Genomic DNA, 47,653 nt, shown 5'->3' with positions numbered 1-47,653 from the left:
TGAACTGACCCCCAAAAGTTGGACACAACTTATGGGGTATTTTTATGCGTTACAATCTAGATTTTAAGATCAAAGTCATAGGATACTATAAGCAAGGACATACCGGTCATGCCACAGCAAAGAAGTTTAAAGTGAATCCAAGATTTGTAAGTAAATGGGTCAAGCAATATCAAAGCGGTGGTATAAAGGCTATTAAGCCAAAGACAAGCAAAGCCAAATACAGTAGTGAGTTTAAACTTAACGTACTAACAACGATGCTTACCCAAGGCCTAAGTCAATTGGAAGTTGCTCTAAGGTATAACATCAGCTCACCAGCTTTAATCAGCCAGTGGCACAAAGCTTATCGACTACAGGGTATGTCTGGACTCATATCTAAACGTAAAGGTAGAGCGGCCATGAGCAAACCATTTATCACAGACAAACCAGATGATGAAAAGATATTAGCAGAGCTGAAACGTGAGAATGAATATCTTCGTGCGGAGAATGCCTACCTAAAAAAGCTCGATGCCTTGCTCAGGGAGAGGGAACAAGCCGAGACAAAGCAAGGCTCATCGAAGGACTAAGGGATAAATATTGCATATCAGCTTTACTTAAGATAGCTGATATGCCTAAAAGTGTCTTTTATTACCATAGGTGTCAGTTTGATGCTGAAGACAAATACGCTGATTTAAAGCAGCGTATCATCGAGCTATATTACCAACATAAAGGTCGGTATGGCTATCGTAGAATCACAGCCGCATTAAAGCAGTTAGGCATGCATCATAACCATAAGCTTATTGCCAAGCTTATGAAGCAGTTAAATCTTAATGCGAAGATCAGAAGAAAGAAGTATCGATCCTATAAAGGTCAACAGGGAAAAATAGCAAAGAACTATTTAAAGCGTCGCTTCCATGCTGGTAAACCCAATAAACGCTGGTTAACAGACATTACTGAGTTTAAGGTGGGTGACAATAAATTATATCTATCTCCGATTCTTGATTGCTATAATAATGAAATAGTCAGTTATACCTTATCTAAAAGACCAACCTATGATGTGGTAAGTAAAATGCTAGATTTTGCGCTAGATAAGACGAAAACAAGTCGTCATAAAAAGTTAATGCTTCACTCTGATCAAGGCTGGCATTATCAAATGAAGCCTTTTAGAAAGACGCTTAAAAAGCATAAGATAAGACAAAGCATGAGTAGAAAAGGCAACTGCATAGATAATGCGTTAATGGAGAGCTTCTTTGGCACACTGAAGTGTGAGACCATCTATATTGAAAAGCCTAAAACTATTGATGAACTAGAAAAGCAAATTCATGAGTACATTCATTATTACAATCATGAGCGTATTCAGCTTAAACTTAAAGGACTGAGTCCTGTGAAGTACAGAATTCAGTCCTTGAGATAGACTTAAACCGTCCAACTTTTGGGGGTCAGTTCATATTTAGGGCTTTTTTATTAATTATTCTAGTGTTGCATCAGCGCGTTTAATCAAAACCTGTCTATTTAATTACTTCATTCTAGCTATCATGTTATCTTTTTGAATAAACTGATGAAATAGTGCACCTACTATGTGAATCGCTGTAAATATCAATAGAGCTGGCCAAAAGACATCCGTATGCAAATTATTGAAAAAGCGCGCTTGAGACCGGTCCGTTTCTACCATAGGAGGTATTTCGAATAAACCAAACATATCGATGCCGTGCCCACCATACCATGACATCAAGATACCAGCGATGGGCATCGCAAACAACAAGATATAAAGTACAAAGTGCGTTAAATGTGCTATCGCTTTCTGCCAAATAGGCATTGGCACTGGAGAAGGTGTTTTGGAGAACATTCGATTAATGACTCTGGCAATCATCCAAAATAATAAGCTGACACCAAACGCTTTGTGTAATAACAAATAAGTTGAACCTTCCGTATTACTATCTAGCACGTGCATTACCCAAGTTAACACAAGTAAGATCACACTTCCCCAATGAAAGAGCCTAGCCAAACTAGACCACTTATCTACTGAGTGGGGTTTGGAAAAACCACTATGACCATTATGCTTAGAGGAAAAATTTGACATAATATACCTATAGATATGATAACTAGCTTACGTTGTCGATTATATTAGGGTCTAGCCCAATTACAGCTACTAAGTGCTAAGATAGTCCCTTAGAATATCTAAATCAGGTACACTATAAACCCTACCATCAATCTCAATCATTTGGAAAGTAAATGAGTTGTTATTTGAGATGCCAGAGTTATAAGTATCTTCTGGCTTCGCCACAGCTAAAGACGATGAAATAGGATTCATATTGAAACCCTCATAGTAATCAATATCTTTAGCATCTGAAATCTTGACCTGCTGTTGGTTAAGTTCACCATGAATGAGTAGGGCAATTCTATGGTTAACAGTCTCTCCTTCAAGTATTACCACCTTATTGGGTCGCTGATCGGCTGAGAGAAGTGAATAAGCGGCAATGTTCTGATCTTGCCATACAACGATATCCTGAACTTCAGTGAATTTATCAACATGAATAATGAGTACTGAAGGCAAAACCCAGTCTGGTCGATTCTTAACAGGAATAAAAGTGACATCAAGCTGACCTTTATCAACAGTTAACATGCTGAGGGTTTCAAATCTATGCTTATCGATTTGCTTCATTATTGGCTCAATACCTCTAATTCCAAAAAATGCGCTGTCAAAACAAGCTCTTTAGACTGGCATTCTTAATTACTTGGTTAAAATAAATCTACCGCCAACCCACTATTTTACATAAAAAGCGAGTATACACCCTATAAATTTAGTAGTTATAACAAGGTTAAAATATTTTTTGGAAAGCTAAACTATTATGTTAATGTGAATTGACTACGTACTCAGTGACGCGCCTGGCTAATTGTTCTGGTGTTCCAATAAATTTTGCATAGCCAGAGTCTATAATGGCTTGCTGTTGACTATCACAGACACTACTGGCAGGATCTTGAACCCATACCTGGCTATTATTAGCCTGAATATGCGGTAAATATTGTGTACAATCATCATTCATTCCAGAAAATATAATACCTATCATATCTTCCCCAAAGACATCACTAATATTTTTGAATATCTGGCCAATATCTGGCTTCAATTTTCCCTCCCATTTGTCTTGAGTGAAAATTACCCGCCCCGTTGAGTCGCAAACTACTTTCTGGAGAATAGGAGCAATCAAACACTGCCCTGCTTGCATAGTTTGAGAAGTACTCACCACTTGACAACGCCAATCGTTATGCCTATTTAAGATACGCGGCAACGTATGAATCATATTATGGTTAAAATGATGAGCCAAAATAATCGTTATCGGGAGATCAGGGGATAAATGATCCAAGAAGTCTCTAACAGCAGCTGTCCCTCCCAATGACGCACCTAGGTAAACGACATAACGCCAAGGATTAGGCTTTTCATAATATACCCTATGACTACGCAGTTCAGGAATACCTAACATAGTTGCTAGCTTACGTCTAAGCTTTCGTTGCCATTTACCATAAAGTTGTGCTTCATTTAAATACGGTGCTTTATCAAAGCCAACCAATATGGTTTTATCCAATGCGCCATTATCGGCAAGCTGTTGGTGTAAATGTTCATCATATTGGCTATCTACTAGCCATACATCGGCTTTAGCATTAAGATGTTTTTCACTAACCTCACTCGGTAAAATGCAGTCTATAAGCGTGAAGCCAAGACTTGAAACCGTATCACAAAAAGCAAGCCTTTGCTGTTGTACCTCTGAGATTACCATGACCTGTATATCAGATAATTCTTTCATATTACTGATCACTACACTCTCCTACAACATCGATAATGCCATTAATAACATTAATTAGCTTTGTATCTTCAAAAGGTTTGCCCATATAGCCATTTACGCCAATCTCTATTGCTTTTTGTTTATGTTTATCACCTGTGCGTGAGGTAATCATAATAATAGGAAGATTCTTAAACTGACTGTCTTGACGTATATGAGTCGCTACTTCAAAGCCATCCATTCTTGGCATCTCAATATCAAGTAACATAAGGTCTGGCTTTATGCTTTTACTTTGTAGCATCTCTATTGCATCTAAACCATCACGAGCAACATGAGTATCAAAACCCTGACGCTCAAGCAGGCGTGAGGTAACTTTACGTACGGTAACTGAATCATCAACAATGAGTATTTGTGGCCTACCTTTAGTGTTTTCTTTTACATTGTGCGCTGTACTTGCTTGACGTATCGGTGCGTTACGCATCAGTGCTAAGGCATCTAAGATGAGCATGACTGAACCATCACCCATGATAGTTGCAGCTGATAAAGCACTAATATGCGTCAGCTGGCGACCCAATGGCTTAACAACTACTTCTATACGAGAACCAATAACCTCATCTACTTGAATCGCAAGATTTTGACCAGTTTGGTTGTTAATAATGATAATAGGTAAGCTAATATTGGTATTTACTGTGGCCGCATTCAACGAAACACCTGAAAGCATTTCATCCAAGTATCTTAAGCGATAATATCTCCCAGATATTTTAAAAGTATGATGCTCTGATTGATAAAACTCTATTAAAGCTTCGGCATTAACACGCTCAACACGCTCAATCTGCATTAATGGAATGGCATAATACTGATCGGCAACTCGTACCCTTAAAGCATCGGAAATAGCGACGGTTAGGGGAACACGCATAGAGAAAACGGACCCCCTATTGCGTTTTGAGTTAACAGATACTGTTCCGCCAAGCTGACGTATTTCACTCCTAACCACATCCATTCCAACGCCACGTCCTGATATTTGGGTAAGTTTATTCGTAGTTGTTAAGCCAGCATTAAAGACATATTGCATCACATCAAGTTCGGTTAATGTGTCATCTTTCTCATCAATAAGTCCTTGACTAATAGCTTTGGATCGTACGGCTTCGATATCTATACCGCTGCCATCATCACTAAGTTTTATGACCACCTCACTACCATCACGTGTGACTTCCAAAATAATACGACCTTTTCTTAATTTACCAAGAGTTTCTCTTATCTGTGGTGGCTCTATTCCGTGATCTACTGCATTTCTTAACATATGTTCAAGAGGCGATGTAATGCGCTCTAGAATGATTCTATCCATCTCATCATCTGCATTAATAACTTCCAACTCTACTTCTTTTCCAAGCTCCTTAGCAGTTTGACGGACAATACGTTGCAATCGAGGTATTAAGCGAGAAAACGGCACCATTCTTGAGCTCATCAGCGCATCTTGCAAATCTGTGTGTGTACGTGACAACTGTAATAATAGATCTTCAGCGTTACGCGTTTTATCACGCATCGTGTTTTTTAAATCTAACAAGTCAGAAGCTGATTCAGATAGCGACTTGGATAATTGGTTAAATGATGAATACTGATCCATTTCTAGAGGATCAAACGCTTCATTATCAAGCAGGTCTTTATCATTAATTTGTGACAATATCTGTGCTTCAAGCTCAATATCCATTCTTCTAAGTTGATCTGCGAGACGGCGTACCGTTATTGCCATCTCATCAACCGTGTTATTTAAACTTGCTATATTCATATCAATTCGAGCACGGTTAATGGCAGACTCACCAGATAAATTTATCATGTGTTCCATTAAACCTGAAGATACTCGAGTCATCTCGTTGTTATATTTGGGCTTATTATTTGGCTTACCAAAATTACCTGATGAGGATGGGATTGTACTTATATCGTGCTGAGTCGAACGAGACGAACGCCATGTCTCATAGTTGTTTGTTGCCTCAATATAATGATGTAATGATGATTTTGGCACGTTTAATAGGATGTCAGGATCCTTATAGAAGCACTTTAAACCATCTATCAACTCAGATGGTGTAGGTGGATTGACACCTTTTCTGAGTAATAATATGGCTTGAGTTAACCAATCTTGACAAGCTAGCAGTAGCCGAGTTATGTATGTAGTAGCCAGATTATTTTGTGTTAATAAACTCTCTAATACGGTTTCCATGTGGTGCGTAAGATCTGCAACACCGTTTGCTGATACCATACGGGCGCCACCTTTCATGGTGTGGAATTCGCGTTGCAACTCTTTTAATGCCGCTTTGTTATTTGGGTCTTTGTAAAATGACTGCATATGCAGGGTACTGCTATCAATAATCTCCTGTGCTTCTTCTAAAAAAATCGACAAAATATCAGAGTCTGGCTCATTGCCATGCCAAGACTCTAATTTAAGACGATTAAAATCAAGTTGAACGGTGGTTTGATCGTTTAAGCACCCTTCATTATCTAAACGGGCTAGCTTACTTAAGCTTTCAGAATGCTCTTCTGATGTTAAGTCCTTACTACTTATGTTCGCAGACTGCTCATTTAAAAGAGCACTGTTTTGAATCGGAAGCGCTACTGTTTTAGCATCTTTAGTCTGTGTAATCTTTGGAGGGCATAGAGCAAAATTCTCGTCAATCTCTTTAGATTTTGCCAAGCTTCGCAACTGGTCAACAGTGTGGTTTGCATAATAAGAGTTCCCAGTTAATAGCACCTGTTGCACTTGCGAAGTGAGTATATCTTGAACACCTTGCATTACCTCTACCCACTGACGAGAAGGCTGAATATACCCTTTTAAGAAATTTTCATAAAGGGTTTCAGCTTCGTGCGCTAAATCAGCAATACTACGAATACCCGCCATACGCGCACCGCCTTTAATCGTATGCAGATGACGTTGCAAGACTTCAAGCAACTCTACGTCTGTTGGTGTTTGTGACCACGCGCTGAATATAGCACTGATTGCGTCATCAATTTCTTGTGCCTCTTCTAAAAAAAATGCCAATAGTTCGGGTTCAGTTCCGATTTGCTCAAACTCAATATCTTCAAATTGCCTAGGGGTTGCGCTTAACTCAGTAGATGAGACCTGTTTTTCCAGATCCTGTTGACAGTCTAAATCAACACTATTCTTTAAATTGGAGCAGTCATAATCCTCCGCCCTATCTATCAAATATATATGTTCGCCTTTCTCGTCACTTTTTTTTTCAGTTAACTCATTATTGACCAATGCCTTTACTGGCTCATCGACTGTGAAATCGACCTCATATTCTGTAGAATGATAATTAGCCATAACGGTTTGATAGTCGAATTGGCTTTGCAAATTTTTACTGAATGCATTAGCGCAAGCTATCCACAATGGCATTTTTTCAGGATAGTTATCTGTACCGTGTTCAAAAGCCGATATCATAGCAGGATAACTTTCTAATACGTCTTCGACCAATAACTGCATATCAGACGTCGGTTCGATGGTGTTATCTAAAATACGATTAAGCATATTTTCTATCGCCCAAGCGACTTCTGCAGAGTAGTTAGCACCCACCATCCGCCCTGAGCCTTTTAAAGTGTGAAACCCACGCCTTACCTCTATAAGGTATCTCCTATCGTGAGCCCCCTTCCATTGATTGAATTGGGGTATAATCTCGTCCAATACTTCACCGGCCTCTTCAACAAAAATATCTTTAATATCTTGGTCGGCGTCGCTTGTATCTTTTGCAATAATGGCATTGGCCAAATGGGACCGCAACACGTCTGGCAGATTCGGCTCATTTCGCTCATTATTTGACTCATAAGCTTGATTTAATTGGACATCATGAGCAGTAGCCTTAGATTGTTGTACGCGGTCTCTACCCTCATTTTCAATAGATTTGTCCCTCATAACAATCAAAGAGTCATTACTTTGAGTTGTCATAAACTCAGCATTATTAGGGTTGAGTTCGCCTACACCCTCATTGATAGGGCGACCTTTTAATAGATTTTTCGCTTTGAATATAACCAAAGCCGTATCTATTGAGGCAGGTTGCTGATTTGCAAAGTCGTTGACTAGAATTTGGACATGTGTACGACTTTCCCCAATAAAACCTATCATCTCTTCGGTAACCGATATTGTCTTATCTAATATACGGTTGAGCATACTTTCAACAACACATGCAATGTCGCCGGCGCTATGAGCGCCTACCATACGTCCTGAACCTTCAAGAGTATGAAATCCACTTCGGATTTGGCTCAGGGCTTCTGTATCTTCTGGATCAGCTTGCCATTCTGGTAAATACTTATCTAGCGCTTCAAAAACCTCGTTAGCTTCCTCTACAAAAACATCACGGATAACCTCATCCATATCAAACGTGTCTTCTTTAAGGGAGTCTTTTAGGGCATTTAGCGATTCAGGTTCTTGAGGTGTAGTAGACACAACATGAGTAGTTGCATCATTTAAGGTAGTCTCTCCATTATCATCATAATGAATAACATTTTTGTTTTCTTGTAATCGCTGAACCTTTAAAGTCGCCCAATCGCTTTTTTCAATATCTGGGTCATCAATAAGCTGAATAACAAGAGATTTTGCTACAATCATGCGATCACTAATTAGCTTTAATAGTTGGCTATCAAAGGTGTGCAGAGCCAGAAAGTCCATAAACAATTCAAGCAGAGCCAATGAGTCAGTTATGTTTTCGGCAAGAACCCATGTAATACGATTAAGGTCATAAGTGAGTATGTTCTCAAATAAACGCTTTAAACGAACAACTATTGCTATCAGGTCATCACTGAGCATCACGCTAAATAACAGACGTAACTTAGCGAGTGATTCTGTGTTGTTTAATAATTGAGCGTCATGATGGTATAAATAGTCGCGATAGGCATTTTTTATATTTTCAAGTGCAATACGTGCTTCATAAAGTGACGGCGTACTGACTACATCAGTAATAGACGCTTTATTTTGATTGGCTGGTAAAGAGGCGGGCTCTGTTAAATCAGTGTTAAGACGGGTACCTTTAATGACACTACTGTTAGTTATAGCCCTGTTAGTTATAGATATGTTATCTAGATAGTTTATGTTTTTATCTTTATTTGTATCTTTCTTTTTATATAAACGGGGCGAGTAACTGGCAATTTGCTGACCAACCTTCAAATCAATCATCTTATACATGTTTTCGATTGTGCTATACAGACTGCGTAGCGCCTCTGTTGCAATTGAACTAGAGGCATCGTTAGCAGGATGACAACATTGATCTATAATCTCCTCTACCTGCTGCGATAGCTGTCTCCATCCTCGACTCATTAGTTGTGATTGCACATCTTTCAACACTATCTCAACTTCTTGCCGCGACTCCAGCTGCTCTATAGCGAGATTGATCAGTAGCATCACTCGTGGTAATAATGCATGGTCATGCTCAGTCCCATTATTAATGCTGGCTAACACATGCTCAGCCTGTTTGGTCACTGAACTTAAGCTTGAAAGATGGATATAAATATCAATTAGGCATGTTTCAGCATCTTTATGACTTACTGAATGACTTACCAAATTAGGACTTGCCGAATAGTCATCTATTACAATACTGGTCTTCCCATTTACACCACATTGAGCACAAATCAAACTATCCAAGTTTGCCAATACTTGTGTGTAAGCAGATACTGGAACATTATTTACCGGTAAGCTCGCTAACCATTGCTTAGCAACATACCACAACTTGACACGCTCTGTAGCATGACGGGCATACGCATCATTCATTAAGTAATGAACTACTTTTTGCAAATAAGTAAGGCATACCTCAAATCTGTCGTCATTTTGACTGCTCCTATTTAACAACCTATTCAGCGAATAACGCCATGCGGTTAGCAGCATGCTACACTTTTTAGAAGATAGCTTGACGTTTTCAATATCTTCTGGCAATTCAATATATTTATATAGATAGCATGAATTAACTGTTTGGTATGGCACGTTATCCATAAACGTTGAGGATAATGGCTGCTGGTTTGGTACAGCCGCCTCATTCTCTATTACCAATCGATGATCTTGGCTCACAAGCCATACATGATTAGCAACTAATAAGTCTTGCAATTTTTTTTGATGCTCTACAATTAATGTTTTATGATAAGACCCCGTTTGCACAAAAAAGGTTAGCTCATTCAGTATCAGATTGCTGGCGTACAATGATTTATAAATATATTGCGACGATAGTTGCTCATTTCCGATAGCCTTCAATGTCGATTCAATCATCAGCGCTAAATTAGCAAACGTAGCCAGCCGAGCTACTTTAAAGGTGTCATAAAGTCTGTGATATTCATCAGCTACTAAAGCTAGCTCATGGACGTCCAAGGAAAGCTTCAGCTTATTATGGAGTGTCATTAGCTGCTCTTTTAATACTGGGAACAACCACTCTGTTGTAACCAATAAATTAAGCTGATTAGTCATTATATTTTCCTAGTCATATACTACTTAATAGGTAATCAAGCTGCACCGCTTGTTATCTAAGGCATTTCCAAACATGAACATGCAAATTATGCTATTGCTATGTAAATCCGAATACCAAGTTATAAAAAAAGATATTATTCTCTCAATAGTACCTCATCAGTATGATCCAATTTAAAGCCTGATACAGACTCTTGCAAAGAAGATGCCATTTCGTTAAGCTGACCCACCGAACGAGCAGTCGCTAGTGTTCCTGAAGACGTTTGTGAGGTAATATCTTGAATGACATTCATCGTCTTAGAGATATGACCGGCAGATGAGGCCTGTAGCTGTGCAGCATTGGAGATGTTTTGAATTAACTCTGCTAAAACATTTGAAACAGTTTGCACCTCTTGTAACGCTTCGCCTGCATCTTTAGCTAAGCGAGCCCCTCTAACCACTTCTGTTGTCGTTGACTCCATAGAGATAACAGCGGCATTCGTATCAGCCTGAATGGTTTTAACCAGTGACTCAATCTGTTTGGTAGCATTAGCTGAGCGTTCCGCTAACCGCTGTACCTCATCAGCAACTACAGCAAAACCACGTCCAGCCTCTCCAGCCATTGATGCCTGAATGGCCGCATTTAGCGCTAAGATATTGGTTTGATCTGCAATGTCAGTAATCAAGCCAACGATGTCCCCAACTTCCTGTGATGACTCTCCTAACCGCTTAATTCGCTTAGATGTTTCTTGAATCTGCTCACGAATATTGTCCATACCTTCAATGGAACGCTGAACTACCTCTGCACCATTATGAGCAATGGCAACAGAACGCTGAGCAACAATGGCTGATTCCGTCGCATTAGAGGAAACTTGTTCAATCGATACCGCCATCTCATTAATAGCAGCAGACACGCCGGCTATTTCTTGGGCCTGATGCTCAGATGCTTCAGCAAGCTCAACGGCAGTAAGTTGAGTTTGTTCAGATGACTGGGCAACTCGTATGGCCGTTTTATTGATAGCCAAAACGAGTTGACGCAGTTGATCAATGGCAAAGTTTACGGATTCTGCAATCGCTCCAGTGAAGTCCTCAGATACCGTTGCACTAATCGTTAAATCACCTTCTGCTAAGTCTTCTAGTTCACTTAGAAGCCTGACAATGGCTGCTTCATTTTGCTCATTCTCTTCTTGGATTTTACGCGCCCGCTCAGATTCAATTTCCATATTTTGGCGTTGTCGTAGTGTCTCTTTCTCAATCAATAACCGCTGAGTTTCGCCTCTTACTCTATATAGCTGGTATAAGGCAAAAAGAGCACCAATAAAACTTAATAAAAACAATACCGCGGGGATAACAACTTCTGAATGGGAAAATAGATTAACGTTGGCAACTACGCTATTTAACGAAAAAATGAGAGCTATTAAGATAGTAAATGCCACTATGGACAGTGCACCTAAGGTATAAAACCATTTTTTATGCTCGCCATCAACTTCAAAAAGTGTTCTTCTTTCCTGAGCATGGTCAGTATTTATTGCAGGTGTTTTAGCTGCATTATTCATGGGAGGGTATCCTCAAAAGAAATAACTTAATGCCTTTATATAGGCTATCAAGCTGAATATAGGCTATCAAGCTGATGTATTTGTTCTCAGCCTTATTTTTCAATCTAATAATGGCTAACTAAATCGCTGCCTCAAGGTATCGAGCATCTTTGGTTAATAAACTGGGCAAAAAAACGGCCCACTCTTCACCCTCTTTTAAAAACTTACCATGGTTATACGGTAAAAAAGGCGAGTCCGATGGTAAAGATTCAGCCACATAATCACTACGATCAAACTGTTTAATGCCTAACACTTTATCGATCAGAATGCCTGAAAAAATCTCAGGCTGATCTATAACTAAAACTTTGCGATGTCTTAGTCTAATAGCTGAAGGCTCAAGGTTCAAAAATTGAGTTAAATCGGATAAAGGCAATAAACGACCGCGAACATTTGCAATCCCAACTAACCAAGATTGAGATAGTGGGATTTGGGTTATTGCTATTGGCATCGCAAGCACTTCAGCTACCTCACCAATTGGGGCAACGAAACACTGCCCAGCAACCTCAAAGCCCACACCTAGCCACTGTGCATGGTTTAAATTGTGATGACCACTCTTACGCGACTCAGCGAGATCTGCAAGACGTAATAATTCAATAAACCCTCTTGAAGCCAAGGCGTTACTCCACAATAAAAATACAACTGTTATGACAACTTCGTATTTAATGACTTATATAATTTGACCAAAACATACCGTTCGACCAAAACCAAAACATAGTTAACTGGCTTTAGGGATGCTGTTGCTTAAACAGTACTGCATTTCTCATTCACTAAACTGTGTGTTTCATTTATTGATACTGCTGTATGGCTTCAAATAACTCATCCTTACTGAAGGGCTTGGTTAGATATTCGTCAGAACCGACAATTCGTCCACGCGCTTTGTCGAATAACCCATCTTTAGAAGACAGCATAATTACTGGCTTATCAGAATACTTTGGATTATTTTTAATAAGTGCGCAGGTTTGATAGCCATCTAAACGTGGCATCATAATATCTACAAAAATAATATCTGGATTGTGATCAGCTATTTTTGCTAAAGCATCAAAGCCATCAACCGCAGTAACTACCTTGCACCCTACTTTTTGTAGTAATGTCTCTGCCGTACGTCGAATTGTTTTAGAGTCATCAATGATCATGACTTTGAGACCGTCAAAATTAATGTCCATTCGGGTTTTCCTATCCTTTAAATTCTTTGATGCTTAAATGTTAATATTTATGGAATGTTTTTAACATATCTTATACTATTTATCTAGAAAAAATAAGGCGCAATGCCTTGAACAAAGGACTTATAAGGTACCAACGGTATTTAGACTGCTACACAGCGTTTAAAGGCCTAGTCATAAAGTTATGTTAATTTCAAGAATCAACTTTTCAAACTGACCAGACCTATTGTCATTTAGGTTTCAACTTGCCTCTTCAAGACCCTTATGATTTGCTTAGTTAATTAGAAGTTAAATTAGTTACTTGTATTTGTTATTTGAATACTTAATTGACTTTAGCCCAACTATTTAATGTTCTCATTACATGTCTTTATTAGATTTAGTCTCACTCAATATATATCACATTTAATACTGTAAAATTTCACTGACACGTTTATACTAAAGGTTATAATTAATGTCACAATGAACACTGTCAAAAGCAACTTCATAAAATAGAGATGTCTTATACCAATCCAACATCCTAAACCTAGTAATATCAATAGGAAGGGATATTTTTACTACCCTACCTACCTTCTATCTGTGCTATAAAATATAGGTTAAAAAATCTAATTAATAGGGTTTAGCGTAACATTAGCCAAAAATAGTAACAAACTGTGTCTTGTTAGTATAGCTACTAATTAGGCATTATAAACCATACAGTCAGTCAAATTCGGCTGTCATATAGTTATTCTAAATAAATCGATAAAGGATTAATGCTGTTTTTACTACTTTGCTCACAATTTATCATTTGATAATAGTCGGCATTCGTTAGAACTAACGATAAATACAGTGATAGAACTAATCAGCATTTTATACCTCGAAAATGAAAACTTAAGGTTTCTTATGAGCAAGCAAATATTATTAATTGAAGATGATCCTGACTTAGCTGAACTTATCAGCGACTATTTATCGATGAACTACTATGAGGTTCATCATGCCCTAACAGGTACTGAAGGGCTTGAAATTTTAGATACTAGAGAGCGTGGCATCGACCTCATTATTCTAGATTTGATGTTGCCTGATATGGATGGTATGCAGGTATGTCAGCACATTCGTGGCAACAAAAACAACAACACCAATAAAGTTCCCATTATTATGTTGACAGCTAAAGGGGATACAACTGACCGTGTATTAGGGCTTGAGATGGGGGCTGACGATTACCTAGCTAAACCTTTTGAGCCACGTGAGTTGCTGGCACGTATCCGTGCAGTGCTACGCCGTCATGAACAGCCAAACCAAGCCGATGGTGAATCCGACAGTCTGACTTTTGGACGTTTAAGCGTGTTTCCAGATAGTCATGAAGTCACTATTGATGATAAGCCTGTTCGGTTAACGACTCACCAATTCCAGCTTCTGCACTACTTTGCGACTCATTCAGGCAAAGTGCTAAACCGTGAGCAACTATGGCAAGCAATGCCAAACGACGACAGCTCAGACAACATCGACCGCGCCATTGACGTGCACATTTCGAGATTACGTGCGCTAATAGAAGACAACCCTCGCCAACCCAAACGTATTATTACAGTACGCGGTGTAGGCTATCAGTTTGCTACTGATCAAGTGTAATACCTATCAATATGAAGGTTAATATCGCTTATAATAATGCTTCAGTGAGCATTAATGTGGCAGCATACTAATATGAATATGCAGCGGTTTCGTCTTAAAACAGTATTTAGTAAACTATTTGCCAGTGTCATGTTGACACTGGTTTTGTTTGCTGTGTCTATGATTGCCTTAACTCACTTAGTCCATGATAACTCAGCGAATACACGTTGGCAGGTACTAGCCACACAAATCGTTAGACAAATAGACCCTTTTGTTGATGAATTAGATAATGCCATCAGTATGAACGAGCGCTTACAAGCTCGTTTTATGCTCGCCGTCATCAAAAAAAGCCTAGATATTTTTGATGAATCTCTACAAGCTAAAATGGGTTTATACGATCGTCACGGCAAACTACTTGTTCAAACTGATGATAGTGACTTACCCACAATGTTGCCCAAAGATCCCGCTTGGGTACTTCGCATGTTGCCTACTTTTTCTCCAACTGAGCAAGTAAGTGTGCAGTCTATGGGCGACCGCGGTTATATTCTGCTCTATGAACCCCGAGATCCGCCAAAGCGTTCAGAGATATCAGCTATGCTGAACCTATTTACTGGAACTTTGGCATTATTAGTTATTATGACTGGCGTGCTTTGGTGGATAGCTCGCTCCATGACATGGCGAATCAATAAGATGAGCGGTCAAATGGCCCAGTTAGGTGAAGGTAATTTTAGCGTTCGAGTACCTGCTAATGGTACTGATGAAATTGCAAGCTTAGCTAAAGGGTTTAACCAAGCGGCGCAGAAAATAGAGCAGTTAATTAATGCCAATAATCTCTTATTAGCACATGCATCTCATGAATTACGCACCCCCATTACGCGTATTCGCTTGCAGATTGAAATGATGGAGATGTTAGTAAAGCAATTACCAACAGATTCTCAAGAAAAATTTCACAAACGTGCACAAGCGGTCAATCGTGATTTAACTGGCTTGAACGACTTAGTAGAGAGTATCTTGCTTGTCAGTCGTCTTGATGCCGGTCATGTTGTACAGCAAAGCGAGCGTTTTGACTTATATGAGCTAGTCAATCAGGAATGTCAGCATTACCCAGAAGCTAAGCTTTATGGTCAGTCTATTGTTTTAGAAGGTCAACCAAAGCTACTCATTCACCTCATTCGAAACTTATTGAATAATGCCATGATCCACGGCACCCCGCCCATAGAAGTGCATTTATACGGGGCAGCCAGCGAATCAGAGGCACTAACACCGCCTAAGCATTTGATTGAGGCAATGGATGCCCTTGCTCTAACAGCAAATAGCTTACCAATTGAACCTACCTCCGTAAACCCTGACGTAAGCGATAGCGATATTCAAAGGGCTAATGATGCTCATACTTCAAAAAGAAATAGTCAAAGCGATAGCCAGAGCGTAATCAACACACATGCTAAAGAGAGTGGCTCGCCTCTAACATCCGAAGACACCTCTTATGTTGAGAATAATGGAAAAGTTATTGCAGATTCTGACCCTAAGATCGATAAGGATAAAAAGTCGGCAGTGACCCCTCAAATAGGAGAAGGAGATTACACAAAAGAAAGCAAGAAAAATGACAGCTCATTTACCAAGCGCTTGCGTCGCCCTAAACCTGCAAAGCTTGAGCAAGCGGTCGCACCAAACTTTGCTGTGATTGCCGTCATTGATCACGGTAAAGGTATCCCTCTAAACAAACGTGCCGAGATCTTCAGCCCATTTGTTCGGCTGCAACAGCATAACAAAGGCTCTGGATTAGGATTGTCGCTTGTATCACAAATTGTAGAGGCGCACCATGGAAATATTCTTACTGACACCTACAATGGTCAAACCCGTTTTCTTGTGATACTACCTACTAAAAACAAGTTAAAAGCTTAGCGCGATCTCTAATACATTGATCAACAGGCCATACCTAATGGTATCTTGCTATGGCCTATCATTACCTCCTATCAAAACCTGATAGGTTATTTAACAAAGCTATTCAAAACTTATTTTACATAGGCTCAACACACTATTTAGCCGATAAAATAATAAATATCGCTTACTGTTCTAAAGTTTGCATTGAGTGATTTCCCATTTCTGACTTTTTCTTTACCGGTATAGCTGGGATAAATTGTTCAGAATCTGGAGAAACTCCCTTGTCGACATGCTTATTCTTTAAAGAAGCAGCCACTTCAGGCGGCATATAGTTTTCATCGTGCTTCGCTAATACCTCACTGGCAACAAAAACATCCCCCTGCATTTTTCCAGTGGCAACCACCCCTGAATTTTCAGCGAATAAATCTGGCAAGATGCCTTGATAAGTAACAGGGACAGTGGCACTAAAGTCAGTAATCTCAAACTGTATTTTTAAATCATTGTTTGGATCACGTTTAACACTATCTTGAACAACCATACCACCTGCACGAATTCGTTTGTTTTGTGGTGCTTCGCCAGACGCAATTGCAGTTGGATCAAAATAGTAGTCGGTTTGTTGACCAATCGCATAAACAACTAACATGACGGCAATGATAGCGCCTGCCAATGTGCCAGCGACCCAAATAAGTTTTTTACGGCGAACAGCATTCATAGGATTGCCTATAATATATAAAAATTGGTTTAATTAGTGAGTCAACTGCGGGTCGACTTTTGACGTTGTTGCTGCCGTGCTTGCTGAATATTCAACGTTTGTATTAAACGACGACGCTGCATTACGCTATGTATAATAAAACCAATAACAACAACAAAAGTAAGCCCCCACGTGCTCCACACGTAAATACCATGCTCTCCCATGGCGATAAATTCTTGAACACTATAAAAATAGGGCTGCACTGCTCTCTCCTATAATTAGACGTTAAGCGGGTTAAATACGTCAGATTTACAACCTCTCGTATGCCATAGCTTTTACGTCTTTCAAAGACACTATAACTTTAAAAATAATCTAACGATGACCTTAATCAAACTCGCTCATTTTGTTTTTTGATGTCCTCTGTTATCTCTGTTCATATTGGCTGTATTCGTTGTTTAATAGGCATTTAGAAAGCCTTCAGCAGATTTTAGGTGTGTTTTATCATTGCATACGATTCAAACTACTCACCGATGGTAATGACATATCTCATGGATCAAAGGGATGGCGTTTTCTAACGAAATTGACGCACATATTCTTTTACCCATGCTTTATTCTGATCACGATTTAAAATCAAAGTATTGGTTCGATAGATAGCTAAGGCCGCAACCAATATATAGGTACCGAGTATCATCAGTAATAGGGGCGCTAGCATATCGAGAGACATCTTTGGCGCTTCAGTAATTGTAATGGTGGTACCTTGATGTAAGGTATTCCACCAATTAACAGAATATTTAATAATAGGCAAATTAACCGCACCTACCACTGATAAAATTGCTGCCGCTTTACCTCGGTTAGGCGTATGCTCAAAAGCAGCAAATAAAGCCATGACACCCGCATATAAAAAAGCCAGAATTAACATCGATGTTAATCTCGCGTCCCACACCCAAAAGGTTCCCCATGTGGGTTTAGCCCAGATAGAACCCGTAATTAAGCTTAAGACGCACAACAAAAAACCGATAGGTGCAAGCGCTTGAGCAACTAAATTAGCTGTTTTGATTTTCCATACCAAAAATATCACACCTAATACTGCCATCGCAAAATAGATAGATAATGCAGCACCCGCTGCTGGTACATGAATGAAGATAATACGGTAACTGTTACCTTGCAAATAGTCTGGCGGAGCAAAACCTAGCCCCCAAATACTACCCATAGTAATAAGTATTGCCGATAATCCAGCTAACCATTTAACCCAAGGCGAAAAAATGCGAAAAAACTCGCGTGTGCCTACGGTTATCAAAAAACCTTGCCATAAGCGAGATAAAAAGCTGGGTTTTGACGTCGGTTTGGCATTTGGCATAATAAACGACCTTGTAAGCCAGAATACAATAGTTAGGTTATAGAGACGCTTTAAGTGCCCCTTCTAAGATGCCAGCAATAAGATAAACATTAAGGTAATTAAACCCATTATCATCGTAAACCATTGTTGTAATAATCTACCTAATACTCGCTTAGAAGTTTCTCTTAAGCTTTGTAGGTAAACTATTATAGCAAAAAAAGCACCTAATTAAGCCATGACATCTTAAGCGTCATGGCAATTACCCAAGGCATAATAATAATTGAGGCAATACTACCCGCAGCAAGTAATGCGAAAATAGGCAAGCCATTTAATCCTGACGCATATAAATCCACTGCCCCCGTCGCAAATATCAAAACGGGCAATTGCATTGGTAAGGCAATAAGTGGCACCATGACAGCACCGTTTTTTAGAGATAACGTTAGACTACTCGCAATTGCGGAGAGCATGAGTAACATTGGGCTACCCACTATGATTGACATCAATAATACTGCGGCATTGCTCCAAGAAAGACCAAATAATGGTACGGCAAGCAAACTTAATACTGCCACTAAGCCACTGCTAAAAATCCAATGAATGGTCAACCTTACTAATACCCAAATAGGCAGCGATGCCTTGGATACCACAAGCTGAGCCAAGGTACCATTATCAAAAGTCGGTTTAAATAGATCCTCAACACCCATTACTAAGGATAATAAAGCAGCTATCCATACCGCGGGCACGGCTAAACGCTGTAACAGTTGTGGCTCACTACCAACCGCTAATGGAAATAAAGTAATAATGACTAAAAATAGCACCAATGGATATAGCCACTGTACAGCACCTTGTTGTTTAACTTGCCATTCACGACGCCATAATTGCCGAGTTCCAATACCCATGTGATGATGCTGAGAGGTGCGCAAAGACGTTTGCTCTATCATTTTGAGACCTCTCGCCTGTTATTTAAGGTCTCATTTACCTTCTTATTTACTTTATCACCGTTATTTAATGGCTTATTGATATTTACCTGTTGACGGGTATGATGAGTTATGACAGTTGGACTATTGCAAAGATCGCTATTTGTGCTCTGCTCTAAATCTTCATTACCCTTATATGGCATATAGTCTTCATCTAACATATATTCAGGCACAAAATCGGACAAATTTAATTGTTTAGTTACGATATTAACCTGTTGATGGCTGGTCATAAACACAGCCCCACCTAAGTTTGCAAACTGCTGCAAGCGTTGCCCCAGTCTACCTACCATACTCACATCTAAGGCAGTAAAGGGTTCATCAAGTAACCAGATAGGAGTGTGTTGCGGGGTCATTAAATAAAGGCGGGCTAGCGTTACTCGGCGAGTTTGGCCTGCTGACAGCTGATTGCTACTCATATGCTCGAATCCAGTTAAACCTACCCAATCTAAAGCATCATTGATCTCATCTCTGCTAGGACTAATGCCGTAAAGATTCAACAAAAAAGTAAGGTTTTGAGAGACTGTCAGACTTGGATGTATGCCCAATTGATGAGAAACATATAACGGCGCATTGGGCATCTGTTCGATACCTTGATAAAACACTTTACCCTCAATCAGCGGTAATAAGCCTACTAACTGCATCATCAATGTTGTTTTGCCTGTGCCATTTGCACCAATTAGATGGCATATATCTCCAGAGTTTAGACACAAATTTACCTTCTGACAAAGCGGAAAGTCGCCACGTTGTACGGTCAACTCTCTTAGCTCTAATATACAACCCTTATCAGGATTAGCAGCCTCAGACTTATCGAGTTTACTGGATCTTTGGTCAATTTGTTTAAGTGTCAGTGGCATTTTTTGGTTTACCATACATGTTTATCAAGCGGTATAAGAAAGGAGATTTAAAGAGCAGATCCCCATAATCTACAGCTGCGAGACGACAGCTTGCATTTACTGGCTTTTTTTGTGACTTATCCACTATTGCAATATGTTTTAACGACGTCATATAAGTGAATAGCACATTGAAAGTAATAGTATAACAAACCCCGACCCATAACTAACCTATTGTCCTATTATGAGTTCAAATAAACCGAAAACACTATGGCAACGTTTGAAAAAAATATTTACCATTAACCAAAAAAAGACGGTTAAGAAGCCCTCCTCTTGCTCTGATGTTTCTTCTCGCTCTAAGACCTCTAACTCGTCTGATCCACTCTCAGCATTAGTAGAGATACAGAAGGCAGACAGTGATTCACAAGTGAACCATCGTCGCTTTTTTTTGAATAAACAGGATGATGTCAGCCAGCCTACACCCCTATCCCGTCAATCGGCTACTCAGAAGATAGCCTCAGAATCAGTAAATTTTAACCCTGACACCTCAAGCAATTTAATTCATAATCAAAAACAACGTAAACCCTCTCAGCAGCCCATTACCGACGCTGTTTTAGAGTTTTTAGAGACCAATAACCTATCGTATCATTATCATAAACCGACTAGCCAACATACTCGGCAGCGTGACGATGACTTCATAGCTGATTCCCTAACGAATGATACAAACCAAAATACAGCACAAGACAGCCACTCACGCCGTCATAATGTGCACCATATTTCGATGGCGATGAAACATTATAGCGAGCCAACCAACAACCAGTCTGGTCATCATTTTCAGCTCGAAAATGAGGATGATTTTCATAGCAGCGCCAGTATTATGGAGTGGGGATGCGTCATTCGTATTCATGAACATACCCAACTACTCGCTATGTACGGTATTTTGCCATTTCATTTGCCCAAGTCACATTTAAGTGCTGGATTAACACTGGCAGCACAGATTAACTATGACATGATGTTAGGGAATGTTGAGATCGACATTCGCGATGGCGAAATTCGCTTTAAAAATGCTTTAGATTTGGAGCCAATTATAGATACCAACGAGGGGAGCATTCCACCTAAGGTTATTAATTTCTTATTAAAAGGCGTCATAGCGATGACCTCGTCGTTCTCGCCTCTATTTAGTGAGCTGGTTATGAGTGATGCCGCAACGTTTGAATTGGAAAACACCCTTGAGCAGCTGTATAAAGCACAAAAAGAACATACTTTTTATATGGTAACCGATACTATACAGTAACCCATACAACCTGATTGTTTCTCCTGATTGTTTCTTAGGCCACACCATAATAGAGTTGCCTTGCAACTGTATTTGTAAAAACGAACTGTATTGATAACGCTATACTCTTTAAAACTATTCTCTTTAAAACCATTCTATTTAAAACTATACTCCTTAAAACCCTATTACCGAAAGCCCTATTCCCAAACCCTATGCTAAAAATCGCCTACTCGCCTATTTATAAATATAACGTACCTGAAAACCATCGTTTTCCAATGCAAAAATATACCCTTATTCCAGAACGTTTAATCAGAGAAGGTACGCTCACAGAAGATAACTTTTTCGCTCCCAAAAGGCTCAGTGATGCAGAGATACTAACCACCCATACTTCAGAATATTGGGATAAGCTTAAGCACCAAACACTCACTCGTAAAGAAGCCAGAGCCATTGGTTTTGAGATGACGCCTGAGTTGGTCAACCGAGGCCGTTATATTGCGCATGCTACCTATGAGTGTGCGCTGTTTGCAAAAGAGTATGGCGTGTCATTAAATATAGCAGGCGGTACACATCATGCCTTTGCTGATCATGGTGAGGGGTTTTGCGTGTTCAATGATGTTTGTATTGCAAGCAATCTTCTACTGGCGCGCGGAGAAGCCCATAAAATACTGATAGTGGATTTAGATGTTCATCAAGGTAATGGTAACGCCTCTATCATGGCGCAAGAGCCAAGAGTGTTTGTCTTTAGTATGCATGGGGATAAAAATTATCCGTTTCGTAAACCGCCTTCTGACTTAGATATTGCTTTACCGAATGATACCGATGACGAAACCTATTTGAATACGTTAAAACAGACGTTACCCCGACTTCTCAAGCAACATCAGCCCGATATGATATTTTATCAAGCCGCAGTCGATGTGTTAAAAACGGATAAGCTCGGTAAGTTGGCACTGACATTGACAGGGTGTAAGAGGCGTGATGAATTTGTGTTGAATCAAGCAAAAACCCATAACATTCCCATTGCAGTGGTCATGGGTGGCGGTTATTCAGCAGATATTGAGGATGTCATCGAAGCTCATTGCAACACCTTTAGATTGGCTAAAGCAATTTTTTCAAAATAAAGTAAGAAAGAACTGAGTACGTAAAAATTGAGTCATCAAATAGTGTCTATTTAACATATTCCCCGCTCAACATACGCTCCACTAAGTATAAAAAGGGCTGTATCATTGATATACAACTTTGCCATACACTCTTTTTGGATACAAAGTCTTTATAAACAACCGCTTTATACATAATCCTGCCATTAAATAATCGCAGGCCATAAGTCACAATTAAGGCAGACAAATGGCTAAACAATATTAGAGAGTATTTGCTAATAAAACAGGCTGTAAAAAAACCGCATAGCGCTTATTTAACGATCCAATACAGAGGGGTCATGCAAGGCCATGATACTGGAAAAATCTTTATCACCGTGCTCTTCCATATGCGCTTTATATACTTCAGTTGCACGAGCTCCCATTGGTAATTTTGCACCTGACGCTTGCGCAACCTGTAACGCTAAATTTAAATCTTTGTACATATTAGCACTTGAGAAACCATTCACATAATTACGATTCGATGGAACACCCACTGACATCACTTCTGGATATGGGTTATAGACTTCTATTGCCCAATTGCGACCAGAGTTGTGAATCATAATATCGGTCAAAACGGCAGGATTAACACCGTTTTTTCGACCTAAATTTAACGTTTCAGCAGCGCCGCTCATCATAATACCGAGCATCATGTTATTACAAATCTTAGCCGCTTGACCTGCACCGCTAGGCCCAGCATGATGAACTTTGGTGCCCATACACATCAAAATAGGCTTAACTTTAGCATATAAAGCATCATTGCCGCCCACTAAGAAGGTTAGCTTAGCAACTCTTGCACCGCCAATACTGCCTGATACCGGAGCATCCACATAATCAATCCCTAGCTTATTGGCTTGTGCGGCTAAACTTTTGGCCTGCTCAACTGCAATCGTGCTACAGTCAATCACTAAGGTACCTTTTGAAAGCTGTTCAAACACCCCTTTATTTGGGTTGTTATTATCCGCGGTATCTGTACCTAAATAAAGTGCTTGAACATGTTCGCTGGCACTCAGCATACTGACAACCATATTGGCACCTGATAAAGCCTCTTCAAGTGAAGATACCACTGTCACACCTGTTTTTGCCACAGAATCCCTAGCAACATTTGATATATCATATGCTCGAACATCATGGCCACGCTTGACGAGGTTCTGCACCATAGGTGCGCCCATATTACCCAAGCCAATAAATGCAATTTTAGCTTTAGCCATTTGTCATCTCCCTACGACAGCAACTTACCTATTTTTAATGTTATGATCATTCAATCATCATATTAACTCAGCTCATTTTAAGATAAGCATTAGAAGCCAAGCTCTCATTTTGCTTTAGAACCTATATTTATAAGCTAAAGTTAGGAGGTTTTTAGAATAAAATAAATCAATACGAGGCATTATCGAGTTAAAAGCTCGGGTTGAATAGTCACTCTATTTAATCCAATTTTAACGAAGTAGTGGCTTATTTTAGGCGAAAATAGCCAATTAGCGGTTATAAATACAAATTCTTACTTCTACTGCCCTACCGTAACATATATCGCAATGCTAGTAATTAAATAGTCATTAAAATTTTGGCATATGCGCTCAAGTCATTAAAAATAGTCGTAATTAACATAGTCTCAAGCTTAATGAGGCAATACTGGAGCCTTAGTAGAGTCTGTCGTTAACCAGTGATTACCTAAGAAAATCTAAACAGTTAAGCAGGCAACATCAAGCATTTAGCATTTAGCTCTACTTATCGTATCAGCAGGACATTCAGTCAGAATAAGGTAGAGCATGGTAAAGGGGTAATGAGGCATAAATAGCTCACAGATGGAATGCTATTATTTAACGAAGGCGCCATCTCAGCCAAATCTCATGTGCGATGAAAAATATAATAGCAAGTAGAAAAGGTAGGATGTAGTACAGTATCCGAAATACCAGTAATACAGCAAGTAGATAAGCTTTATCCACTTGCGGTAAAGAGGCAATCATCGTCAACTCAAACACCCCTAAACCGCCGGGGACATGACTTAAAATTGCCAATATCATAGACTGTACAAAGGCAGAAAACACCGTTAGATAACCAATGTCGACACCGTGTGGTAACAACATATACAAAACAAAAGCCACACTCGCCAAATCAATAATTGAGATAACAATTTGCTTTACTAGCATCGCCGCAGGGGGTAAGTCAAACCGCCAACCCTTAATTTTAACGTGCCGACCTGCCGTTCCTGACCACGCGACAATGCTAACTACTAATAACAATAGCCCAATCCCTAATCCGCGAATCGCTCCTGCATTACGAAAAACTTTAGGCACACTAACAGACATTTCGGCCATTTGAACATCAATTTGACTCATCATAATCACAGTCGCCTGTGGATTTATGGCTAAAGATAGAGCCACTAAGGTTGTAATACCAAAGGTAAATGCCATAGATACCAGCCACACCACATTGGCAATGTTCTCGGCTTTAATATTATTTGCCCGATACATTCTAAAGCGCACACCGGATGCCGACAATACTGCCAATCCAATGGTATGCCCAATGGCATATGCGACAAATGAGGTTAAGGCAACTTTACGAAATGGTAAAGTTATTTTCATATGTTTGAAGGCAATCGCATCGTATAAGGTTAATATCAAATAACCAAAAGCGACAATGAGTGTAGCAAGAAATATATCTGTGTTAGGAATTTGTTCTAGCGCTGATACTACGTCAAAAAACTTAATACTTTGCGTTAAACCATATAAGGTCTTGATAGCCAGTATAAATATCGCCAATGTGACTAAAAATAGTGCACTTCGCAATAAAATAACTTTAGGGGTCAAGACTGTTTTTAGGTTTAATGACATATTTTTAGTTTAAACAACACTCAAGCTTTATCATACCCGATTTTGGAGTAAACTGCGCTATTCGTTTTTACGGAATAAGCATTAATTTAAGATAAGCAGCTGATTTAAACATGAAATAATACACGAATCAAAAGCCTTTAAGCTAGGGCATGCCCTGTTGTTAGAAAAAAACTTTAAAACATAGCATGATTGCTATTCGAAAGCTTTAAACGCGAAATTTTAAACCAAAAAAAACGAGCCAGTGGCTCGTTTCTTTTTGACTGATTTAGAGACGTTTCAATAAATTGATATGACTCTAAGTTGTCTGGCTATTAGATAGCTGTAATACCGTGGGCTTGTGGGCCTTTAGCACCTTGAGTTACTGTGAACTCAACTTCTTGGCCTTCCGCTAAGGTTTTGAAACCTGAGCTAGCGATTTCGCTGTAATGAGCAAAAACGTCTGCGCCAGTTTCTGGAGCGATAAAGCCAAAACCTTTAGCTTCGTTAAACCACTTTACTGTACCTTTGATAGTATCTGACATATATATAATCCTAATTTTAAAACATAATGACCAATTTGGTCGGGTAACGCTTGAGCTACTGAACGGTAAATCTTAAAACGAAGGATTATAACTAATACTACGAGGTAATGATTTGCTGCAGGACTTCTCTTAAGCAGGAGCACAGTATATGCTTTGACCTTACATATAGCAAGCTTTATTTTAAATTAATTCTTAAACAATGACTTTTATGTTTAAATAAATTTAAAATAAAACCTACAGGTCTTACTGCATCTACGCTAGCGCTAATCTTAGTTTAAATAACTAAACTTAAAATAGATATTAAATAAAACCCAAAACACAATATTAGGAATGAATTATGAACAATGAATACGCACGAATATTAAAGAAGGATACTTAGTCACAACCATTTATAGATGTTACATTCAAATCTAAGACATCAAATCTCATATTCCAAACTTAAAACCAAAAAAAACGAGCCAATGGCTCGTTTTTTGTTTTTTATTGTATGAATCTACTGTCAGTTAATACTCATTGAATGAGCAGTGGCTGACCAATAAATTATACTGCGGTAATACCGTGGGCTTGTGGGCCTTTAGCACCTTGAGTTACTGTGAACTCAACTTCTTGGCCTTCCGCTAAGGTTTTGAAACCTGAGCTAGCGATTTCGCTGTAATGAGCAAAAACGTCTGCGCCAGTTTCTGGAGCGATAAAGCCAAAACCTTTAGCTTCGTTAAACCACTTTACTGTACCTTTGATAGTATCTGACATATATATAATCCTAATTTTAAAACATAATGACCAATTTGGTCGGGTAACGCTTGAGCTACTGAACGGTAAATCTTAAAACGAAGGATTATAACTAATACTACGAGGTAATGATTTGCTGCAGGACTTCTCTTAAGCAGGAGCACAGTATATGCTTTGACCTTACATATAGCAAGCTTTATTTTAAATAAACTTTAATAGTCTTAAATTTTTGGTAAAATAATACTCTATAGTGAGCCTAACTGCTTACTGTAGAATGCCTTGAATAAATAAAATAGTGAGTAGTTCCATTGAATTGTCCCTCCTATTGACAGTAAAGGTATGCTCATGAAATATTGACTAATTGGTTAACGCCATCATTGCATCTTAATACAAACCAACCAGACATACTAAAGGTAGGTTAAATTCAACTCTGTATTGCTTAGATACTATATGTTTTACTTATTAGATACTATTTGTTTTAAATACTATTTTTCTAGATGCTATTTTGCTATACACGACTTGGCGACTTAGCTATACACGAGCTGCATTTGTCATATATTATAGAAACGAGTCTTTAATAGGACTTACCGACTCTCATACTCCAATCCTTTTTTATTCATTTATAGGTATCACTATGAACTATCAACATATTCTGTTAGTTACTGACCTACGTGCAGATGCTGATATTGTCGCTAGAAAAACCAAATACATTCATTCGCGCCAAGATAAGGCTCATCTTTCTGTACTACACATTGTAAAAGATACTGTTGTTGGGTTTGGTTATGAAATGGTGCCTGCTGCTAGTCTTTACGATGAAATAGATGATGAACGTTGTGAAAATGCAAAAACTAACATGGTCAAGTTTTTACAGCGCAATGGCTTGGATGCAGATAGTCAGGAAGTCACGACTGCTATTTCGAGTAGTGAAGGTATTATTACCTACTGCACAAAAAATAATGTAGATTTAATCATCATTGGTCGACATGAGCGTCATGGCTTGTCTGCTTGGATTAACGGGGCAACAGTCGACAATATTATGCCTAATGTACCTTGTGATGTATTGGTTGTTAAACTTGATAAACCTGTAAAAGACTAAATTACCATATAGCTTATAGTTAGTGCGTAGCGTGGCTTATAATACTTCAATAAATAAAGTTTATTGTCCGCTTCCTGCTATTAACTGCTCAACATTAGCAATGAATAGCCTTTTAGATCTTTACTCAATCTTTTTGTTCGGTACTCATAGCATGGGGTAATCATAGCATTGGGAAAGTCAGGCATCAGGGAAGCGCCATAAATAAACACCCACAGTTAAGCACACCAAAGCGACCATCCATGCTACCCAAATATACTTATCGGGTACGGTAAAGAAGAGCATGGTGCCCGAGATAGTCATCATTATACACGCCAGCCATTTCGCTTGGCGTGGCACTGCTCGACGATCCTCCCAATCTCGGACATATTTTCCCATATATCCATGATTAATCAACCAAAGATAAAAGCGTTTAGACCCCCTAGCCCAACAAGCCGCGGCCAGCAAAATGAATGGCGCCGTTGGCATGACTGGCAATACAGCACCGATAACGCCTAAAATAAAAAATAAAAATCCCAATACTAAATATATCCAGCGCATGTGCGCGTATTTGGAAGGGTTAATCTTGCCAGTGTATTGAGTTTTGTTGGGTTCAGTCATAAATCCTCAGGATTAAATTCAAACTTAAATAGCGCTCTTTAATATATTGGCAAAATCTACAATATATAAAATCGAACACTGCTGCACTTTCCTTTTTCTATAAATATGCTGAAAGGCTCAAGCAGCACTGTTATACATTCTAAGCAAATCTTTGAGATTGACCCTATCTACATTAAAAGTTATTATTTAAAACAGATACTTCAAATAGACACTGCTGTAAGAAACTATTAACAATATTTCTATGAAGCAGTTGACTTTGATTTTATCGTCATTAGGGTCTACTACTTATTAGTGTGGCCTACTGGCGCTATATGCAACTAAAGACTCGATAAGCCTCTTCTCTTAACCCTACTTAATAATAAAAGATTGACTGATGAATAAATTTAATATATTAACAGTAAGTATTATCGTGGCAGCACTTAGTTTGCCTGGCTGTGGTGGTGATGACTCAAATAACGCCAAAATCAACCCTGATATTGGTACTCCTAATGACGGTACTCCTAATGACGGTACTCCCAATGACGGTACTCCGGATGATACAGTAGATTCTAAAGGCATATCGTTGGAAGGTCAGGTCACTAATAACTCGGGGAATCCACTAGCTGGTGCCACTATAAAAGTTGGTAATAAGACGTTAACCACCGATAATAACGGTGGTTATTCCATAATTCTAGATGCTGACGACGACAATGACAATATAGTGGTACTGGTTAAAAAAGCGGGGTATTTAACCACGGCACGAGAGATAGCTGCGACTAAAGAGGGCGCTTATAAACTCGATATACAGCTGTCAGAAGATCAAGTAACGACTGCTTTTGTGGCCAGCACAGGTATCGATAATTTACCTGTGTCAGGTGCTAAAGTAACTATTCCTGCTAACAGTGTAGTGGATGCTGATGGCAACCCCTATTCTGGAACCGTTAACATTGCCGCTAACTACTACAATCCAGACTCTATCGAGGGTGCGCAAGCATTTGCCCAGCCTTTTGCAGGTCAGAATGCTGATGGTAGTAATGAGACAAGCTTAGTCACTGTTGGTGTCATTGATGTTAAATTGACTAACCCAAGTACAGGTGCAGAGTTAGACCTTAAAGATGGCGCAAAAGCAACGCTAGAGTTCCCTGAAGCTTCAACGGATCAAGATTTAGAGTCTATACCATTATGGTATTACGATGAAGATAAACTAATCTGGGTTAAAGATGGTGTCGCAACGCGTCAAGCAGACGGTAGTTATACCGGCAAAGTATCTCACTTTACTTTATGGAACCTAGATATTCCAGTGGACCTATACCCTGCTTTGGTCGAAGGGTGCTTTATTGACCATGAAACTAAAAAACGTAGAACTGCAGGAGTGTTCGCTACTATTAAAGGTCGGGGTTTTAAAAACTCTGGCAGTATTGACGCTAAGGGTAACTTTAGCGTGCAAGTGCCTATGAACACACCTCTAACCTTAGTACCTGCCTTTGACAACAACAGCTTTAATGCTATTAAAATCCCTGCTCTAGCTCAGGATGCCGTATATAAAATTAATGACGGTAATTGTATTGAGGCTACTAAAACCAGTTATGATAGCTTCTTCACTATCACAAATGAGTTTACATCATCACTACCTGCTGCGCCCATAGTTGTCACGCCTAACCCAGAACCTACAACGCCTGAAGCTCCATTTAAGCCACCTTTAGAACAGAATAAGGAAGGCATTATAGGATATGCTTTTGAGATTGATACAGACTCTGATTCTAAGCTTGAGAATGTATATTTTAATACGTTTCGTGCGTTAACTGACAGTGTTGCCTATTACCTTGAGTCTTTATATACAACAGTCAACTCCGAAAACATCGCCGAAGATACTTCATATGATGACCAAGTACTTACACGTCAGGGCTTGAGTCAAGAAAGCTCAGTATCTGTTGTCGATAACAACAAGATTGAATATCAAATACTGGGTACAACCGTTAGAGGCAACCAACTTGTACATACTCTAGACAACGGCTTCAGAAGCATACTTACCTTTAACGATAAGTCGCTATCTGGTCTAAAAATTGGTAATGTATTATCTTACAATACTGATATAGAAGACTTTCCTAACTCTATTGTTACTACTTTAAACAACTTGCCTTTTTCCAAAGGTACTTTCAGTGGCAATGCCAGTTGCAAGGTTATACGTTCTATAAATAATAATATGGATCACATCTCCTTCTCTGAGCCTGAATACAATAGTGATTTTGATAAAGAAGCCAGTTTTTTAGATATTAATCCCATTAAAGGTACATGGGCAGGTATCCCTTGGGCTGCTGGCAGAGAAGCGGATGATGACGGCACATTTGAAGCCATCGTTAAATCTGGCAACTTAGTATATAGTGGCGAATATACGAAGAGTGGGTTTGAAAATCTGAGTGTTGAGGATCAAAACACTTGTGCTTACTATAACGAAGCGGCTAAAGATCAAATTCTAGACGCTTTACGTACCGCCTATCCCACCCTTTAACCCTCTTTAAACAGTCTTACTTATTAAACCAACCGCCCATAGCATAGTATGGGCGGTTTTTCTTTGTCATACAAAATAGAATTAGCGTATAAGAACAATAGAAAATAGAGTTAGCGTTTAAGAAATGATGAATTGTATCTTTCGACCTTCTTTATCGCTAAATTAGCCAATCATAGAGGATTGATTGACACTATCTAGCCCTGAGCTAGACCTGAGGAATCAATGTCATAAAAATTTAATCACTGTCATATTTCTTTAATGTTAATTAAATATATTAAGTTTGCTGTATTGTTATATTAATATTTGTTAAAAGTAACTGCTCCTACAGTCTACGCAAAGAGAAGAGATGCGCCTAGCTTTAAACCCCCTTATTAATATTTTTATGTGAGTTTTAATTGGCAACGAGACTTAAGCAATCTTAGATATTTCAATTAAAAGGACATTATCATGGACAAACTTGCAACTTACTCAGGAAACAGACTTAGAAAAACGCTTTTAGCCACGTTTATATCCCTCTCTTTAGCAGCCTGTGGTGGGGGTTCAGGCGGTGGCTCTGATGGTGGGAACACCGTACCTAATCCTAAAAACCCAACGGATCCAAAGCCGACTAACCCAAAGCCGACTAACCCAAAGCCGACTGACCCAAAGCCGACTAACCCAAAGCCGACTGACCCAAAGCCAACTGACCCAAAGCCAACTGACCCAAAGCCAACTGACCCAAAGCCAACTGACCCAAAGCCAACTGACCCAAAAGCAGATATAGCCGATGTCTATGATGCAAGCAAAATACCTGCGCTACCAACGCCTGCGCCTAACTTAATTCAAAATGCCAGCTTTGAGCAGCCGATTAAAAATAATTGGCGTCGCTGTGGCAAGCTTGCTCAAGTTGTGACGTTAGCAGATGCGCCAACTGGTAAGAAGGCCGCCCGATTTACCAGTTATGATCCCGAAACGGAAGAACAAGCCAGTTGTGTCGAGTTTGATGGTCAAGCTATCTTTGAAACCGATTTTAACCTTGACCCCACTGCTGATGAGTACACCTTGAGCTTTAAAGCCAAATCTAATGACATCGAAAACTTAGAGAAGTCAAAGCTTAGCATTCATATCAGTTATGATAGTAATATAAAACCTGAGTTTTTTAGCGGTATGAAAATAGGCGAACTGCCGTTGCATATTCATGGTTGGTCAACATTTAAATATACCTTTACTCGTGCCGATCTTGAAAAGCTGATGAAAGAGTATGGCGTACCGGTACGCTACGACAACCTAAAGCTTACCTTTTATAGCGAATTCCTAGATAAAACTGAAATCTATGTTGACGATGTCAGATTGGTAAATGGGCGTGAGCTCTTACACCCTTTCAAGCCTATGCCGGCTGATTTACGCAATAGCCTAGATCGTGTGCTTATCTGGGATAGTAATAAACGTGCCATTGCGTCAATGACTGTAGGTGGACGTGATCTATATTATGAGAGAGATGCCGGGAAAGCATTTGATGTGGTCGGTAAATACAGTGATGATTTTGAACTGCTGGGTAGTACCTATTACTATAATCCTGCCACCCCTACAGATAGCAGAGTACTGCCTGCAAAAGGGTTTAATCTTTGGTCGTTTAATTTATTTAAACCAGAAGTTAAGCCTTTCCCAACTAAGTTTGAAGGTATACCTGGGATGTTTTATGCCGATGGAGATGGCGAAAGCACTTATGCTACCGGTTATGAGCTCAGCAAAATATCTGCCAACAAAGCACAAGATCGCATCGCCTTTAGTGCCGGTTCAATGTTCTGGACGCCTAGCGGACCCGTAGGCACTTCCGCTCATACTTTTGTCGATATTTATGACCATAGTGGTAAAAGAAAAATTGGTAACATAAGTGGTACAAGAGGCACTTTTGCTCCTGATGGCAAACTGGCGGTTATCAACTATGACCGCAGCAAGTACGATGAAAACGTTGTCTTTGCCGATAAGGATGGTAAGCCCAATCTCGATAAATCATTCAACTTTAGTGCCAAAGATATCGCTTGGTCGCCAGACAGCAAAAAGTTAGCAATGATTGCTGAACCTACTCTTGATGACTATGACAATGGTCACGACAACGCAAAAAATTTACAGTACACTGCGATGTACATTGAAAACTACGATAAGCAAAGCATAGAATACGCTGGCATGCTTGAACAAGGGGGAGACTTATTAGGTATGCAGTGGACACAAGACGGTAAATATATATTGTATTCAGTACAAATAGGTACTAAGAAGAAGCCTATATACCAGATTCGTTGGATGAATCCTGAAACTGGCGATATCGGTGTGGTCACTCACAATATATCTGCGTATATATTGAGTTAAAATCTTTGATTATATGATGATGAAAAAATCCGCCCATAGCATACTATGGGCGGATTTTTATTAACTTACTTTCTTTACGTTATATTTGTCTAAATTTTAGCTTTAATGAGGGTTGAGAGACTATTTATCAAATATTGGCACACAGATTACAATGGATTTACCTAGCTTCTTTAACGCTGTTAGGTTTTAAACCGTGCTTTAAAAAACATACGTACAGTGTAACTTCATTGCCTAGCAACAAAATTAAATTAAACCTCCTAATTGAACCGTCTATTACAAATACAGTCTAAGTCAATTGCCCGTCATACCACCTGCCATTCCCGTAACGGTACAAGCTGTAAGGAAAATTGGACTGGTTAGGATTAAGGTAAGTGTGAGTTTAATAGTTGTCATGATAGATCCTCTAAAGATAAGTTGAATAAGCTCTATTGTCTCTTTAAATACGCTCTATATATATAAAAAAACCGTTACAGCGTATTGCTATAACGGTTTTTTAGCCCTAGGCAAACTAAAAACGAGCTTATTTCAATGCATGAGTTTTAGATACTATTGTCAAAGAAGTCTAAATGGTTACAAGGCAACTGAGTACAAGTAGCAAGTAATACGGGAGTAGGCCTAACGAAGTTAACGCCGCAACCGTTTAGTCGAAAGGATTAGGACAAGTCTCCGCCTTTATTGCCTTGGCTTTAGGTATCCTTAGCTCGCTTACTGCGCTGTGTTTTTTATTCCCTAATCTGCTCACCACGCCAGATTTTAGACCCTTATATGATACAAATATTTTACGAGGCATGTTATTTGCCAGTATCGTTATTGGCTTTGGCTCAGGTGTCATCAGCCTACTGCGTAATCCGTCTAAACGGTGGGGCATGGCGGGCATGTTACTCAATGCCCTTGCCGCCCTGCTCGCCTCAGGACAGATTGAACCCAATTATTACGACCGTAGTGTGTATGCAGGCTTGGACTACTTTATTCTAACCCTGTTAATTTCCGCGTTGGTGTTTATTCCAATGGAGCGGTTTTATGCTAAGTATAAAGAGCAAAAGCTGCTACGATCTGGCTGGGTAACCGACATTAAATACTTTATGTTTAGCCATTTGGGTATTCAGCTACTCAGTTTTTTTACCATCATTCCTGCACAAATGTTATTTAACCAGTGGCTTAATCCCACTTGGCATCAGCTCGTCAGCGGTCAGCCTTTAGTGCTGCAATTTATAGAAATTCTAATTGTGGTGGATTTCTTTAGTTATTGGATTCATCGCACGATGCACGAAGTCCCGTTTTTATGGCGCATCCATGCGGTGCATCATTCTTCGCATCAAATGGACTGGCTGGCAGCGAGTCGGGTGCATGTGTTTGAGCTGATTGTGAACCGATTTATGGGTTATATACCGTTATTGTTTATGGGCTTTTCTCCCGCGGCAACCTATGCTTATTTGGTATTCATCTCTTTTCATGCCATTTTTATTCATGCCAACGTCCGTTTCCGTTTTCCCTATTTTCGTTGGCTGCTTGCAACGCCAGAGTTCCATCATTGGCATCATTCGTCAGAAAAAGAAGCATGGGATAAAAACTTTGCCGCATTTTTACCCATTTATGATGTGATATTCAAAACTGCTCATCTGCCCGCTCACCTACCCAAGAAATATGGGACGACATCAAATACAAAAGTTCCTGAAGGTTTTGTGGCGCAAATGGTCTATCCGTTACAAAATGAAAAACGTAAGACAAATTGATTTAGCTATACAGATTTAAATATAGGGTAGCTGTTCCCGCTTTTTGCTTGTAGTTGGCAGGGTGTGGCGCACAGCGCCTAAGTCTAGCGGCGTTCCAACATTCGAGCGACCACCGCTAGCCAAGGCGCTGTATGCGCCACACCCTACCAAGCTACCGCGTCAATCGAGGCTAAACCGCTCCTACGGCATGGCTTGGATTGATTATCAACAATCACCCGTATTACAAGCATGAAAAACCGCTAAAGCGTAAAGCTATAGCGGTTTCTTCGCCCTATGCAAACTAAAAATGAGATTTTAGGTGCTAAGGATGAGTTGTAAGATAATTATAACTACCTGGAAGGTATTATGCAAATATGCATAATTTAGTTTAGACACATCAAAAACAGTACAGTTTAAAGTAATTTAGGTGGTTGTAAAATAAGTCATTAAATGTGATCAAGATCACTTTGTTAATGGAATGACCAAAACTTAGATTTTGATTAGTTTATACCAAAGCTGTGGGTAACCGACTCTTTCTTAATTTAAGTTTTGTAACGGTCTAAAGTTCAGGCATTAAAAGATCCCTCAGAGATTGGGGCTGTAGCGGTGTGAATTTGATATGTGTTTTTAGCTGTAAGTTAAGACTCTAATACTTTTTTATACTAATATAAATTTGCGGTCAAAGATAAATCTAAGCTATTAAAAATGTAATATTTCTTTATGAGTAGATACTTTACATAAATAAGTTTTCAAAACTTACTAATGAATAATGTAGCCACTATGTACTGTAAATGCTGATATTTAATCAGCACTGTATTCAACACCTACAATAGTATAATTATCATTAGGTTTTCTAGTTTTACAGAGCTGGATAGTACTAAATAAAAAATTAGAAAACTCTTTTTCCTCCATTGATAAATTGCGAAACTCTGATTTAGAAACGCTTTCATAAAAGCCATCGGTAAGTAAAACTATTCTATCTAATCCCTCTAATTCGAATTCCTCTATTTGCACGTCAAAACCTGACTTTATTCCTAATGCATTCACTATAATATTTTTTCTAGGATATGTTTCAGCATCTTTAGCAGATATCAATCCCTCTTTTAAAAACATATTAACTTCAGTCTGATCTTCTGTTAATTGTTTAATACCATTACCTCGAAGGAGGTAAACTCTTGAATCCCCTGAATGTGCTACATAGACTTTATTTTTCAGTATATAAGCTACACTTAGAGTTGTTGCCATACTGGAGTATTCAATCTTTTGCTCACTATGGTCAATAACAGCTTCATGAGCTATATGAAAACTTTTTTCTAAAGCTTCTTTAATAGATGATAATTGACTGAGTTGTAAGAAACTGTTGATGAAGGTTTTCACAGCTAGTTTAGAAGCTATATCACCTCCTCTGTTACCACCAACCCCATCAGCTACGCCAAGGATTAAATCATCACCTGTAGAAAGACTTAAATAGAAGTCCTGATTATCCTTTCTATTACCTAGACCAGTAAAGTACAGTGGAAACATCTATGCATCTCCTGAGAAATACTGTTGCATAATTTCTGGCAGGTCTTCTAAGTGGCTGCCAATAGAGTTTTCTAAATGATTAAAACGATATCTTACATCATCTCCTATTACTTTAGCCTCCATGACAAATCGACGACATAAATTATTCGAAGCATTTTGAGCAAGATTTACAAACTTTTGCTCAACATACCAACGGTTATGGCTTGCCCCCATAAGTAATAAAGCAAGTAGTATATTTGCCCTAGCTCCTAAATCAGAAATATTTTCGTAAAGTATATCAAGATGTACTGCTATAACATCACATCTACTAAAAACATGACTGACTTTTCTTACCCAATTAGAATACAAGTTCGCAAAATCTTTAGCTCTTTCGGGGTTATTTAAGATTTTTTCTACAATCTCATTAGTTATACTATTAAAAATATAATAGACATCTTGAATATCATTTGACATCTCTAAATAGTTGAACAGCTTTATTAGTGTGCTATTGTCATATACATTTTCGTTCTTAAGATAGCTACGATAGTCAATACTCTCTCGTGAAATAGTAGCAGCACTGTCTATATTACTTAAACTTTCAACGAGAACTTCTCTTAAGTCTTTTACATTTTGAAACCTAGCATTAGGGTCTTGACGAGTACAGATTTCAATTATATCTCCTGCAATTGCTCCAGTATCATATATAACTTGACAAGGAACTCTATTTTTAGTCCTAAAAAAGTCATGTAAGATACAACCAAATGAATAGATGTCTGATCTACTAGATGCATTCTTTAATTCTTCAACTATTTCGGGTGCAGTATAGAAGTCACTACCCATCCTCATACCCGTTTGAGTTAAAGCTGAGATTTGAGTGTCTTTAATTGAAACTAAACCAAAGTCGCTTATTACATACTTATCACCAATTAAAAGTATGTTTTGAGGCTTTAAGTCTCTGTGCTGTATATCAAGTGAATGTAACTCTTCAAGACCTGCCAAAATATCTAGCAATATTTTTAATATTTCAGTTCTATCTGTAATCTTATTTATCTGCTTATCTAAAGAGGTTGTAGCTAAAGGCATAATATACGAAGGTGGATCTGAATCTATATCTGCTTCCAATATGGGCATAATATTAGGATGTACAATCTGAGACTGAATTCCAACTTCTCGCTTAAATCTCTTTTTCACATTATTTAATAAATCCTGACTCAAGTTTGAATCCATTGGATGAAATGTTTTCTTAGCACATTGAGTGCCATCAGGATATTCAATCAGCTCAACTACACCAAATCCTCCATGACCAATCTGTTTAACAGTATCGTACATATATAAACCTCATTTAATATTTCATTTAAACTTCCATCTGCTGTATTAGTATTAAGCCAAAAAAAATATTTACCCTTAATTGAAAATTTAAACCATTTATTAAGCTTAAACCGTTAGAGCGGTTTAGCCCCGATTGTTGTGGATATCCTTGTTTGACCATAGTTTGCAGTGACTTAGCTAGGGGCGTTATCGCTGAGTCAGGAACAACACTAGCTTGTAGTCACAGCTACTGTGGGCAAGCAAGATAGGAACAGAAAGCGGGAATTGCTACATATTTAATAACTACAGCGCCTCTAACTGCGCCATCTGCTCACTCATCACTTTAAGCTGACCTTCCAGCTCCTCAAGCTTCGCCTTCTCAGCCTCAACAACCTCCGCAGGCGCTTTACTCACAAAACCCTCATTACCTAGTTTACGAGCGATACCATCAGCTTGCTTTTGTAGCTTCTCTTGCGCTTTACCCAAACGTGCCAGCTCGGCAGTCGGGTCAATTAGCCCTTTCATTGGGACTAAAATACGTAGTTTACCGACCATACTCGATGAAGAAAGCGGCACATCTTCTCCATCTTTCACGATAGTCAGACTTTCGACTTTGGCAAGCGCTTTAAACTGGTTTTCGATACGGTTTAGACGTTCAGTTTCACCCTGAGTAATATTCTCAAGTAACACAGGCAAGCGCACCGCATTACCCAGTTTCATCTCACCGCGAATATTACGCACGCCAGCGATAAGCGCTTGTAGCCATGCCATGTCGGCTTCGACCTGCTCGATGATTTGGCTATTATCCGCTTGTGGATAGTCGGCAATCACGATGCTGTCGGTGTTTTTACGATCAAGCAAGGGCGCAATAGTCTGCCAAATCTCTTCGGTCAGATACGGCATAATCGGATGAGTAAAACGTAGCGCCGTCTCTAATACGTTAAGTAGCACGTAACGAATTTGCGCTTTGCGCTCATTGCTGACGCTGTCGTCATTGAGACTGGCTTTGGCAAGCTCCACATACCAATCGCAATATTCATTCCAGATAAATTCATAGATATCTTGGCTGACCATATCGAGGCGATATTGGGCAAAATGCTGATGGATATTGCTGATGGTCGAGTTAAGACGACTCATAATCCATTTTTCAGGCAATTCCCATACGTCGGGGTTGGCGCTTTGGTCGATGGGTAATGCGGTTACCTCTTCGCCTTCTGCCACTTTATCAACACAGTTCATGAGTACAAAACGACTGGCGTTCCAGATTTTGTTGGCAAAGTTACGATAGCCCTCAACCCGTTTTAGATCAAAGTTGATATCACGACCCGTACTAGCTAAGGATGTAAAGGTAAAGCGCAACGCATCGGTACCAAAGGCAGGAATACCTTCGGGGAACTCTTTTCGAGTTTGTTTTTCAATCTTTTTGGCGTCTTTGGGGTTCATCATGTTACTGGTACGTTTTTCGACCAGTGATTCGAGGTCGATACCGTCGATGAGGTCAATCGGGTCAAGCACGTTACCTTTCGATTTCGACATTTTTTGACCATTACCATCACGCACTAGACCATGTACATAGACGGTTTTGAACGGTACTTGTGGGCTACCATCCTTATTCTTCATAAAGTGCATGGTCAGCATAATCATGCGAGCCACCCAGAAGAATATAATGTCAAAGCCAGTGACCAACACACTGGTCGGGTGGAACGTCTCAAGCACTCGCTTGTCATCCGCACTGTTATTAACAAGCAGGTCACCCCAACCTAAGGTACTAAATGTCCATAATCCTGAGCTAAACCATGTATCTAACACGTCTTCATCTTGACGCAATTCCACGCTATCGTCTAGATTGTACTTTTGGCGTACTTCCGCCTCGTCACGTGCCACATAAATGTTGTCGTCATCGTCGTACCAAGCAGGGATGCGATGACCCCACCACAGTTGACGGCTGATACACCAGTCTTGCAAGTCGGTCATCCATGCCATATACATATTCTTGTATTGGGCAGGCACAAATTCGATGCGTCCGTCTTCCACCGCATCAATCGCAGGTTTGGCAAGCTCTTCAACCGCCACATACCATTGATCCGTCAGCCACGGTTCAACAATCACGCCACTACGGTCACCACGAGGTGCTTTAAGTTGGTAGTCTTCGATGTCTTCTAGCCAGCCCTCGGTTTTGGCTTGAGCAACCAATTGTTTACGAGCTTCAAAACGCTCGAGTCCTATGTAGGCTTCGGGTGTTGCTTCAAGCTGTGGATCACGGGTTTGCAGGTCTGGATAAATCTCCATCGCTGGCAAGATATGGGCATATTTATCAAAGATGTTAATCAGCGCCGTTTCATGACGACGACCCAATTCATAATCATTGAAGTCGTGCGCTGGGGTGATTTTAACCACGCCCGTACCAAACTCGATATCGACATAATCATCAGCCACAATCGGCACTTCTCGACCTGTAATTGGCAAGGTAATGGTTTTGCCAACTAAGTGCGCATAACGCTCATCTTTTGGATTGACCGCAACGGCTGTATCGCCTAATAAGGTTTCAGGGCGAGTGGTTGCTACGACTACATGATCTTTGCCGTCTTGGGTTTTAACCGATTTATCCGTAAAGAAATAACGGAAGTGCCACAACGAGCCTTTTTCGTCATGGTTTTCAACTTCTAAGTCCGATAATGCCGTTTGGAATTTCGGATCCCAATTCACTAATCGTTTACCCCGATAAATTAAGCCATCTTCATGCAAACGCACAAATACTTCTTTAACCGCATTGGACAAGCCCTCATCCATAGTGAAGCGCTCACGTGACCAATCGACCGAACTACCTAAACGGCGGATTTGACGGGTAATGTTATCGCCCGACTCTTCCTTCCACTCCCATACTTTGTCAATAAAGTCTTCGCGGGTCAGGTCAGTACGTTTGATGCCCTCGGCATTAAGGCGACGCTCAACTACCATTTGCGTAGCGATACCCGCATGGTCGGTGCCCGGTTGCCAAAGCGTGTTGTCGCCTAGCATACGGTGATAACGGGTTAAGGAGTCCATGATAGCGTTGTTAAAACCATGCCCCATGTGCAAGCTACCTGTGACGTTTGGTGGTGGCAGGGCAATAGAGAACGACTCCTTGCTATCAAAGCTGGGTTTAAAATAGCCGTTATCTTCCCAGCGCTGATACATACCTTGCTCGACATCGCTTGGGTTGTAGGCGTTTTCTAATTGTTTTAAAGCAGATTGGATGGAGGTGGTTAGTTCAGTTAAATTTGTATTTGCGTTGGGGTTGCTCATAATAGAATTGTCTTATTTTTGGTGGTCTTTTGAATGGATAGATTGAATAAAGTTAATGATAGAGTGATTTTAACGCAGATTAGCGGATTTTGTTAGCGTCATATCAAATCAACATAGAGTAGAGTTATATATCCCTATTTTATGGTTAACGTTTAGATATGAAAAAGCTCAATCACAACAATGATTGAGCTTTGGAAACCCATCTTGATGATAGAATAACCACATTTAACGAATGACTAAAATCAAACCATCGGCAACGGTGGCGGAATCTTCGGATTATCAATGGTATAAACTGCTGTACCATAAGCAATGGCTTCGACCATACTGCCCGTTGCATTGATACTGGTTACCTCTAAACGTATCCCAAACACTTGATTATAGCCCATAAATTGAGCTTCAAGCTTCATGCGTACTAACGCTTCACGCCTGGCACGATCCAGCAGCGTCTCGTAGGTCACTAGGTTTTTGCCAAATAAGTTAAGAATCCCTGCCACAATCATCTTGAAGTAATCTTGCGCAATAACCACACTTCCTATGACCACAGCACCTTCGGTATCAGGGGCAATAGTTGGCCGATAAAACCGTTCGCTAGACACAATAATATAACCCAACTCTTTTTCAGAAACCGCCAATTGACGCAGGTGATCTTGTTCATTATAACGGCCAAAAAACCAGCCAATGGCAAATAGGCCGATAAAAATGAGGTTATTCATTAAAAAGTCGAACACTATATCCATGACTGAAACGCCCTTTAGTAAAATTAAAAAGTAACGTTAATGAGTGTCATTGGATGACGGTTTAGCGGGTAATATGGGCATGGGAGGTAAACGATTCCTCTCAGATTGAACAGCGTGAGATTGCTCTAGGTCATGATGCGACTGATAAGGCTCTGAGGGTAAGGGCACCGCTTTGACTGCCGTGCCATATACAAATAGCTCTGATGCCCCTTGCGCTATGCTGGAAGTAGAAAAACGCAACCCGACGATGGCATCAGCGCCCAAAGCTTCCGCTTTTACTTTCATACGCTCTACTGCTTCTTGGCGGGACTCCTCAAGCAGTTCAGTGTAAGCAGTCAACTCACCACCAACGATGTTTTTTAGACCTGCGAATATATCCTTACCCACATGCTTTGAGCGCACTGTACTGCCATAAACAACATCTAAGCGCTCAGTAATTGTATATCCCGGTAAGTGCTCTAGGTTTGAAAGTTGCATAGTATTCTTTATCCAATCAAAAAATCAGTCATCCGTGTTAAACAATAAAAACAACTCACTTAAATTGCCTTCAATACTGTTAGCCATTTGCGCCAGCGCATCTTCATCGCGGCGAATTTCTGCCAACTCCTCATTTTCGCCTGTATTGCCTTCAGCATCAATGGTATCGATACCACTAAAGACCATCATCGGTAGCGTTAACATAGCAACATCTTCGGCAGTGTCTTCATCGTCAAACCAATCTACATTTTCATCACCGTACATGGCATCTACAAAGCCAATTGACCATGCAGTTAAATCGGACTCAAAGGAGAAATCTACTTCGCCGCTATCTTCATTGGCTTCAAGAGGTAATTCAACGCCCTCTTCGCTTTTTAACTTTTCAAAAAGCTCATCTCGCCATGCTTCAATAGCTTCTTTTACGCTGTCATCCACTTTATTGTCTTGGCCTTCAAACAATAATGAAAGCCAGTTCGGCAGGGGCTTACCTACCAACGTCGCCATTAAAAAACCATGGGTGGCGATACTATCTAGACCATGTTCATTGGCATCAGAATCGAGGTAATCTTTTAGGTCATCTAAAGTCATCGTGGTATCTTCTTATAATGGTTGTTTTAAAGAGGTCAAAGATGTGTCTGTATCTGCGTGCTTATCGCTTAGACACTTAATATAGAAGCTTGAAATCAAAATATTGAAACGTTTAAAAATTGGATGAGTTTGGCGGTCGAATTATCAGATAACACGTATATTCAGTAAATAATTAAACACATGGTTAATAGGGTAAACGGTTAGTTTAATAAAGTAACTTGTAAAAAAATAGCTTGCAAGATAGCAAACCTCTGGCTTGGCTACAAAGCGTTACCATGGTTAGCAATGCGCGATAAATATTGTTAAGCAAATCCCTGTTATAGGGCTATATAAGATTATGTAACCTTATATAATAATAAAGGCATTATAAAATGAGGGTATTACATAATAAGGGTATTAAACGTCGTCATCCTCATCATCTTCTACAAGATCATCGTCAAAATCGTCGTCGCTAAGATCAAGGTCATCATCGTCTAGGTCATCATCAAAATCATCGTCAAAACCATCTTTTAACTCACGCGCCAGACGCTTTTCCTCTAACATATTGTCAATAAGTCGGCGCTTCTCTAAACTGGTTAAAACGGCCGTTGTATCTGGCTCATCCACCTTTTTTGCGTCATCATCATCATCGAAATTATCATCATCGAAATCATCAATATCATTATCACTCACGTTACTGTCCTCTTGATTTGTTATCTAACAATTAAACCATTTGAGTGTTGACGGATTTTGTTGGTTGGTTTTTGCTGCCTGAAATTATATGCGAATCATCTTATAAAAATCATCAACCATCAAGTGTTATTTTTACATTGTCATAATCTGCTATCAATTATAGCCATCAAACTTAGCTAAATTCATTGTGATGGCTGTTGTTTCAATATCAATGCTCAGAACCTAACGCTGACCGGATAACAATACAGCATTTCTTACCTCAACTAGCCGCTGCATCATCGCATCACTGGTGCCCTTAACAATAGAGCAATCACGTTCATATACTGTTGTTGGGTTGCTTAAATTTTCCAATTGCATATGCCCGCTAAGCTGTTTCACACCTTCAGTAGGTAATAATGCAAGCACGTCATTGGCTTTTGCTCTATGGCGCACGACTTGTTGCATCTCTTCAGCCACTGCGTCATCACTCACACCTGCATAGACTTCTAAAGCAAATCTTTGCAATTCACGGTGCTTGATATAGGTCACTTGATTGAGCATAACAAAAACCTTGGCAAGCATCACTGCGGCTAAGGCTGCCTTGCTGAGGCTACCCCTGTTTATAAATTCAACATTGGCCCCATTAGCATCAAATATGGGTTCATTGTTAATCTTAACGCCGTATAGCAACGGCTGCTTTAATAGTTCATCAAGTGTACGCTGCAACAACTGAGTACATAGAGCAAAGTATGGCTTTGATTGCTCAAGCGCAAGTGTCCCAATCAGCTTACTTGGATCGTGGAAACGAATTTGCACTGTCGCAACCTCTATGGGGCGATTACTCATTAAAACTTTACGTGGATAGGGAACGGTAGCCCCCTGTCGCATCGTACCGCTTGCCGACATGTGTTGGGGATTACCTTCGATACCTTGACTGCTTGCGTCGCCTTGTCTGTATCCTCTTGATGACGTACTGATGCTATCAGAGGGCGCATTATCATCATTTAAAGCAGCATCGATGTCGTCATTAGCAAATTTTGAGTCGTTATGTGTCTGCCTTGCCGGTGCGTCATCTCTATTGTCTTCGTTAGCACGTTGACCATCCTCTAGGGTGTTATCGTCTTGATGGGCTTGTACATATTGATTGACAGCTTGATGGACATCAAAACCTGTATTGCTCTCATTAACGGTGTCAGTCAAGCCATCGTCATAGTCTTCAACCTTGTCATCCGGCAGCCGACTGCGACGTGAGCGACTAATAAACCTAGAGCCTTGCTGCTCAATCAAATGATCTTGAATATCTCGGCTCAATGCAGCAAGCTGCTCACGTGTTGGCCGTGCCATATAGCCATAAATGAGCCACAATAACAGATGCACGATGAAGGAGCCCAAAATGTATATCCACTGAGAGGCAATGATTTCGCCTTTGCTCGTGTCCCGTAGCGTCAAGGTTACCTTACCGATAACATTGTCGCCTAGAATCACTGGCTGAGAAATCTCATCACCACTCAACAGTTGCGCTTGACCCGTTTGCAGCAGCACGTCATCGTCGATATCTCGAACTGTCACGCTTGCAACATGGTTTTCACTGGTATATCTACCCGTCAAAACACTTAAGCTGACTTTGTCTTTGCTTAACAAAGGCAGTTTAACTTCGTCAACGAGCTGAACTAACATCCGCTCTGCTGTCTGCTTTTTAAGCGCATCAAGCTGTTGATCGGTGCTGATAATCAGCAACGTCGCTTGAATAAAAAAACTAATAAGAATAATTATGGCAAACAGGCCTTGCCGTGGCGCTAAATACGTCATGTTATGCTAAACTTTTGTAAAAGATGAGGGGGTGCTCTAATTCTGGCACGTCCTATTATTCCTAATCTTGCGTACGCTTACAAGGGGCTTAGCTGACCATGACAAAAAATACTACAACTAATTATCAAAATAACAGCTTCAGTACAGAAAAAACACCCTCCGAGATCACGGCAAACTTTGCCAGCTTTGGATCCGGAATGGCACAGCACCTAAAGGGTTGGCTGCGTGCATTACAACAAGCCAATGACTTATTGCCACGTCATTTACGCTTTGACGATGTTAATCTTGACGATTTAAATAATTCTAATAATAAAATATCACTTGATCTAATTGAGCAACTTGAAACCCTACCAGTATTCTCGCTATCAGTTGTTGTACATCAACAAGCTCTTATTAATGAGGGGAATACAGATAAAAAGACTCAATTTGAATCACATATTAAGGAATGGGCTACCCATAACCCTTTATGGCAAATTATTAAAGTACCTTATGCACATGATAACTTAGAGGACCACTCAGGTAGTGACCGGCTAACTTCAGTATTTACATATCGCTATGTGCTTTTGCCAACAGATGCCTCTACCATGCAGCCCAATAAAAAGGCGGCCGCTGCTCGTCTTTTAGATGACGGTATAACCGCACATCTGCGCCAATTTATTGATACATTACCGATTACAGCAGATCTGGGCGGTGATGCAGCTATAGACTGTCATATTATCTCGCTTGCCAAAATGTTACGCCCCCATCGTTTAGTGTGTTTTGACATGGACTCCACTTTAATCGAACAAGAGGTAATTGTAGAGCTGGCAAAGCATGCAGGGATTGGCGAGCAAGTCAGCGAAATTACCGAGTCTGCAATGCGTGGAGAAATCGATTTTGATACGTCATTTAGCAACCGTGTTGCCCTACTCGAAAATTTATCAACTGACGTACTCGATGAAGTCCAAAGTAAATTAACATTGTCAGCTGGTGCACGCACCTTGATGGCCAACTTAAAAAAGCTTGGTTATCACACCATGCTGGTATCTGGTGGTTTTACTTATTTTGCTCAGCGCATCGCCCAAGAGCTTGGCATCGATGAGGTCTATGCCAACGAGCTTGATATAGAAGAGAATATCGTTACCGGTAATGTCATCCTACCCATCATTAATGGTGAGCGCAAAGCGGCTTTGGTTGAGCAGGTGGCTCAGCGTCTTGGCATTAACGCCGCACAGGTTGTCTGTGTCGGTGATGGTGCAAACGATTTACCCATGATGGCCTATGCAGATCTAGGGGTGGCTTACCATGCCAAGCCTATTGTGCGTTCACGTGCGGATGCTGCCATTAACGCAACTGGACTAGAAGGGGTGCTTTATGTCTTGGGATACGCTGCTCAAGATTTATTGTAAAGTTGGTTTTAAATAGTTGGTATAACACTGCTATTAAAATCCGTTTAATACTACATACAAATAAAACTTTTATGACAGTTTGGAGATTAAATTTAGCGCAAAATATTTCTATAACACTGTCACAAAAGTTTCATATAAAATATTTGTTGGTAAAAATTGTTCCAAACCAATTAATTGTCTAGGTTAGCAAAAATATGCCTATTTTTTGGCAGAACAACACGACAGCTACTGTCGTAAATTGTTAGTCATTGTCTTTTTATTTCCATAAAATACAAGCATAATAACAATCAATGAGAAACAACTTACACCGTTCAACATGACTTTTGATGTTGTATTTGTTGACAGTACATGAGGCAATCAAAATGGCACCTAGCATAATCTTGGCCACCAACTTCAATTGGTTTTCCAGCGTAATTTCATGGTCTACACTTGGCTTAGTACTTATTGCCATAGGCATCTTTGCGACACTCTTATCGAATCATCGCTATCTGCTAGCGTATCTGCTTGGCGGTATGGGCTACTGGCTTGTAGTAGAGGGTATTCAATCTGTTGTTGCCAGCACCTTTACTATTGACATATGGCATAGCTATGTTGCATCGCTTGCCATCACTTGGTTTGTACCAAGCCTTGTTTTAGCATATCGCTATTCTAGAACACCTACCCATTCTGGCGCTACTAAGGGTATGAAGCTGAAAAGAGGCTCAAAGCCATTGGCACACTCTGATAATTATATCGAGCACACGCCAATTTATAACAACTACAAACCTAGATTCCATAACTAACTGTTTCGCAAGCTTCATGTACAGCAAAAAAGGAAGGCAAGCTTAGCAGAGTTTGCCTTCTTTGCTTTATTAATTACCTTTGTAAATGATTTTGGCCGTACCTTGACAACAAGAGCATTGAAAACCAGTGTAAAAAGCATAATAATAGGAAGTATCACATCACTCATAAATAAAGGTATTAATTAAATAT

Annotated in this window: 37 protein-coding genes and 1 pseudogene; 13 read left to right on the top strand and 25 right to left on the bottom strand. The window is 39.8% G+C overall.

The features are described from left to right. Window positions 1–44: 44 nt before the first annotated feature. Entirely contained in the window at window positions 45–563 is a 519-nt protein-coding gene (locus AC2SLL_RS04190; RefSeq protein ID WP_486530417.1) for a helix-turn-helix domain-containing protein, read from the top strand. Continuing rightward, on the top strand, window positions 467–1,390 hold the full coding sequence (locus AC2SLL_RS04185) for an IS3 family transposase (RefSeq protein WP_486530431.1): 924 nt from the start codon (window positions 467–469) through the stop codon (window positions 1,388–1,390). The genes AC2SLL_RS04190 and AC2SLL_RS04185 overlap by 97 nt, the downstream gene beginning before the upstream one ends. Before the next feature lie 102 nt (window positions 1,391–1,492). On the opposite strand, the gene AC2SLL_RS04180 is transcribed toward AC2SLL_RS04185, so the two are convergent. From AC2SLL_RS04180 to pilG, 7 genes and pseudogenes are all read right to left on the bottom strand, one after another. Next, entirely contained in the window at window positions 1,493–2,056 is a 564-nt protein-coding gene (locus AC2SLL_RS04180; protein ID WP_486530416.1) for a cytochrome b, read from the bottom strand. A 69-nt stretch (window positions 2,057–2,125) separates the two neighbouring features. Then, on the bottom strand, window positions 2,126–2,638 hold the full coding sequence (locus tag AC2SLL_RS04175) for a hypothetical protein (RefSeq protein ID WP_486530415.1): 513 nt from the start codon (window positions 2,636–2,638) through the stop codon (window positions 2,126–2,128). 190 nt (window positions 2,639–2,828) lie between these two features. Beyond that, a complete protein-coding gene (locus AC2SLL_RS04170) occupies window positions 2,829–3,776 on the bottom strand; it encodes a chemotaxis protein CheB (RefSeq protein WP_486530414.1) in 948 nt (315 codons plus the stop codon). Between the two features lies 1 nt (window position 3,777). Further along, window positions 3,778–10,185, bottom strand: a complete 6,408-nt coding sequence (locus tag AC2SLL_RS04165; RefSeq protein WP_486530413.1) for an Hpt domain-containing protein — start codon at window positions 10,183–10,185, stop codon at window positions 3,778–3,780. A 134-nt stretch (window positions 10,186–10,319) separates the two neighbouring features. Further along, window positions 10,320–11,357, bottom strand: a pseudogene (locus AC2SLL_RS04160) (methyl-accepting chemotaxis protein); the annotation flags it as partial. A gap of 478 nt (window positions 11,358–11,835) precedes the next feature. Then, entirely contained in the window at window positions 11,836–12,369 is a 534-nt protein-coding gene (locus AC2SLL_RS04155) for a chemotaxis protein CheW (protein WP_486530412.1), read from the bottom strand. 172 nt (window positions 12,370–12,541) lie between these two features. Beyond that, entirely contained in the window at window positions 12,542–12,919 is a 378-nt protein-coding gene (gene pilG, locus AC2SLL_RS04150) for a twitching motility response regulator PilG (RefSeq protein ID WP_486530411.1), read from the bottom strand. Between the two features lie 876 nt (window positions 12,920–13,795). Between pilG and AC2SLL_RS04145 the strand changes: the two genes are divergently transcribed. Both AC2SLL_RS04145 and AC2SLL_RS04140 read left to right on the top strand, forming a co-directional pair. Beyond that, entirely contained in the window at window positions 13,796–14,518 is a 723-nt protein-coding gene (locus tag AC2SLL_RS04145) for a response regulator transcription factor (protein WP_486530410.1), read from the top strand. A 78-nt stretch (window positions 14,519–14,596) separates the two neighbouring features. Beyond that, on the top strand, window positions 14,597–16,399 hold the full coding sequence (locus tag AC2SLL_RS04140) for a HAMP domain-containing sensor histidine kinase (RefSeq protein ID WP_486530430.1): 1,803 nt from the start codon (window positions 14,597–14,599) through the stop codon (window positions 16,397–16,399). A 163-nt stretch (window positions 16,400–16,562) separates the two neighbouring features. Here the strand turns inward: AC2SLL_RS04140 and ccmE are convergent, their stop codons facing one another. The 5 genes from ccmE to ccmA form a co-directional block, all read right to left on the bottom strand. After that, window positions 16,563–17,090 (bottom strand): cytochrome c maturation protein CcmE, encoded by a 528-nt coding sequence (gene ccmE, locus AC2SLL_RS04135; RefSeq protein WP_486530409.1) that lies wholly within the window; start codon window positions 17,088–17,090, stop codon window positions 16,563–16,565. 41 nt (window positions 17,091–17,131) lie between these two features. Continuing rightward, window positions 17,132–17,332, bottom strand: a complete 201-nt coding sequence (ccmD, locus tag AC2SLL_RS04130; RefSeq protein WP_486530408.1) for a heme exporter protein CcmD — start codon at window positions 17,330–17,332, stop codon at window positions 17,132–17,134. A gap of 308 nt (window positions 17,333–17,640) precedes the next feature. After that, complete coding sequence (ccmC, locus tag AC2SLL_RS04125) at window positions 17,641–18,426, bottom strand: heme ABC transporter permease CcmC (protein ID WP_486530407.1); 786 nt, start codon at window positions 18,424–18,426, stop codon at window positions 17,641–17,643. Between the two features lie 203 nt (window positions 18,427–18,629). Continuing rightward, window positions 18,630–19,301: a heme exporter protein CcmB gene (locus AC2SLL_RS04120; protein WP_486530429.1), complete on the bottom strand. Its 672-nt coding sequence runs from the start codon at window positions 19,299–19,301 to the stop codon at window positions 18,630–18,632. A gap of 38 nt (window positions 19,302–19,339) precedes the next feature. After that, window positions 19,340–20,248: a heme ABC exporter ATP-binding protein CcmA gene (gene ccmA / locus AC2SLL_RS04115; protein ID WP_486530406.1), complete on the bottom strand. Its 909-nt coding sequence runs from the start codon at window positions 20,246–20,248 to the stop codon at window positions 19,340–19,342. 205 nt (window positions 20,249–20,453) lie between these two features. Between ccmA and AC2SLL_RS04110 the strand changes: the two genes are divergently transcribed. Next, a complete protein-coding gene (locus tag AC2SLL_RS04110; RefSeq protein WP_486530405.1) occupies window positions 20,454–21,503 on the top strand; it encodes a type III secretion system chaperone family protein in 1,050 nt (349 codons plus the stop codon). A gap of 191 nt (window positions 21,504–21,694) precedes the next feature. Then, window positions 21,695–22,600 carry a histone deacetylase family protein gene (locus tag AC2SLL_RS04105; protein WP_486530404.1) on the top strand — a complete coding sequence of 302 codons (906 nt, stop codon included), beginning with the start codon at window positions 21,695–21,697 and terminating at the stop codon, window positions 22,598–22,600. 290 nt (window positions 22,601–22,890) lie between these two features. On the opposite strand, the gene mmsB is transcribed toward AC2SLL_RS04105, so the two are convergent. From mmsB to AC2SLL_RS04085, 4 genes are all read right to left on the bottom strand, one after another. Beyond that, window positions 22,891–23,823: a 3-hydroxyisobutyrate dehydrogenase gene (mmsB, locus tag AC2SLL_RS04100; RefSeq protein ID WP_486530403.1), complete on the bottom strand. Its 933-nt coding sequence runs from the start codon at window positions 23,821–23,823 to the stop codon at window positions 22,891–22,893. Window positions 23,824–24,432: 609 nt separating this feature from the next. After that, window positions 24,433–25,446, bottom strand: a complete 1,014-nt coding sequence (locus tag AC2SLL_RS04095) for a UPF0104 family protein (protein WP_486530402.1) — start codon at window positions 25,444–25,446, stop codon at window positions 24,433–24,435. A 311-nt stretch (window positions 25,447–25,757) separates the two neighbouring features. Then, complete coding sequence (locus AC2SLL_RS04090) at window positions 25,758–25,967, bottom strand: cold-shock protein (RefSeq protein ID WP_486530401.1); 210 nt, start codon at window positions 25,965–25,967, stop codon at window positions 25,758–25,760. Between the two features lie 540 nt (window positions 25,968–26,507). Then, window positions 26,508–26,717, bottom strand: coding sequence for a cold-shock protein (locus tag AC2SLL_RS04085; RefSeq protein ID WP_486530400.1), 210 nt, complete (start codon window positions 26,715–26,717; stop codon window positions 26,508–26,510). Window positions 26,718–27,330: 613 nt separating this feature from the next. Between AC2SLL_RS04085 and AC2SLL_RS04080 the strand changes: the two genes are divergently transcribed. After that, a complete protein-coding gene (locus tag AC2SLL_RS04080) occupies window positions 27,331–27,792 on the top strand; it encodes a universal stress protein (protein WP_486530399.1) in 462 nt (153 codons plus the stop codon). A 177-nt stretch (window positions 27,793–27,969) separates the two neighbouring features. Here the strand turns inward: AC2SLL_RS04080 and AC2SLL_RS04075 are convergent, their stop codons facing one another. Then, window positions 27,970–28,389, bottom strand: a complete 420-nt coding sequence (locus AC2SLL_RS04075; protein ID WP_486530398.1) for a YbaN family protein — start codon at window positions 28,387–28,389, stop codon at window positions 27,970–27,972. Window positions 28,390–28,762: 373 nt separating this feature from the next. Between AC2SLL_RS04075 and AC2SLL_RS04070 the strand changes: the two genes are divergently transcribed. The 4 genes from AC2SLL_RS04070 to AC2SLL_RS04055 all read left to right on the top strand — a co-directional run bounded on the left by AC2SLL_RS04070 (window position 28,763) and on the right by AC2SLL_RS04055 (window position 35,188). Next, window positions 28,763–30,877 carry a carboxypeptidase-like regulatory domain-containing protein gene (locus AC2SLL_RS04070; RefSeq protein ID WP_486530397.1) on the top strand — a complete coding sequence of 705 codons (2,115 nt, stop codon included), beginning with the start codon at window positions 28,763–28,765 and terminating at the stop codon, window positions 30,875–30,877. Window positions 30,878–31,324: 447 nt separating this feature from the next. Further along, window positions 31,325–33,223: a hypothetical protein gene (locus AC2SLL_RS04065; RefSeq protein ID WP_486530396.1), complete on the top strand. Its 1,899-nt coding sequence runs from the start codon at window positions 31,325–31,327 to the stop codon at window positions 33,221–33,223. A gap of 788 nt (window positions 33,224–34,011) precedes the next feature. After that, window positions 34,012–34,956, top strand: a complete 945-nt coding sequence (locus AC2SLL_RS04060; protein WP_486530395.1) for a sterol desaturase family protein — start codon at window positions 34,012–34,014, stop codon at window positions 34,954–34,956. Window positions 34,957–35,017: 61 nt separating this feature from the next. Further along, window positions 35,018–35,188, top strand: a complete 171-nt coding sequence (locus AC2SLL_RS04055) for a hypothetical protein (protein WP_486530394.1) — start codon at window positions 35,018–35,020, stop codon at window positions 35,186–35,188. 548 nt (window positions 35,189–35,736) lie between these two features. Here AC2SLL_RS04055 and AC2SLL_RS04050 read toward each other — a convergent pair. The 8 genes from AC2SLL_RS04050 to AC2SLL_RS04015 all read right to left on the bottom strand — a co-directional run bounded on the left by AC2SLL_RS04050 (window position 35,737) and on the right by AC2SLL_RS04015 (window position 45,293). After that, window positions 35,737–36,459 (bottom strand): PP2C family protein-serine/threonine phosphatase, encoded by a 723-nt coding sequence (locus tag AC2SLL_RS04050; protein ID WP_486530393.1) that lies wholly within the window; start codon window positions 36,457–36,459, stop codon window positions 35,737–35,739. Then, window positions 36,460–37,767: a serine/threonine-protein kinase gene (locus tag AC2SLL_RS04045; protein WP_486530392.1), complete on the bottom strand. Its 1,308-nt coding sequence runs from the start codon at window positions 37,765–37,767 to the stop codon at window positions 36,460–36,462. A 282-nt stretch (window positions 37,768–38,049) separates the two neighbouring features. After that, window positions 38,050–41,031 carry a valine--tRNA ligase gene (locus AC2SLL_RS04040; protein WP_486530391.1) on the bottom strand — a complete coding sequence of 994 codons (2,982 nt, stop codon included), beginning with the start codon at window positions 41,029–41,031 and terminating at the stop codon, window positions 38,050–38,052. Between the two features lie 242 nt (window positions 41,032–41,273). Then, window positions 41,274–41,768: a YbjQ family protein gene (locus AC2SLL_RS04035; RefSeq protein ID WP_486530390.1), complete on the bottom strand. Its 495-nt coding sequence runs from the start codon at window positions 41,766–41,768 to the stop codon at window positions 41,274–41,276. A gap of 36 nt (window positions 41,769–41,804) precedes the next feature. Then, the gene (locus AC2SLL_RS04030; RefSeq protein WP_486530389.1) at window positions 41,805–42,245 is read right to left on the bottom strand and encodes a YbjQ family protein; all 441 of its coding nucleotides are present in this window, start codon (window positions 42,243–42,245) and stop codon (window positions 41,805–41,807) included. 24 nt (window positions 42,246–42,269) lie between these two features. Further along, complete coding sequence (locus AC2SLL_RS04025; protein WP_486530388.1) at window positions 42,270–42,833, bottom strand: UPF0149 family protein; 564 nt, start codon at window positions 42,831–42,833, stop codon at window positions 42,270–42,272. 396 nt (window positions 42,834–43,229) lie between these two features. Next, the gene (locus tag AC2SLL_RS04020; protein WP_486530387.1) at window positions 43,230–43,505 is read right to left on the bottom strand and encodes a PA3496 family putative envelope integrity protein; all 276 of its coding nucleotides are present in this window, start codon (window positions 43,503–43,505) and stop codon (window positions 43,230–43,232) included. 222 nt (window positions 43,506–43,727) lie between these two features. Then, complete coding sequence (locus AC2SLL_RS04015; protein ID WP_486530386.1) at window positions 43,728–45,293, bottom strand: hypothetical protein; 1,566 nt, start codon at window positions 45,291–45,293, stop codon at window positions 43,728–43,730. A gap of 98 nt (window positions 45,294–45,391) precedes the next feature. Here AC2SLL_RS04015 and serB point away from each other — a divergent pair, with 98 nt between their 5' ends. Further along, window positions 45,392–46,681 (top strand): phosphoserine phosphatase SerB, encoded by a 1,290-nt coding sequence (gene serB / locus AC2SLL_RS04010; protein ID WP_486530385.1) that lies wholly within the window; start codon window positions 45,392–45,394, stop codon window positions 46,679–46,681. 362 nt (window positions 46,682–47,043) lie between these two features. Continuing rightward, window positions 47,044–47,463 (top strand): AciT family ciprofloxacin tolerance protein, encoded by a 420-nt coding sequence (aciT, locus tag AC2SLL_RS04005; protein ID WP_486530384.1) that lies wholly within the window; start codon window positions 47,044–47,046, stop codon window positions 47,461–47,463. Window positions 47,464–47,653 lie beyond the last annotated feature (190 nt).

It is taken from the genome of Psychrobacter sp. CX97 (assembly GCF_057396285.1).
Note: the sequence above shows the minus strand (reverse complement) of the source record. Positions and strands in the feature narration are given on the sequence as shown.

What these genes read in the sequence shown, in the direction of transcription:
- AC2SLL_RS04090 (WP_486530401.1), bottom strand. Translation starts at nt 25,967, where the DNA reads ATGTCAGATACTATCAAAGGTACAGTAAAGTGGTTTAACGAAGCTAAA.
- AC2SLL_RS04040 (WP_486530391.1), bottom strand. Translation starts at nt 41,031, where the DNA reads ATGAGCAACCCCAACGCAAATACAAATTTAACTGAACTAACCACCTCC.
- AC2SLL_RS04030 (WP_486530389.1), bottom strand. Translation starts at nt 42,245, where the DNA reads ATGCAACTTTCAAACCTAGAGCACTTACCGGGATATACAATTACTGAG.
- AC2SLL_RS04080 (WP_486530399.1), top strand. Translation starts at nt 27,331, where the DNA reads ATGAACTATCAACATATTCTGTTAGTTACTGACCTACGTGCAGATGCT.
- AC2SLL_RS04025 (WP_486530388.1), bottom strand. Translation starts at nt 42,833, where the DNA reads ATGACTTTAGATGACCTAAAAGATTACCTCGATTCTGATGCCAATGAA.
- AC2SLL_RS04105 (WP_486530404.1), top strand. Translation starts at nt 21,695, where the DNA reads ATGCTAAAAATCGCCTACTCGCCTATTTATAAATATAACGTACCTGAA.
- AC2SLL_RS04015 (WP_486530386.1), bottom strand. Translation starts at nt 45,293, where the DNA reads ATGACGTATTTAGCGCCACGGCAAGGCCTGTTTGCCATAATTATTCTT.
- ccmC (WP_486530407.1), bottom strand. Translation starts at nt 18,426, where the DNA reads ATGCCAAATGCCAAACCGACGTCAAAACCCAGCTTTTTATCTCGCTTA.
- mmsB (WP_486530403.1), bottom strand. Translation starts at nt 23,823, where the DNA reads ATGGCTAAAGCTAAAATTGCATTTATTGGCTTGGGTAATATGGGCGCA.
- pilG (WP_486530411.1), bottom strand. Translation starts at nt 12,919, where the DNA reads ATGGACATTAATTTTGACGGTCTCAAAGTCATGATCATTGATGACTCT.
- serB (WP_486530385.1), top strand. Translation starts at nt 45,392, where the DNA reads ATGACAAAAAATACTACAACTAATTATCAAAATAACAGCTTCAGTACA.
- AC2SLL_RS04075 (WP_486530398.1), bottom strand. Translation starts at nt 28,389, where the DNA reads ATGACTGAACCCAACAAAACTCAATACACTGGCAAGATTAACCCTTCC.
- AC2SLL_RS04180 (WP_486530416.1), bottom strand. Translation starts at nt 2,056, where the DNA reads ATGTCAAATTTTTCCTCTAAGCATAATGGTCATAGTGGTTTTTCCAAA.
- AC2SLL_RS04175 (WP_486530415.1), bottom strand. Translation starts at nt 2,638, where the DNA reads ATGAAGCAAATCGATAAGCATAGATTTGAAACCCTCAGCATGTTAACT.
- AC2SLL_RS04165 (WP_486530413.1), bottom strand. Translation starts at nt 10,185, where the DNA reads ATGACTAATCAGCTTAATTTATTGGTTACAACAGAGTGGTTGTTCCCA.
- AC2SLL_RS04190 (WP_486530417.1), top strand. Translation starts at nt 45, where the DNA reads ATGCGTTACAATCTAGATTTTAAGATCAAAGTCATAGGATACTATAAG.
- AC2SLL_RS04095 (WP_486530402.1), bottom strand. Translation starts at nt 25,446, where the DNA reads ATGTCATTAAACCTAAAAACAGTCTTGACCCCTAAAGTTATTTTATTG.
- AC2SLL_RS04045 (WP_486530392.1), bottom strand. Translation starts at nt 37,767, where the DNA reads ATGTACGATACTGTTAAACAGATTGGTCATGGAGGATTTGGTGTAGTT.
- AC2SLL_RS04140 (WP_486530430.1), top strand. Translation starts at nt 14,597, where the DNA reads ATGCAGCGGTTTCGTCTTAAAACAGTATTTAGTAAACTATTTGCCAGT.
- AC2SLL_RS04120 (WP_486530429.1), bottom strand. Translation starts at nt 19,301, where the DNA reads ATGGGTATTGGAACTCGGCAATTATGGCGTCGTGAATGGCAAGTTAAA.
- AC2SLL_RS04070 (WP_486530397.1), top strand. Translation starts at nt 28,763, where the DNA reads ATGAATAAATTTAATATATTAACAGTAAGTATTATCGTGGCAGCACTT.
- AC2SLL_RS04110 (WP_486530405.1), top strand. Translation starts at nt 20,454, where the DNA reads ATGAGTTCAAATAAACCGAAAACACTATGGCAACGTTTGAAAAAAATA.
- ccmA (WP_486530406.1), bottom strand. Translation starts at nt 20,248, where the DNA reads ATGGTAAACCAAAAAATGCCACTGACACTTAAACAAATTGACCAAAGA.
- AC2SLL_RS04145 (WP_486530410.1), top strand. Translation starts at nt 13,796, where the DNA reads ATGAGCAAGCAAATATTATTAATTGAAGATGATCCTGACTTAGCTGAA.
- AC2SLL_RS04035 (WP_486530390.1), bottom strand. Translation starts at nt 41,768, where the DNA reads ATGGATATAGTGTTCGACTTTTTAATGAATAACCTCATTTTTATCGGC.
- AC2SLL_RS04060 (WP_486530395.1), top strand. Translation starts at nt 34,012, where the DNA reads ATGTTATTTGCCAGTATCGTTATTGGCTTTGGCTCAGGTGTCATCAGC.
- AC2SLL_RS04050 (WP_486530393.1), bottom strand. Translation starts at nt 36,459, where the DNA reads ATGTTTCCACTGTACTTTACTGGTCTAGGTAATAGAAAGGATAATCAG.
- aciT (WP_486530384.1), top strand. Translation starts at nt 47,044, where the DNA reads ATGGCACCTAGCATAATCTTGGCCACCAACTTCAATTGGTTTTCCAGC.
- AC2SLL_RS04065 (WP_486530396.1), top strand. Translation starts at nt 31,325, where the DNA reads ATGGACAAACTTGCAACTTACTCAGGAAACAGACTTAGAAAAACGCTT.
- ccmE (WP_486530409.1), bottom strand. Translation starts at nt 17,090, where the DNA reads ATGAATGCTGTTCGCCGTAAAAAACTTATTTGGGTCGCTGGCACATTG.
- AC2SLL_RS04085 (WP_486530400.1), bottom strand. Translation starts at nt 26,717, where the DNA reads ATGTCAGATACTATCAAAGGTACAGTAAAGTGGTTTAACGAAGCTAAA.
- AC2SLL_RS04170 (WP_486530414.1), bottom strand. Translation starts at nt 3,776, where the DNA reads ATGAAAGAATTATCTGATATACAGGTCATGGTAATCTCAGAGGTACAA.